General features: G+C 50.2%; 60 protein-coding genes and 1 pseudogene (2 of these 61 only partly in view). 13 read left to right on the forward strand and 48 right to left on the reverse strand.

Annotated elements, in window-relative coordinates:
* From pstA to sodA, 6 genes are all read right to left on the reverse strand, one after another.
* Positions 1-79: the 5' portion of a phosphate ABC transporter permease PstA gene (pstA, locus tag IC804_RS04185; protein ID WP_008879873.1), read on the reverse strand. It extends 791 nt beyond the left edge of the window; only the first 79 of its 870 coding nucleotides appear in the window; the start codon lies at positions 77-79; its stop codon lies beyond the left edge, outside the window.
* Between the two features lie 3 nt (positions 80-82).
* Positions 83-1,036: a phosphate ABC transporter permease subunit PstC gene (gene pstC / locus IC804_RS04190; RefSeq protein WP_060476067.1), complete on the reverse strand. Its 954-nt coding sequence runs from the start codon at positions 1,034-1,036 to the stop codon at positions 83-85.
* An 85-nt stretch (positions 1,037-1,121) separates the two neighbouring features.
* A complete protein-coding gene (locus IC804_RS04195; RefSeq protein ID WP_029760714.1) occupies positions 1,122-2,084 on the reverse strand; it encodes a PstS family phosphate ABC transporter substrate-binding protein in 963 nt (320 codons plus the stop codon).
* A gap of 233 nt (positions 2,085-2,317) precedes the next feature.
* Complete coding sequence (locus IC804_RS04200) at positions 2,318-4,417, reverse strand: peptidoglycan D,D-transpeptidase FtsI family protein (RefSeq protein ID WP_081157235.1); 2,100 nt, start codon at positions 4,415-4,417, stop codon at positions 2,318-2,320.
* Between the two features lie 77 nt (positions 4,418-4,494).
* Positions 4,495-5,787, reverse strand: a complete 1,293-nt coding sequence (locus IC804_RS04205; RefSeq protein WP_081157236.1) for an MFS transporter — start codon at positions 5,785-5,787, stop codon at positions 4,495-4,497.
* A gap of 120 nt (positions 5,788-5,907) precedes the next feature.
* Positions 5,908-6,522 (reverse strand): superoxide dismutase SodA, encoded by a 615-nt coding sequence (gene sodA, locus IC804_RS04210; protein ID WP_008879878.1) that lies wholly within the window; start codon positions 6,520-6,522, stop codon positions 5,908-5,910.
* Positions 6,523-6,706: 184 nt separating this feature from the next.
* On the opposite strand from sodA, the gene IC804_RS04215 reads away from it, so the two are divergent.
* The 3 genes from IC804_RS04215 (at position 6,707) to ispG (ending at position 9,353) form a co-directional block, all read left to right on the forward strand.
* Positions 6,707-7,480 (forward strand): DUF1189 domain-containing protein, encoded by a 774-nt coding sequence (locus tag IC804_RS04215; RefSeq protein WP_011887820.1) that lies wholly within the window; start codon positions 6,707-6,709, stop codon positions 7,478-7,480.
* 353 nt (positions 7,481-7,833) lie between these two features.
* Complete coding sequence (locus tag IC804_RS04220) at positions 7,834-8,145, forward strand: type IV pilus assembly protein FimV (RefSeq protein ID WP_029760710.1); 312 nt, start codon at positions 7,834-7,836, stop codon at positions 8,143-8,145.
* An 83-nt stretch (positions 8,146-8,228) separates the two neighbouring features.
* Entirely contained in the window at positions 8,229-9,353 is a 1,125-nt protein-coding gene (gene ispG, locus IC804_RS04225) for a flavodoxin-dependent (E)-4-hydroxy-3-methylbut-2-enyl-diphosphate synthase (protein WP_008879881.1), read from the forward strand.
* Between the two features lie 60 nt (positions 9,354-9,413).
* Here the strand turns inward: ispG and IC804_RS04230 are convergent, their stop codons facing one another.
* A complete protein-coding gene (locus IC804_RS04230) occupies positions 9,414-9,761 on the reverse strand; it encodes a hypothetical protein (RefSeq protein WP_008879882.1) in 348 nt (115 codons plus the stop codon).
* A 97-nt stretch (positions 9,762-9,858) separates the two neighbouring features.
* On the opposite strand from IC804_RS04230, the gene IC804_RS04235 reads away from it, so the two are divergent.
* Positions 9,859-10,428, forward strand: coding sequence for a nucleotidase (locus tag IC804_RS04235; RefSeq protein WP_029760709.1), 570 nt, complete (start codon positions 9,859-9,861; stop codon positions 10,426-10,428).
* 15 nt (positions 10,429-10,443) lie between these two features.
* On the opposite strand, the gene IC804_RS04240 is transcribed toward IC804_RS04235, so the two are convergent.
* The 4 genes from IC804_RS04240 to IC804_RS04255 all read right to left on the reverse strand — a co-directional run bounded on the left by IC804_RS04240 (position 10,444) and on the right by IC804_RS04255 (position 13,468).
* On the reverse strand, positions 10,444-10,869 hold the full coding sequence (locus IC804_RS04240; protein WP_029760708.1) for a Fur family transcriptional regulator: 426 nt from the start codon (positions 10,867-10,869) through the stop codon (positions 10,444-10,446).
* Positions 10,870-10,871: 2 nt separating this feature from the next.
* Positions 10,872-11,708: a metal ABC transporter permease gene (locus tag IC804_RS04245; RefSeq protein ID WP_081157237.1), complete on the reverse strand. Its 837-nt coding sequence runs from the start codon at positions 11,706-11,708 to the stop codon at positions 10,872-10,874.
* Positions 11,709-11,748: 40 nt separating this feature from the next.
* Positions 11,749-12,504, reverse strand: coding sequence for a metal ABC transporter ATP-binding protein (locus tag IC804_RS04250; RefSeq protein ID WP_011887822.1), 756 nt, complete (start codon positions 12,502-12,504; stop codon positions 11,749-11,751).
* Positions 12,505-12,586: 82 nt separating this feature from the next.
* Entirely contained in the window at positions 12,587-13,468 is an 882-nt protein-coding gene (locus IC804_RS04255) for a YitT family protein (RefSeq protein ID WP_081157238.1), read from the reverse strand.
* A 98-nt stretch (positions 13,469-13,566) separates the two neighbouring features.
* Here IC804_RS04255 and IC804_RS04260 point away from each other — a divergent pair, with 98 nt between their 5' ends.
* Entirely contained in the window at positions 13,567-13,827 is a 261-nt protein-coding gene (locus IC804_RS04260; protein WP_008879888.1) for a DUF2624 domain-containing protein, read from the forward strand.
* Between the two features lie 21 nt (positions 13,828-13,848).
* Here the strand turns inward: IC804_RS04260 and IC804_RS04265 are convergent, their stop codons facing one another.
* Complete coding sequence (locus tag IC804_RS04265; RefSeq protein WP_008879889.1) at positions 13,849-14,748, reverse strand: deoxyribonuclease IV; 900 nt, start codon at positions 14,746-14,748, stop codon at positions 13,849-13,851.
* Positions 14,749-14,785: 37 nt separating this feature from the next.
* Positions 14,786-16,096, reverse strand: a complete 1,311-nt coding sequence (locus IC804_RS04270) for a DEAD/DEAH box helicase (protein ID WP_011887824.1) — start codon at positions 16,094-16,096, stop codon at positions 14,786-14,788.
* 172 nt (positions 16,097-16,268) lie between these two features.
* Here IC804_RS04270 and vrrA point away from each other — a divergent pair, with 172 nt between their 5' ends.
* Entirely contained in the window at positions 16,269-16,808 is a 540-nt protein-coding gene (vrrA, locus tag IC804_RS04275) for a VrrA/YqfQ family protein (protein ID WP_008879891.1), read from the forward strand.
* Between the two features lie 106 nt (positions 16,809-16,914).
* Positions 16,915-17,865 (forward strand): 4-hydroxy-3-methylbut-2-enyl diphosphate reductase, encoded by a 951-nt coding sequence (locus IC804_RS04280; RefSeq protein ID WP_008879892.1) that lies wholly within the window; start codon positions 16,915-16,917, stop codon positions 17,863-17,865.
* Positions 17,866-17,943: 78 nt separating this feature from the next.
* Here IC804_RS04280 and IC804_RS04285 read toward each other — a convergent pair whose 3' ends face one another.
* From IC804_RS04285 to rpsU, 20 genes are all read right to left on the reverse strand, one after another.
* Complete coding sequence (locus IC804_RS04285) at positions 17,944-19,065, reverse strand: Nif3-like dinuclear metal center hexameric protein (protein WP_011887826.1); 1,122 nt, start codon at positions 19,063-19,065, stop codon at positions 17,944-17,946.
* A complete protein-coding gene (locus IC804_RS04290; RefSeq protein WP_029760702.1) occupies positions 19,062-19,766 on the reverse strand; it encodes a tRNA (adenine(22)-N(1))-methyltransferase in 705 nt (234 codons plus the stop codon). The genes IC804_RS04285 and IC804_RS04290 overlap by 4 nt, the downstream gene beginning before the upstream one ends.
* Before the next feature lie 186 nt (positions 19,767-19,952).
* Positions 19,953-20,315 (reverse strand): cytochrome c550, encoded by a 363-nt coding sequence (cccA, locus tag IC804_RS04295; RefSeq protein WP_008879895.1) that lies wholly within the window; start codon positions 20,313-20,315, stop codon positions 19,953-19,955.
* Positions 20,316-20,423: 108 nt separating this feature from the next.
* Positions 20,424-20,939 carry a hypothetical protein gene (locus tag IC804_RS04300; protein ID WP_060476071.1) on the reverse strand — a complete coding sequence of 172 codons (516 nt, stop codon included), beginning with the start codon at positions 20,937-20,939 and terminating at the stop codon, positions 20,424-20,426.
* A gap of 69 nt (positions 20,940-21,008) precedes the next feature.
* Positions 21,009-22,136, reverse strand: coding sequence for an RNA polymerase sigma factor RpoD (gene rpoD / locus IC804_RS04305; protein WP_008879897.1), 1,128 nt, complete (start codon positions 22,134-22,136; stop codon positions 21,009-21,011).
* 34 nt (positions 22,137-22,170) lie between these two features.
* On the reverse strand, positions 22,171-23,970 hold the full coding sequence (dnaG, locus tag IC804_RS04310) for a DNA primase (protein ID WP_081157239.1): 1,800 nt from the start codon (positions 23,968-23,970) through the stop codon (positions 22,171-22,173).
* A 780-nt stretch (positions 23,971-24,750) separates the two neighbouring features.
* Positions 24,751-25,551, reverse strand: a complete 801-nt coding sequence (locus tag IC804_RS04315) for a pyruvate, water dikinase regulatory protein (protein ID WP_008879899.1) — start codon at positions 25,549-25,551, stop codon at positions 24,751-24,753.
* Between the two features lie 19 nt (positions 25,552-25,570).
* The gene (locus IC804_RS04320) at positions 25,571-26,167 is read right to left on the reverse strand and encodes a transcriptional regulator CcpN (protein ID WP_008879900.1); all 597 of its coding nucleotides are present in this window, start codon (positions 26,165-26,167) and stop codon (positions 25,571-25,573) included.
* Positions 26,168-26,280: 113 nt separating this feature from the next.
* Entirely contained in the window at positions 26,281-27,057 is a 777-nt protein-coding gene (recO, locus tag IC804_RS04325; protein WP_011887830.1) for a DNA repair protein RecO, read from the reverse strand.
* 31 nt (positions 27,058-27,088) lie between these two features.
* Positions 27,089-27,232 carry a YqzL family protein gene (locus IC804_RS04330; RefSeq protein ID WP_008879902.1) on the reverse strand — a complete coding sequence of 48 codons (144 nt, stop codon included), beginning with the start codon at positions 27,230-27,232 and terminating at the stop codon, positions 27,089-27,091.
* Positions 27,233-27,333: 101 nt separating this feature from the next.
* The gene (era, locus tag IC804_RS04335; protein ID WP_011887832.1) at positions 27,334-28,242 is read right to left on the reverse strand and encodes a GTPase Era; all 909 of its coding nucleotides are present in this window, start codon (positions 28,240-28,242) and stop codon (positions 27,334-27,336) included.
* On the reverse strand, positions 28,235-28,633 hold the full coding sequence (locus tag IC804_RS04340; protein WP_008879904.1) for a cytidine deaminase: 399 nt from the start codon (positions 28,631-28,633) through the stop codon (positions 28,235-28,237). Before IC804_RS04340 ends, era begins: the two co-directional genes overlap by 8 nt.
* Before the next feature lie 122 nt (positions 28,634-28,755).
* The gene (locus IC804_RS04345; protein WP_011887833.1) at positions 28,756-29,109 is read right to left on the reverse strand and encodes a diacylglycerol kinase family protein; all 354 of its coding nucleotides are present in this window, start codon (positions 29,107-29,109) and stop codon (positions 28,756-28,758) included.
* Between the two features lie 2 nt (positions 29,110-29,111).
* On the reverse strand, positions 29,112-29,582 hold the full coding sequence (gene ybeY / locus IC804_RS04350) for an rRNA maturation RNase YbeY (protein ID WP_008879906.1): 471 nt from the start codon (positions 29,580-29,582) through the stop codon (positions 29,112-29,114).
* On the reverse strand, positions 29,579-31,681 hold the full coding sequence (locus IC804_RS04355) for an HD family phosphohydrolase (RefSeq protein WP_011887834.1): 2,103 nt from the start codon (positions 31,679-31,681) through the stop codon (positions 29,579-29,581). The genes ybeY and IC804_RS04355 overlap by 4 nt, the downstream gene beginning before the upstream one ends.
* A 50-nt stretch (positions 31,682-31,731) precedes the next feature.
* A complete protein-coding gene (locus tag IC804_RS04360) occupies positions 31,732-32,694 on the reverse strand; it encodes a PhoH family protein (RefSeq protein ID WP_011887835.1) in 963 nt (320 codons plus the stop codon).
* A gap of 2 nt (positions 32,695-32,696) precedes the next feature.
* Positions 32,697-33,884 (reverse strand): sporulation protein YqfD, encoded by a 1,188-nt coding sequence (gene yqfD / locus IC804_RS04365; RefSeq protein WP_029760696.1) that lies wholly within the window; start codon positions 33,882-33,884, stop codon positions 32,697-32,699.
* Positions 33,881-34,174: a sporulation protein YqfC gene (gene yqfC, locus IC804_RS04370; protein ID WP_008879910.1), complete on the reverse strand. Its 294-nt coding sequence runs from the start codon at positions 34,172-34,174 to the stop codon at positions 33,881-33,883. The genes yqfD and yqfC overlap by 4 nt, the downstream gene beginning before the upstream one ends.
* 103 nt (positions 34,175-34,277) lie before the next feature.
* A complete protein-coding gene (locus IC804_RS04375) occupies positions 34,278-34,724 on the reverse strand; it encodes a GatB/YqeY domain-containing protein (RefSeq protein ID WP_008879911.1) in 447 nt (148 codons plus the stop codon).
* A 29-nt stretch (positions 34,725-34,753) separates the two neighbouring features.
* The gene (gene rpsU, locus IC804_RS04380) at positions 34,754-34,927 is read right to left on the reverse strand and encodes a 30S ribosomal protein S21 (RefSeq protein WP_008879912.1); all 174 of its coding nucleotides are present in this window, start codon (positions 34,925-34,927) and stop codon (positions 34,754-34,756) included.
* A 185-nt stretch (positions 34,928-35,112) separates the two neighbouring features.
* On the opposite strand from rpsU, the gene IC804_RS04385 reads away from it, so the two are divergent.
* Complete coding sequence (locus tag IC804_RS04385) at positions 35,113-36,048, forward strand: Na/Pi symporter (protein ID WP_011887839.1); 936 nt, start codon at positions 35,113-35,115, stop codon at positions 36,046-36,048.
* On the opposite strand, the gene deoC is transcribed toward IC804_RS04385, so the two are convergent.
* Entirely contained in the window at positions 36,045-36,716 is a 672-nt protein-coding gene (gene deoC, locus IC804_RS04390) for a deoxyribose-phosphate aldolase (RefSeq protein WP_008879914.1), read from the reverse strand. The genes IC804_RS04385 and deoC overlap by 4 nt on opposite strands.
* Positions 36,717-37,038: 322 nt before the next feature.
* On the opposite strand from deoC, the gene IC804_RS04395 reads away from it, so the two are divergent.
* The 3 genes and pseudogenes from IC804_RS04395 to IC804_RS18465 all read left to right on the forward strand — a co-directional run bounded on the left by IC804_RS04395 (position 37,039) and on the right by IC804_RS18465 (position 40,238).
* On the forward strand, positions 37,039-38,607 hold the full coding sequence (locus IC804_RS04395) for an IS1182 family transposase (RefSeq protein ID WP_190300613.1): 1,569 nt from the start codon (positions 37,039-37,041) through the stop codon (positions 38,605-38,607).
* Between the two features lie 343 nt (positions 38,608-38,950).
* Positions 38,951-39,082 (forward strand): annotated as a pseudogene (locus tag IC804_RS18815) (transposase); the annotation flags it as partial.
* A 124-nt stretch (positions 39,083-39,206) separates the two neighbouring features.
* Positions 39,207-40,238: an IS1182 family transposase gene (locus IC804_RS18465; RefSeq protein ID WP_223812891.1), complete on the forward strand. Its 1,032-nt coding sequence runs from the start codon at positions 39,207-39,209 to the stop codon at positions 40,236-40,238.
* 47 nt (positions 40,239-40,285) lie between these two features.
* On the opposite strand, the gene mtaB is transcribed toward IC804_RS18465, so the two are convergent.
* The 12 genes from mtaB to gpr form a co-directional block, all read right to left on the reverse strand.
* Positions 40,286-41,635: a tRNA (N(6)-L-threonylcarbamoyladenosine(37)-C(2))-methylthiotransferase MtaB gene (gene mtaB, locus IC804_RS04405; RefSeq protein ID WP_008879915.1), complete on the reverse strand. Its 1,350-nt coding sequence runs from the start codon at positions 41,633-41,635 to the stop codon at positions 40,286-40,288.
* 78 nt (positions 41,636-41,713) lie between these two features.
* Complete coding sequence (locus IC804_RS04410) at positions 41,714-42,490, reverse strand: 16S rRNA (uracil(1498)-N(3))-methyltransferase (protein ID WP_011887840.1); 777 nt, start codon at positions 42,488-42,490, stop codon at positions 41,714-41,716.
* 18 nt (positions 42,491-42,508) lie between these two features.
* A complete protein-coding gene (gene prmA / locus IC804_RS04415; protein WP_011887841.1) occupies positions 42,509-43,447 on the reverse strand; it encodes a 50S ribosomal protein L11 methyltransferase in 939 nt (312 codons plus the stop codon).
* Positions 43,448-43,452: 5 nt separating this feature from the next.
* Positions 43,453-44,598 carry a molecular chaperone DnaJ gene (dnaJ, locus tag IC804_RS04420; protein ID WP_008879918.1) on the reverse strand — a complete coding sequence of 382 codons (1,146 nt, stop codon included), beginning with the start codon at positions 44,596-44,598 and terminating at the stop codon, positions 43,453-43,455.
* Between the two features lie 127 nt (positions 44,599-44,725).
* Positions 44,726-46,543 (reverse strand): molecular chaperone DnaK, encoded by a 1,818-nt coding sequence (gene dnaK / locus IC804_RS04425; protein ID WP_008879919.1) that lies wholly within the window; start codon positions 46,541-46,543, stop codon positions 44,726-44,728.
* A 22-nt stretch (positions 46,544-46,565) separates the two neighbouring features.
* Positions 46,566-47,228, reverse strand: a complete 663-nt coding sequence (grpE, locus tag IC804_RS04430; RefSeq protein ID WP_008879920.1) for a nucleotide exchange factor GrpE — start codon at positions 47,226-47,228, stop codon at positions 46,566-46,568.
* Between the two features lie 95 nt (positions 47,229-47,323).
* A complete protein-coding gene (hrcA, locus tag IC804_RS04435) occupies positions 47,324-48,358 on the reverse strand; it encodes a heat-inducible transcriptional repressor HrcA (RefSeq protein WP_008879921.1) in 1,035 nt (344 codons plus the stop codon).
* Positions 48,359-48,441: 83 nt separating this feature from the next.
* Positions 48,442-49,581, reverse strand: a complete 1,140-nt coding sequence (hemW, locus tag IC804_RS04440) for a radical SAM family heme chaperone HemW (RefSeq protein ID WP_081156973.1) — start codon at positions 49,579-49,581, stop codon at positions 48,442-48,444.
* A 113-nt stretch (positions 49,582-49,694) separates the two neighbouring features.
* Positions 49,695-51,524, reverse strand: a complete 1,830-nt coding sequence (gene lepA, locus IC804_RS04445) for a translation elongation factor 4 (protein WP_008879923.1) — start codon at positions 51,522-51,524, stop codon at positions 49,695-49,697.
* Positions 51,525-51,675: 151 nt separating this feature from the next.
* The gene (locus IC804_RS04450; RefSeq protein WP_008879924.1) at positions 51,676-52,014 is read right to left on the reverse strand and encodes a DUF3679 domain-containing protein; all 339 of its coding nucleotides are present in this window, start codon (positions 52,012-52,014) and stop codon (positions 51,676-51,678) included.
* 13 nt (positions 52,015-52,027) lie between these two features.
* A complete protein-coding gene (gene spoIIP / locus IC804_RS04455; protein ID WP_008879925.1) occupies positions 52,028-53,227 on the reverse strand; it encodes a stage II sporulation protein P in 1,200 nt (399 codons plus the stop codon).
* A gap of 74 nt (positions 53,228-53,301) precedes the next feature.
* A complete protein-coding gene (gpr, locus tag IC804_RS04460; RefSeq protein WP_008879926.1) occupies positions 53,302-54,420 on the reverse strand; it encodes a GPR endopeptidase in 1,119 nt (372 codons plus the stop codon).
* Positions 54,421-54,602: 182 nt separating this feature from the next.
* Between gpr and rpsT the strand changes: the two genes are divergently transcribed.
* Positions 54,603-54,872: a 30S ribosomal protein S20 gene (gene rpsT, locus IC804_RS04465; RefSeq protein WP_008879927.1), complete on the forward strand. Its 270-nt coding sequence runs from the start codon at positions 54,603-54,605 to the stop codon at positions 54,870-54,872.
* A 134-nt stretch (positions 54,873-55,006) separates the two neighbouring features.
* Here the strand turns inward: rpsT and holA are convergent, their stop codons facing one another.
* Positions 55,007-56,026, reverse strand: coding sequence for a DNA polymerase III subunit delta (gene holA / locus IC804_RS04470; protein WP_081156971.1), 1,020 nt, complete (start codon positions 56,024-56,026; stop codon positions 55,007-55,009).
* A gap of 283 nt (positions 56,027-56,309) precedes the next feature.
* Here holA and IC804_RS04475 point away from each other — a divergent pair, with 283 nt between their 5' ends.
* Positions 56,310-56,444 (forward strand): YqzM family protein, encoded by a 135-nt coding sequence (locus IC804_RS04475; RefSeq protein WP_008879929.1) that lies wholly within the window; start codon positions 56,310-56,312, stop codon positions 56,442-56,444.
* Between the two features lie 93 nt (positions 56,445-56,537).
* On the opposite strand, the gene IC804_RS04480 is transcribed toward IC804_RS04475, so the two are convergent.
* Positions 56,538-56,635, reverse strand: the final stretch of a protein-coding gene (locus IC804_RS04480) for a DNA internalization-related competence protein ComEC/Rec2 (protein WP_081156969.1). It continues 2,149 nt past the right edge of the window; 98 of the gene's 2,247 nt are visible here — the last part of the coding sequence; the start codon falls outside the window, past its right edge; the stop codon is at positions 56,538-56,540.

The raw sequence follows: 56,635 nt of genomic DNA on the forward strand, positions 1-56,635 counted from the left end.
CGAAAAAGAAAATGGCTTGCAAGATGGCGTTTTGCACCAGCCTTCCTTTCATCCTCTTCGAAACGAGCAGTTTATCCATTTTTTAATACTCCTCCCTAAACCGACGGGAAATGTATTGCGCTAATACATTCATCACCAATGTAAAAAGAAAGAGTGTCATCCCGACCGCGTAAATGCTGTAATAAATCGTTGTCCCGTAGCCGGCGTCGCCCGTTGTCACCTGGACGATATAAGCCGTCAATGTTTGAATCGACTTCGTGACATCAAACGTAAATTCCGGCGACGATCCGCCGGCTACCGCGACGATCATCGTTTCACCAACCGCCCGGGAAATGCCTAAAATCACTGAAGCGATCACTCCCGAAGCAGCGGCAGGAAGCACGACCTTAAGCGCCACTTCGAGCTTTGTCGCGCCAAGCGCAAGAGCGCCTTCGCGAATCGAATTCGGCACGGCACTCATCGCGTCCTCCGACAGCGAGGCAATCATCGGAATGATCATAATCCCCATCACAAGTCCCGGACTGAGCGCATTAAAAATCTCTAGGTCTGGAATGACGTTTTGCAATAACGGCGTTACGATCGTCAGGGCAAAAAAGCCGTAAACGATGGTCGGAATGCCCGCAAGCACTTCGAGTGCCGGTTTGATGATTCGCCGCGTCCGCTCCGATGCGTACTCGCTCAAGTAAATGGCCGAAGCGAGCCCAATCGGAACAGCAAAAAGCATAGCGATACCGGTTGTCAGCAACGTGCCGGTCACAAGCGGAGCCACCCCGAACGATCCGTGTTCCTCGTTCCACGGAAGCCACTCTTTGCTCGTGACAAACTCAACGATCGATACCCAGCGGAAAAATTCGATTGTCTCAAAAAGAAGGGTAAACAAAATACCAAGCGTCACGAGCACGGAGAGTGCCGCCAATGTAAAAAGGAGCTTGGGCGCGATCTTTTCCATCCTTTTCGGCCAATGTTGCCGCCTTTGATTTTCGACAATCATCTCCCGCACCGAGAACGGCTGTTCTTGATTCGTTGGAATCCCCATAAATCGAAAACTCCTTTCCGACATATTCCAACCGCAGTCACAAGTCTAGGCCGACAGACATCCGTTGTCGCCGGCCTAACGAAACTTATTTCAACCCTTGCAACGTTTCAAGTTGTTCCTTATACTTTTCCTCCGGCAGGCGGACATAACCGACTTCTTCGGCTAAATCCCCAGCTGTTTCCAACAAGAACTCCATGTAATCATACACTTGCGGTTTTTCTTTCAAAGATTTGACGTTCACATACGTAAATAGCGGACGCGAAAGCGGAGTATATTTTCCCGTCTCAATCGTCTCGTTCGTTGGCTCGATCGGACCGTTGCCGGCATCGATTGGCACAATCTTCAGCTTATCTTTATTTTCCAAGTAATACGCATAGCCGAAGTAACCAATCGCGTATCGATCCCCTTCGACTCCACGAACGAGGATATTATCGTCCTCAGAAAGTTGAGCGGTTTTGACCATTTCTTTTCCTTCAAGAATCACTTCATCAAAGTAGTCGTACGTTCCGGAATCATGACCAGGCGAGAAAAATTGAATTTCCTCATCCGGCCATCCCGAGCGGATATCCGACCATTTTTTCTCCTTGCCGTCTTCCGTCCACATTTTTTTCAGCTCATCTACCGTCAAGTAGTCAACCCAGTCGTTTTCTTTATTGACAACGACAGAAAGCCCATCATAAGCGAGTTGAAACTCTTGAAATTCGATGTCGTTGGCAGCGGCTGCTTGTTTCTCTTCCTCTTTGATCGGACGGGAAGCGTTTGAAAAATCGCTTTCCCCTTTGCTGAATTTTTCAAATCCACCGCCCGTTCCCGACATGCCGACAGACACTTTCACATTCGGCTGTTCAGCCATATATTCTTCAGCGGCTGCCTCCGCAATCGGATAGACAGTCGAAGAGCCATCCATGATTACTTCGCCTGACAGTTCCGATGCAGACTCACCTTCGGCATCATTTCCCCCTGCTTTGTTCCCTCCGCCACAGGCGGCAACGAACACCATCATCCCGCTGAGCACACCGGACAACATGAGCCGTTTCCATTTGTTCATCGTTTTTCCCCCTACACCATTCGTTTTCTCTTACATGTCCTATCATAAGTGAAGGCTATTAACGAGGTTTAAACGGAATGTTAAGATTATATAAACTCCAATCGTTTTCATCAGATCGGTTCCCCTCCTTAATACCTCCCCATTCGCCCATGTTCTAATGCTCTTTCGCCGAGCAAGAAAATAAAAAAAGCCGATTCGACCGGAAAATCTCCTGATCGAATCAGCTTCAATGGTCATTGTTCGTTTGTCTCTGCATCAGTAGCCGTCGTTTCCCCAGCCGTTCGTTTCGCCTTCAAGTCAAAATAAGCATCTAAAATGCGACGGCCGATCCGGTTGTTAATGCCATCGCTATCCCCCTGCGTCGCCCATGGGACAACGATAGCGAACGATACTTGCGGGTCGTTATACGGTGCATAGCCGACGAGTGTCAAATTGTATGTCGGATCATTGCGTCGGCTTTTAATCGGCCCATCATAAAACGCTTCGGCCGTCCCTGTTTTACCGGCTGGCTTGTACGAAGCATTGGCGAAATACGAATACGCCGTTCCGCCCGGCTCTTGCATGACACGGCGGAATCCTTCCTGCACACGTTGAATGTATTCAGTCTTCATATCAACGCGGTTTAAGACGACCGGCTCAAACTGTTGAATAGTCCGGCCAGGCGTTTTTCCGTCAATGGACGGATCGCGGATTTCTTTGACAAGGAGCGGCTTCATCCGGTAGCCGCCGTTGGCGATCGTTGAGACGTATTGTGCCAACTGCATTGGCGTATACATGTCATACTGACCGATCGACAAGTCAAGCAAAAACCCGCCGAGCGTACTTTGGCCTTGGAAACCGCCCAATTCGTTCGGCAAATCGATGCCGGTTTTCACGCCCAAGCCGAATTGGCTGAAATAATGGCGAATCGTCGTAAATGCATCTGGATTGATCTTAAGCGATTGATTCGGACGGTATGTACCGCCGCCAATAGCGATCGCTGTTTTAAACATATAAACGTTCGATGACTGCTTGAGCGCCGTCAGTTCGTTAATCGTCCCCATCGTCTTCCAAGATTTTTTAACTGGAGTTCCCTTAATATGCAGCGGCTCATCCCGAATATACGTATTCGGATGGAGCACTCCCGTTTGGAAGCCGGTGAGGACAGTCGCCCCTTTCACCGCCGAGCCCATCGCATAGGCGGATGTAATGTTGCCGATAGCAAAATCGACAAACTCGCCGTCTTGAAGCATTTTTCCGGCCATCGCCAGCACTTCGCCCGTTTTCGGGTTCATCATGACGACAAACGCCCGGTCCAATAGCGGCGAACGGCCTTTTCGCTTCGTCGCCAAAATCTCTTCTTGGATAATTTGTTCCACTTTTTGCTGCAGCTCGGCGTCGATCGTCAAGACGAGATCTTTGCCGCGCTCGCCGGGATACACTTGTTCGACCGATATGACATGGCCCGATTTGTCGACGACATTTTTAATTTTGGCCTTTTTGCCGTGCAGCACTTCTTCATACTGCATCTCCAAGTAGCTTTTGCCGACGCGGTCGTTGCGACTGTAATCGCGGGCTAAAAAGTGGTCGAGCCGCTCGCGCGGGACGCCCTCATCTTCTTCTGTCACGCTTCCGAGCACAGAGCGAAACGTGTTGTCATAGATGTACTTCCGCTCCCAGTCAACGGTAGTGTTGACACCAGGCAGCTCGCTCAAATGCTCACTGACGACCGCATATTCGCGGTCAGTCACCCCTTTGCTTTTCACTATTTGCGGCGTCAGCGCATAACCGCTTTCCATCTCATGCTTAATGGCGATCACTTCAAGTTCTGCTTTGGAAATTTGCTCTAGATCTTGCTTCGTAATGCGATCGAGCGTCCACTCATACACTTTTTTGTCGATCTCTTTTTGCGTCAACCCTTGATCAGCGAGCGCTTTTCGTTCTCGTTCGCTCACTTTCTTTTTCGCCTCGTCTGGGTGAGTCAAAATCCAATAGTCTTTCATATCGCGCTCGGTCACTTTTTCTTCTGCATCTGGAATATCGATATATTGGGCGAGCTTTTTCGCCACTTCCAATATTTCTTCCGGTTGGGTCGTTTTTGAGCGCGTGTACGTAATCGCTTTTTGCGGCGTATTATCGACGATCACCTGGCCGAACCGATCGTAAATTTTGCCGCGTGGCACCGGCGTGCTGACAATCTGATCCTGCGTCCGTTCCACTTCGCGGCGGTAATCCTCCCCATACACAATTTGCACGACGCCCAAGCGTAAAATCAGCGCCGAAAACAATAAAAAGACAAAGAAAAACAAAATGTTTAAACGAATCGGTACTTGCGCCCGCTTTTTCCGTTTCATCCCCCAGTCCTCCTTTCCCTCTCCCTATTGTAAAAGAAAAAGGCAGGCATGGCTAGGGAAAAACATGGGCAACCCTTTTACCCCGACGGACCGCCCCGTTCGCCGGCCAGTTTCGTCCGAAGCAGAAGCGGCTCTTGTCGATCCCGCTCCGGGTGGCCATCCGTGAAGCGAATGCGACGGACAAACCAGTAAATCACCAAATGTCCAGCCCCACACACAAACATGAGAACGCGAATGCCGATCTTTTCCCCGAAGAGTGCCATTGCCGCTAAAAAGGCTAAAATCGATGCCACCCTCCCAACGTTCAAAAACAGCTCGCGGACGACAATGTACTCAACACGCGCTTCTGCTGATTTCCAACTTTTACCTATCACATCAAACGTTAACGATGAATACGGAACGAGCAAAAGCGGGTAAGCGATGGCGATCGTGGCAGCATAAATAATCAAGCGGGGGTAAGACGGCTGAAAGACAATAAGAAAAATGGCTGCATATAGCAACAGTCCACCTAATAAAATGGCTTTCATCCGATATTCCCGTTTCATCAGCCGGGAAACCGCATAATAGGCGACAAACGATGTAAATGAATTGACGAGCCCATACTTGCCAAGCGCCCATTCGCTGTTCGAGGTGACATACACCAACACCGAAATGACGAACACAAACGAACCTTCACGCAATCCTTGAAAAAAGTGCGCATTCGTAATGAGCCGCCAGTTCCGGTTTTTATTGCGTTCCTTTAAAATGCGAACAAATAAATATTTTCCCGTCGCTGTGCGACGTTTGAGAAAGAAGCTGAGCAGTACAGCGATAATAAACAAGCCAAGTGACAGCGAGAAAACGAGCGTATACCCTTTCAGACCGGCGAGCGATGAGATCATATAACCGGCGGCAATCGGTCCGATCATGCCGGCTGATGATGTCAGCACTCCGAAGAAACCGTTAAAAAAGTCGCGCGTCTCCGGTTCCGTAATTTCAAATGTCAACACGTTAAACGCCAGCCAATAAAAGCCATAGCCGATCCCCAACAGTGCGCCGAGAAAGAGCAAATATTGATGGGCGCGAGAACCAACAAGCAAAACGGTGACAAAAAAAACGGCTAAACACGACACCCCAAGCCGTAGGATGAGAATGCGGTCGATCTGTTTCGCCAGCCGGCCGGCGAATATAAACGTCAGCGGCTGCATGATGACGACCGCCAAATTATACAGCGCCAAGTCTCGAAAATCACCGGTCTGTTTCCATAGATAAATGTTGACAAACGTATTTGACAGCGATACAGCAAGCGAATAAAACCCACCGATAAAAAGAAGCAGCAGCAAATCACGGTCCACCCGTTCTTGGCCAGTCAATTTTTCAAATAATGACATCGCAAACTCCCCTTTTCATCTATCCGGTAGTGTGACCATTTCCGCTGCTGCTATGCACTTTTAAGTTAATGAAAAAAACGGGGCGACTCATTCGCCCCGCTTTTTTCATCGTGGATCTACTTATTTTGCTTTCGCTTCGCTGTATCGTTTCGCTACTTCGTCCCAGTTGACGACGTTCCAGAACGCCGCGATGTATTCCGGACGACGGTTTTGATATTTCAGGTAGTAAGCATGCTCCCAAACGTCCAAACCGAGGATCGGCGTTTTGCCTTCCATGATCGGCGAGTCTTGGTTCGGCGTGCTCGTAATTTCCAGCTCGCCGTTGTTGACGACAAGCCATGCCCAGCCGGAACCAAAACGGCCAGCAGCTGCTTTCGAAAACTCGTCTTTAAACGCCGCAAAGCTGCCGAATTTTTTGTTGATGGCTTCAGCCAGTTCGCCTGTCGGCTCACCACCGCCGTTTGGAGACAAAATCGTCCAGAACAGCGAATGGTTCGCATGGCCGCCGCCGTTGTTGCGCACTGCAGTGCGAATGCTTTCAGGAAGGGCTTCCAAATTGCTGAGCAATTCTTCAAGCGATTTGTTTTGCAAATCAGCGTGTCCTTCAAGCGCTGCATTTAAGTTCGTCACGTACGTGTTATGATGCTTCGTGTGGTGAATGGTCATCGTTTCTTTGTCGATATGCGGCTCGAGCGCATCGTACGCATACGGCAATGCCGGCAGTTCAAATGGCATGCAAATCTCCTCCTTTTGTTATGTAATGCGGACGTAGTGCCGTCCATGTAAAATTAGCTTACCAAAATTACCACAATGTTTCAATGAATTTGCTTGTCTGCTGATGGCCGAAAGCACTCACAGTTGAATTCCCTTTTCTCAACATATACAATGGAAAATGGAGAAAAGGAAAGGTGTGGCCATGATGAACGTATTTGTCCAATTATGGAAAAGTCTGTATTCCCCAAAAGATATCGCTCGTTTTCGATTTCAAGGGATTGGAAAAACAATTGGCTATTTGTTTTTACTGACGCTTTTATCCGTTCTTCCGACTTTTTACTATGCTTCGACGTCACTAGCCGAGAGCATTCGCACAACGAGCGCTTTGCTGCGTAACGACCTCCCACCCTTTTCGATTGAAAACGGGGAGCTTCAGTCAGCAGCAACCGAACCGATCCATATTGACCAAGGCGGGTTTACAATCATTTTTGACAGCACGGGTGAAGTGACGAGAGAGGAAGTAGAGCGATTTCCAAACGCCATCGCTTTGTTGAAACATGAAGCTGTGCTCGTCGCCAGCCACCAAGCGCAGCATTACAGCTATGCGACTTTTCCCGACGTGACCATCACTGATGAAGATGTGCATACGTTTATCACCAGCTTGCAGTCACTTCTCCCCGTGCTTATTCCACTTTTCGGTCTTGTCTTATACGTGCTCGCCTGTTTGGGGAAATTCATCGGTGTGTGCGTATTCGCCTTGTTCGGTCTCCTTTTTGCCGGCATGTTAGACAAAAAGCTTCGCTACCGCCATACATGGATCATGGCAGCTTACGCCATTACGTTGTCGACCATCTTTTTTACTTTGATGGAAACTGTTCAAACGATCGTGCCTTACAGCACATTTATTCATTGGTTCGTTTCGCTCGCTGTCCTCTTTTTGGCCATTAAGGAAGTGCCAGCCGCGCGGGCGAACAGTTAGCCGCCAAGCCTATCCTTGGCGGCTTTTTTATCCGTCCATTTCAAACTGTGCGATACCTTTCCCCCCACCATTTGACCGAGCCCAACGATCTTAATCCGATCTACGCATCGTCTCACGTTTCGCTTTTACATACAACATCGCGCTAACCGTCCCGACTGAGGAGAGCCAAATACTGACAAATAAACTCATTAGCTCATCTTTCCGAATGATTGCCTCATGACTGTCCTCGTCTCCTCTTCCATTATGTCAATCCATCTCAACGCCGCCTGAACATTTTGTAACGTTTTACGGAATAGCTCTCATATTTTGAACGGACAAGCATACATTTCATAAAAAAAGCGTTGGGGGATACAATGAAAAAGTGGTTTCTGTTGCTTATCGTCTTCCTTGTTGGCTATATTGCGTACAAAGATTTAACGGTCGGAACACTTCCAGTGTCATCGAAACCTCTGGCTGTTCAAGAGAGGACAAGCATCCCCGCCTATAAGATGGTCAAAATCAAAGCCGGCGACACGCTCTTATCGATTGCCGAACGCGAACAGCAAGGGCCGATCCCCGTTTCCATTGAGACATTGATTCGCGACTTTGAAAGGCTAAATCCTGAAGCAAAAGCAAATGCTCTTCAAATCGGGAAAACATACAAAATTCCGATATACGAAAAATAAACGTGGCGAATTTCTTGTCAATGCCCATCACTATTGATAAACTTAGTGCAGAAAAGCACTCGTTTTTAAAGGAGCGAATTTCCGTGAGTGAAATCATCCATCGTTCAAAAACAAGGCCAGTCCGCGTCGGGTCGCTGACGATCGGCGGCAACAATGAAGTCATTATCCAAAGCATGACAACGACAAAAACGCACGATGTCGACGCGACCGTAGCCCAAATTCACCGGCTTGAGGAAGCGGGCTGCCAAATCGTCCGCGTTGCCTGTCCGGACGAACGGGCGGCTGATGCCATACCAGAAATTAAAAAGCGAATTAACATCCCGCTTGTCGCCGACATTCACTTTGACTATAAATTGGCGTTAAAAGCGATCGAAGGCGGCGTCGATAAAATTCGCATCAACCCGGGCAATATTGGGCGCCGAGAGAAAGTCGAGGCGGTCGTCAAAGCCGCAAAAGAACGTGGCGTGCCCATCCGTATCGGTGTCAACGCCGGGTCGCTTGAGAAACGCATTTTGGAAAAATACGGATATCCTACAGCCGAAGGCATGGTGGAAAGCGCCTTATACCATATCCGCATTTTAGAGGAGCTTGATTTTCACGATATTATTGTCTCGTTAAAAGCGTCCGATGTGCGTCTCGCCATTGAAGCATATGAAAAAGCGGCGCGCACGTTTGACTATCCGCTTCACGTCGGCATTACCGAGGCTGGAACACTCTTTTCCGGTACGATTAAAAGCGCGGTCGGGCTCGGTGCCATTTTAAGCAAAGGCATCGGCAATACGATCCGTATTTCCTTAAGTGCCGATCCGGTCGAAGAAGTGAAAGTGGCGCGTGAAATTTTAAAAACGTTCGGGCTTGCCTCCAATGCGGCGACGCTCATTTCCTGCCCGACGTGCGGACGGATTGAGATCGATTTAATCAGCATCGCCAATGAAATCGAGGACTATATCGCCAAAATTAAAGCACCGATCAAAGTCGCCGTGCTTGGTTGCGCCGTCAACGGACCGGGTGAAGCGCGCGAAGCCGATATCGGCATTGCCGGCGCCCGTGGCGAAGGCCTGTTGTTCCGCCACGGCAAAATTGTCCGCAAAGTGCCAGAAGAGCAGATGGTCGAAGAATTGAAGAAAGAAATCGACAAGCTGGCTGAGGAATATTTTGCGAAACAAAAGGAAAAAGAAGCGGCTCTGAAAGGGAATGCCGTGGAGTAATCGAAACACGGTCAAAAGAACAAAAAAGGGCGTCCTCGCTTGAGGACACCCTCGCTTTTTTTACGTATAAAACGGCATAATGAACAAGCGGACGAGAATGGCGATAACGCCGATCCCGATGGCCCACGCTCCAAGCGTCTCTGCGCCGCGCCGACGTGCGATAAAACCGACAATAATGCCGGCCGCTCCTAACAAAATCGGCCACATAAACAAAGCGATAATGGACAACGCTAAAGCGGTCCATCCAATCCCGGCGCCGCCTGCTCGTTCTTCGTTCCGCTCATCGCGTCGACGGATCGGCTCAGCGATCTCCGCCGCTGTTTCTTCCATGAAAGGACGTTCTGGTTCCTCTTTTCCGATCGATTGCACGTAACTTTCATTATACGTGCGCTCGCGGTTGTCTGCCATATGCTTCCCTCGCTTTCCTAAAGTAAGGAGCATTATTAGTATGAGAAACCGCCGTCATTTTATCAGTGTGAATATTTTCTAAAAGGGGGATAAGGCGATGAAGCGACAACGCCTCGGTATTGACATTGACGGTACCATAACATGTCCAAGCACATTCATTCCATACTTAAACGAATCATTTGGCAAACCGCTCACATTAGGCGACATTACACAGTACAATTTGGCACCGCTGTACGACGTAACGGAAGAGGAAATGGATCGCTGGATGGAGGAAAATGAAGCGGAGATTTATGAACGCGCCCCGCTTGCCCGCTATGCGCTTGAGGTGATCGATAGTTGGAAAGACAAATACGAGCTATTTTACATTAGCGCTCGCGGCCGCCATTTGTATGAGCTCACTGAACGTTGGTTTCAGCGGCATGGTGTCCATTACCATCATATTGAGTTGATCGGATCACATGATAAAATCGACGCCGTCCGTCGCTATCAGCTCGCGGCTTTTTTTGAAGACAAATACGACAACGCCTGCGCCATTGGCGAAGAATGCGGCATCCCGGTCATTTTGTTCGACACCCCGTACAATCAAGGACCGATTCCAGATAACGTTATCCGCGTCAAAAACTGGCTTGAAGCAAAGCGCGAAATAGAACGGCGGTTACAGCCATAAAAAACCTCTCCCGCCTTATATCGGGAGAGGTTTTTGGCATTGCGGACACGTGCCGTAAATTTCAAATTTATGGTCAGCAATCTCATAGCCATCGAGCTCTGTGCCGATCCCGTCCATCGGGCACGCATCAATTTCCTTTGTTTTTCCACACTGGATGCAAATAAAATGGTGGTGATGATGGCGGGCATCACAGGCAAAGCGGAAATGCTTTTCTCCGGACAGCTCAGTCATTTCCAAAATGCCAAGCGTAGCGAAGAGTGACAAATTGCGATACACCGTGTCAAAGCTTAAGCCTGGATACGCCGGGCGAAGCGCTTCAAGCACTTCTTTTGCTGTCAAATATTTATCGCACTCGGCAAACAGCTCGAGCATTTGCTTTCGTTTTTCAGTATATTTAAATCCGTTTTCTTTCATTAACTGCAACGCTTCGCCGATCTTCATCACTACCGTCCCCTTTTCCATTTTTTCCATCCCAATACGAGAAGCAAAATGGCGACTGCCAGCATGACGATCGTCCCGCCCGGTGCCCAATCGAGCTCATACGCTGCCAAAAGCCCGATGATGACCGACAGCTCCCCGAAGAAAATGGAAAATACGATCGCCTGTTTAAAACTTTTGGCGATGCGAATGCTCGCTGCCACCGGCAGCGTCATCAGTGAAGAAACGAGCAACACACCGACGATGCGCATTGATGACGCGATGACAAGGGCGACAAGCACAATAAACAAAAAATGAATGAACTTGGCGCGAACGCCGGAGACGCGGGCGTATTCTTCATCAAAGGAAAGGAGAAACAGCTCCTTATAAAACACGAAAATAATGGCAGCGGCAATCACAGCCACCACGAACACTGCCCAAACATCATCGCTGCTCACGGCGCTGACGCTGCCAAACAAATAGGAAAACAAATCGGCGTTAAACCCGTTAGCGATTGAAATCAAAATGACACTTAGACCAATGCCTGCCGATAAAATAATTGGAATGGCAAGTTCTTCATAATGGCGATAAACAGAGCGCAACTTCTCAATGAGCAGCGAACCGGCAACGGAAAAGCCCATTCCGATGTAAAGTGGATTCCAGCCGGCGGCAGTTGAAACTGACTTTCCGATCAGCAGTCCGGCGGCAATGCCGGCAAGCGCCACATGGCTCAACGCATCAGCGATGAGCGACAACCGCCGAACAACGATAAACACCCCGAGCAACGGCGCGGCAAATCCGGTCAAAATGCCGGCCAAAAACGCATTGCGTAAAAATTCATATTGCCAAATGGCTTCCCACACATGTCATTCCTCCACAATCAACCGTTTCTGTTTCGCCCGCTTAATGCTCGTGGGAGAGAACGTGAAGCGGATGGCCGTAAAACCGTGAAATCGCCTCATCACCAAGCCGTTCGAACTCTTCCGCGTTTCCATGGAAATAAAGCCGCTTGTTTAAGCAGGCGATATGGGTTACCCGATCCGTGATCGTCCCAATATCGTGCGTCACAAGCACAAGCGTCAAACCGCGGCGGTTCAAATCGCCGAGCAGCTCATAAAACTCATGCACATGGCGAGCATCAACACCGACGGTCGGCTCGTCTAAAATCAACAAATCCGGCTTGCTCGCCAATGCGCGGGCGATAAACACCCGCTGCTGCTGGCCGCCGGACAGTTCCCCGATATTGCGCTTCGCCAAGCCGCGCAAACCGACCGCCTCCAACGCCGCTTCGACCGTGCGGCGGTCGTCTTTCGTCAACCGGCGAAACAAGCCGCGTTTCGCCGTCAATCCGCTCGCTACTACTTCCTCGACGGTCGCTGGAAAACCACGGTTAAAGCTGTTCGCTTTTTGCGACACAAATCCGATCCGATGCCATGCTCGAAACGACTCGATCGGCTCACCGAACAAGAAAATGCGGCCACGATCCGGCTTTAACAAGCCGAGCATGCATTTTAAGAGCGTCGATTTCCCCGAGCCGTTCGGTCCGACCAGCCCTAAAAACGCTCCTTTTGGCACCGCCAAATTGATGCGTTCAAGCACTTCCTCTTTTTCATAGCGAAACGACACATCCTCGATTTGCACGACAAGCCTGTTTTCCATGACCGTTCTCCCCTGCTAATTCAGAATCGTTACGATTTATGCCTGTGTGCAAGTATAACCGATCACGCTCATTTTGTAAACCTTAGTGAATTGCCGATTTAAAACGGGCTCCGCGCACTTCATGGGTCGCCATAATCGTAATAAACGCATTCGGATCAATTTCATTAATGATCGATCTCAACTTGGTCACTTCCAGACGCGTAACGACAGCATAAATGATTTCTTTTTGTTCGTCCGTGTAGCCGCCTTTGCCAATTAACTTCGTCGTCCCACGGCCGAGACGGTGTAAAATAGCACTCGAAATTTCTTCATAATGATCAGTAACAATAAAGGCCGCCCGTGTCTCATCAAGCCCTTCGACCACCGCATCAATCATTTTGGAAGCAATGTAATACGTCATCACCGAATACATCGCTGGCTCGAGCCCGAGCACAAACGCTGCCCAACCGAAAATAAACACGTTGACAAACATGACGAACTCGCCGACGGAAAATGGAATTTTCTTTGTCAATAAAATGCCTAATATTTCTGTCCCATCAAGCGATCCTCCATGGCGGATGACAAGCCCGACGCCAAGCCCGAGCGCCAAGCCGCCAAAGACGGCTGCTAAAATCGGCTGATTCGTCAGCGGGGCAAAATGATGAAAATATCGCTCAGCGCCCCCGAGAATAACGACCCCTAAAATCGTTGATAACATAAACGTTTTACCAATTTGCTTATAGCCAAAATACATAAATGGTGCGTTTAAAATAATGACGAGCGTGGCAAAATTCAACAGTCCCCATTCATCAGGAATTAAATAGTCCAAAATAAGCGATACACCGATAATGCCGCCATCGATCATTTTATTTGGAACAAGCAGCCGCTCGATAGCGAACGCCGCCAAGCAGGCCCCAATGATGATCATTAATACCCGATACAACACACGCTTCAATGGTTCTTTTTTATGTTGTTTCGGCGCCAAACTTCCACCCCTTCTCTTTTACTTTGCATTTTCATTATACTATACACCTCTCTTCCGTTCGCATCATATGATGGAACAGAAACAAGGAGGGAGCTGCCATGAACTTTTACCAACAGCTCGTGAAACAAAAATTAAAAACGATCACTCCGGAAGAACTCGTTGCGTACAGTCGAGATTACGGTTTGCCAATTACGGTCAATCAGGCGAAAAAAATTCTTCATCTTGCCCGAACGAATGACATTAACGTCTTCGACCCCGAGGAGCGGAAAAAATGGGTGCGCGAACTAGCCAAAATCACGTCGCCGGAGATCGCCAAGAAAGCGAACGAACTGTTTTTAAAATTTGTACAGAAAAAGTGAAATAAGGCTGGAATCTCTTTTTTATTGCGTATCAGCAACAATTTTTTCCAGTAACTGATCATCAAATGTCTGTGCCCGCAGCATAGCGATTTCATGTTTGTACGGCGGTTTTTTATTGTTTTTATCCTCTCCAACATACGGCGTTTCTAAAATTTTCGGAATGTCCGCAAGCTGCGGGTGATGGACGATGTAATTCAGTGCACGAAATCCGATATGACCGAAACCGATGTTTTCGTGGCGGTCTTTCCGGCTGCCGCGCGGGTTTTTGCTGTCATTAATATGCAGCACTTTCAGACGTTCAAGACCGATCACCCGGTCGAATTCGGAAAGAACGCCGTCAAAATCGTTAACAATGTCATAGCCGGCATCATGCGTATGACATGTGTCAAAGCAGACGGACAGCTTGTCGTTATAGGCAACGCCATCGATAATATACGCCAGCTCTTCAAACGTGCGCCCGCATTCCGATCCTTTACCGGCCATCGTTTCAAGAGCAATTTCAACTGTCTGCTCGCGCGTCAACACTTCATTCAGTCCACGGATGATCTGCCGGAGCCCGGCTTCCGCTCCAGCGCCGACATGGGCGCCCGGGTGCAACACAAGTTGCTTCGCCCCGATCGCTTCCGTTCGTTCGATTTCAGCGCGCAAAAAATTAACGCCAAGCGCAAACGTATCGGGATTTTTTGTGTTGCCGATATTGATAATATACGGAGCGTGGACGACAATGTCCTCAATACCGTGCGCCTTCATATGCTCGTGCCCGGCTTCAATATTCAGCTCTTCGATGGCTTTGCGCCTTGTGTTTTGCGGCGCTCCGGTGTAAATCATAAACGTGTTCGCTCCGTACGATACCGCCTCCTCACTGGCGGCGAGCAGCATTTTTTTGCCGCTCATCGAAACGTGTGAACCGATTTTTAACATGTCCTTCTCTCCCTTTTATCTCCATACACAACGAAGACTACGATTTTTTGAAGCGGCTCAGCCGCTTTTTCTTCTTCTCAAGCTCGGCGCGCAGCTTTTTCTTATAGCCCGGTTTCACTTGTTTCGCTTTTTTCAGCTTCGCAACAAGCAGCGCGAGGTCATCTTCCTTCTCACCAGCTCGCTTGCTCCGCCGATTCCAAGGTGGAAGATCCTTCCATTCACCACGCACGAGGTCGCGATGAACAAATGAAATCCCCATTTTTTCCAATCGAGCAATCGCATCTTGGTCGGTCGGTTCGTAAATGGTCGCCGCAATGCCGCTATAACCGGCGCGTGCCGTCCTCCCAGCTCGATGAATGTAAAACTGCAAATCATCGGGCAACTCATAGTTGATGACATGGCTCACGCCTTCGATATCAATGCCGCGCGCCGCCAAATCAGTGGCAACGACGTATTGAAACTCCAAATCGCGAATTTGGTTCATCATCTTTTTCCGCTCGCGCGGCGTCAAATCACCGTGCAATACACCGACTTTCAGTCCTTGTTCGGCAAGCTGATCGGCGACTTCATCAGCCCTCTTTCTCGTATTCACGAACACAATGGCTAAATATGGATTGTAGCTGACAAGCACATCATAAAGCAGCTTGACCTTTTCACGGCCGCGTAGTGGAATGAGCACATGCTCAATGTTTTTATTCGCTGTCTGTTTCGGCTCGACCTGGATGAATGTCGGATTTTCCATATATTTTTTCAAAAATGGCTTCAGCTTTTCCGGAATCGTCGCCGAAAAGACAAGCATTTGCAGCTCTTTCGGCATCCGGGCCGCGATTTGGTCGACATCGGTGATAAACCCCATATCGAGCATTAAATCGGCTTCATCGACGACGAGGGTGCGCGCCGTGTGTACATCAAGCGCCTGCTCGCGGATAAAATCGTTAATGCGCCCAGGCGTACCGATCACAATATGCGGCTGCACGTGGAGCTTTTCAAGCGCCTTTTGCTTATCCGTCCCACCGATGAAACAGCGAGCGACAATCATCCGGTCTTTCGGGCAAAATTTCGTGATCTTTAACGTTTCATGGTAAATTTGCGTCGCCAACTCGCGCGTCGGCGCTGTAATGACTGCCTGCACTTCAGCGCGCTCCGGGTCGATCTTTTCGATGATCGGCAATAAATAGGCGTGTGTTTTTCCCGTCCCAGTCTGCGACTGGCCAACCATGCTTTCCCCACGCAATGCTCTCGGAATGATGCGCTCTTGAATTTCCGTCGGCTTATAAAAACGAAGCGCTTGAATCGCCTCGATCACAAATGGCTGAAATGGAAACCGGGTAAATTGCGTCTCTGCCATCAAGTACCACTCCCTTCTATATACGTCCTTTGTACGCTCCATCATTATAGCGAATATTTGCGGCCCACCGCAACTAAAGACGATGGCAGCTGAAAAACCTTTCCCACTCTTCCCGCATATTTTATGAAGGAGGACGATTGTTCATCTGTACGATGGAAAGGAGGCAACTGCCATGAGATACAGTCGGCCGCCGATGGTCCCTTCCCGGTTCGTCGGTATGCCGCCCGCCCCGTTCCCCCACATGCCGGCTGGCGTTCCCCGCCCTGGCGGCGCCGGTGGTCTACTGGCCCGTCTATTTTCTCGCGGACAGCCGCCGGTCGCCGCTTCATCCCCGTGGGGATTACCGTTGCTGCAAAACACCGCCGCCAATACCGCTACAGCAGCGAACACAAGCGGTGGATTCATCGGCATGTTAAATAACGTACAAAAAATGCTCAGCGTCGCGCAAAACGTCATGCCAATGGTGCAACAATATGGCCCGCTCATCCGCAACCTTCCAGCCATGATTCGCATTTTCCGTGAGTTGAAGACAGCCGATGAAGAAGACGGAGAAACGAAATCGACAGAAAGCGCACCGGCAAAAGAAACAAAACAAAAGCCGGCCGCGCGGGAGGCCAAAAAACGCCCTGTTCCGCAGGCCAATCATGAAGATTCACAAGAAAAACAAATACCGACCACACCGAGACCATCAACGCCAAAACTGTATATATAAACCTCTCTCCCGCCCTCTTAGGGCGGTTATTCTTTGTCTTATCCTGTTCTCTCAGATATAATGAAAAAGGAAAACCGCCACGGATCGGCGGCAGGGAGGGAAAACAATGGAAGTGATTAAAATTACCCCTCGCGGGTATTGCTACGGAGTTGTCGATGCGATGGTCATCGCCCGCAATGCGGCATTAGACCCATCATTGCCGCGGCCGATTTACATCCTCGGCATGATCGTCCATAATAAACACGTCACGGACGCGTTTGCCGAAGAGGGTATCATTACGCTGGATGGAGAAAATCGGCTGGAAATTTTAGAAAAAATTGAGCGAGGTACAGTGATTTTCACCGCCCACGGCGTGTCTCCAGAAGTAAAAAAACGCGCGCTCGAAAAAGGGCTAGTGACGATCGATGCAACATGCCCGGACGTCACGAAAACGCATCGGCTCATCGAGCAAAAGCTCGCTGATGGTTACGATATTATCTACATCGGCAAAAAAGGACATCCGGAACCGGAAGGAGCGGTCGGCATCAATCCGGAGCGCATTCATCTCGTCGAAACGCCAGACGATGTTGAGCGGCTTTCTCTTAAAAACGAACGTCTCATGGTTACAAACCAAACGACGATGAGCCAATGGGATGTAGCCGATATTATGGCGAAAGTGAAAGAAAAATACCCGCATGTCGAAATGCATAAAGAAATTTGCCTCGCGACCCAGCTTCGTCAAGAAGCGGTTGCCGAGCAAGCGAAGGAAGCGGATGTGACGATCGTTGTCGGCGATCCGCGCAGCAACAACTCAAACCGCCTTGCTCAAGTATCGGAAGAAATTGCCGGCACGAAAGCATACCGTATCGCTGATGTAACGGAAATTGATATCAACTGGATTAAAAACGCGAAAAAGGTGGCTGTCACAGCTGGCGCTTCCACTCCGACGCCGATTACGAAAGAAGTAATCGACTTTTTAGAGCAATTCGACCCGAACGATCCGGCAACATGGGAGCGGGAACGGAAAGTGCCGCTGCAAAAAATCTTGCCGAAGGTAAAAACAAAGAAAGAAGAATAACAGCCGTTCGTCCATAAACAAAGGCTATCCTGAACAAGCGGTTGAACCGCTTGCAGGACAGCCTTTTTTCATCTCCGCTCACACGAACTGAAACGGATCGGTATGGACGTTTGAAACGATGACCTCCGCCTCCCACTGCCGCTTCGTGAGTTCGGCGGTTAAATAACGGGCGACGCCTTGTTTCATTACTTTTTCGACGTTATGTCCGGGATCGACAAGATGGAGACCGAGCGCTTGGGCGTCATGGGCGGTATGATAATACACATCCCCGGTTACATACACATCAGCCCCAGCCGATGCGGCGGCAGCGACAAACTTATTTCCGTCTCCGCCAAGCACGGCAACAGTTTGCACAAGGTCATCAAGCCGGCCGACAACACGCACAGCCGGAACGGAAAATGCTGTTTTCACTTGTTCGGCAAAGGCGCGTAACGTCACCGGCTGCGGCAACCGACCAATGCGACCGAGTCCGAAGCGACGCCCTTCGTTGTCAAGCGGATAAATGTCGTACGCCACCTCTTCATACGGATGGGCGGCGAGCATCGCCTCGATCACTTGGCGCTCAAGCGAGGCCGGAACGATCGTTTCAATGCGAACTTCCTCCACTTCCTCAAGCCGCCCTTGCTCGCCGATAAACGGCTGGGCCCCTTCTTCCGGCAAAAACGTTCCGATGCCGCGGCTGTTGAACGTACAATGACTGTAACGGCCAATATGACCGGCACCGGCATCGCCTATGGCCGCCCGCACCGCCTCAGCGTGGCTCGTCGGCACATAGACGACAAGCTTTTTCAGCGCTTCCGTGTATGTTGGCACAAGCACGGTCGTTTCATGTAAACCAAGCGCTTCAGCGAGCCAGTCGTTCAATCCGCCAGCGGCGACATCTAAATTCGTATGAGCAGCGTACACGGCAATGTCGTGCTTGACGCATGCCGCGATCATCCGACCATGTCCGTCATCGGTCAACAGCTGTTTCAGTGGTCGATAGAGCGGCGGATGGTGAGCGATAATTAAATCGACTTGTTGATCAACAGCTTCAGCGATAACATCTTCGAGCACATCAAGGGCAACCATCACTTTTTTGACCGGCTTGTTCAACGTTCCGATTTGCAGGCCGATCCGGTCTCCCTCCATGGCTAATGACTTCGGGGCGAGCTGCTCGAAAAGCTGAATGACCTCGTAGCCGTACGGAATGCGGCTCATGCCAACGCCTCCTCTACCAATTGGACTTTTTTCTCCAGTTCACGCTTTTTCTCCCGAGCCGATTCACTTTCTCCCTTCTCCGCTAAATCGGCAATAATCCGCTTCCAATGCTGGAGTTCACGCTGCCATTTTTCGCGGAATACCTCGCTATTTTCTTGGAGCAAAAACGGCCCTAAAATCAGTTCCGCCTCCAAATTGCGATACGGCCGCCGAGCGTCACCGCACTCAGCAACAAGCACTTCATAAATTTGCCCATCTTCTTTCAAAATGCGTTCGGCCACCAGCTCCCATCCGTGGTCAAGAAGCCAGCGGCGGACAAGCTCGGCGCCAATGTTCGGCTGCAAAATGAGCCGTTTGACACCGGCCAGCTTTTCTTCTCCATCCCCCAAAATCCGGGTAATCAAGGCGCCGCCCATGCCAGCGATCGTGATGCAATCAGCTTCCCCCGGAGCAATGACAGCCAGCCCGTCTCCTTTGCGCACGGAAATGAGATGGGAAAGCCCGGACTTTTCCACTTGCTGCTGCGCTGAACGGAGCGGCCCGTCCGCCACTTCGCCGGCGATAGCTTTGGTCGCATAGCCGTGCAAACAGGCATAGCAAGGCAAATAGGCGTGATCTGAACCGATATCAGCGAGCACTGCCCCTTTCGGGATAAAGGAAGCGACCGTTGCGAGCCGTTTGGATAGGTGAAATTCGTTCATAATCCACCAAGGGCGCGACCAACCTTCTCTCAGCTGCCGTGCGAAGGCGGCCCGCATTTCCCTCCTTTTTTCAAATTTGCTTGCCTTTATTGTACTCCCACCTACACTCACGATGTGAAGCGGGAGCTTTGTAGTTGGAGATGATAAAACATCCCTTCGCCAAAGGCAAAGGGACGTCAATCATCATTATTTTAAGTCGGCCAACCATTTCGTCATCGCATCGATGTTGTCAGCCGGCACAAGCCCGCCCGGCATGCCACCGCGCCCGTTTTGAAGGACGTCTTTCAGTTGGTCCGCCGACAGACGTTCGCCGACTCCTTTTAATGCCGGACCCATGCCGCCTTCATAATTTTGTCCGTGACAGCTGGCGCATGTTTGCTTGTAAAAATCCTCCGGATTAAATTCGGCGGTCTGTTCTGTTTTTTCGCCGCCTTTTTTCTCTTCGGCCATCTCTTTCGCATCGCCTAGCCCTTTAAACGACAAGACGAACGTCAGCACAATCCCGAATGCCATAATGATGAAAAACGGGATGAGCGGATTGCGGTTCATCTTTTTTACCTCCCTTATGTATGATGAAGAACGATGCAAACAATTTTATTGTACTGTAAATAGTGGACAAGGAAAAGCCCTAAGTTTCCAAAACGGGAGCAACCGGCTTCATCGCCACCAAACGATCACCGCCATAAGTATCCCCCCGACAACGGCAGCAAGAGAAAAATAATGAAGACGAAACAGGCGGCCAATGGCGAGCCAAACACTGCAATTAGCCAACACTGTCGCCGTGAGCACGCCGTTTTGGCCGGGAAAGTAATGGCTGCTGCCAGCGATAGTCCCTAAAAGCAACAGCCAGGCGCTGCCAATCAACGGAAAATGAAGGAGCTGCCGCTCTTTCCTCCATCGCCAAACAAGCAACAAGCAAACCACCAAAAAAAGTGATGCAAGGAGCGTTTGCAAAACGAATGACAATTCAGTAAAATAAATGGCAAGAGCAGCAGCTACCAACAACACACAAAGACCGGCGACAAGTGAACCGGTCCACTGACGGCCGCACGTGCGGCTATCGCCCTCCGTATAGAGGGCAAGCAAATAGTCGCAATATTGTTCTGGAAGAAGTCGTGAACGCTTCCAATATTCAATTTCTCGGATAATCGTTTCCCGTCGTCGCCGATTCATTCGTCAATCACCTTTCATCAGGTAAAGAAAATAGTTTACTTCCGAAGAAGTAAACTACGAAAAAAGCGATCATTCTAAAAAGTCTTTCAGCCGTTTGCTGCGGCTTGGATGGCGGAGCTTGCGTAACGCCTTGGCCTCGATTTGGCGAATGCGTTCACGTGTCACACCAAACACTTTCCCGACCTCTTCCAACGTCCGCGTCCGACCGTCGTCCAGCCCGAAGCGAAGGCGGAGCACGTTTTCTTCACGGTCTGTCAGCGTATCAAGGACATCTTCAAGCTGCTCTTTCAACAGCTCGTACGCAGCGTGTTCCGACGGCGATGTCGCTTCTTGGTCTTCGATGAAATCACCAAGGTGCGAGTCGTCTTCCTCGCCGATCGGCGTCTCGAGCGACACGGGTTCTTGAGCGATTTTTAAAATTTCCCGTACTTTCTCCGGCGTCAAGTCCATTTCCTCGGCGATTTCTTCCGGCGTTGGTTCGCGCCCGAGGTCTTGGAGCAACTGCCGTTGAACACGGATCAGTTTATTGATCGTCTCAACCATATGAACAGGGATGCGGATCGTCCGCGCCTGATCAGCGATCGCTCTTGTAATGGCTTGGCGAATCCACCATGTCGCATACGTGCTGAATTTATAGCCTTTGCGGTAGTCAAATTTTTCAACCGCTTTGATCAATCCCATGTTTCCTTCTTGGATCAAATCAAGAAAGAGCATACCACGGCCAACATACCGTTTGGCAATGCTGACGACGAGACGGAGGTTCGCTTCTGTCAGCCGGCGTTTCGCTTCTTCGTCGCCTTGCTCGATCCGTTTGGCCAGCTCGATCTCTTCTTCCGCCGACAAAAGCGGAACACGGCCGATTTCTTTTAAGTACATGCGCACCGGATCATTGATTTTCACACCAGGAGGAACGGACAAGTCGTTTAAGTCGAACTCTTCCTCCTTCACCAGTTCATCAATATCCGGATCGGTCTCAATGTCAGATTCGCTGATCACTTCAATGCCCTGATCAGCAAGGTATTCGTAATATTCATCCATCTGGTCGGAGTCCAAATCAAAGCCGGAGAGCCGCTCGGCGATCTCCTCGTACGTGAGGATGCCGCGTTTCTTGCCGAGCTCGGCGAGCTGCTCTTTCGCTTGCTCAAGCGTGTCGGCAGCAGCTTCCGCCTGCTTTGATTGGGCTGGTTTTTCCGCCATTTCATTACCTCCTTTAAAAACTCATACCACCATGTTATGAAGAAGATAACATTTTTTTCATTTCAATCATTTCTTTGGCGATGCGGGCGGCCGTCAAAAAGTCTTTTCTTCGCTCCGCTTCAATTTTTTCTTGCTCTTTTTCCTTTAGCATTAACCATTTCGGGTGATTCAACACATGTTTAATATAATCGGCAAGCTCTTGCTCGGAGACGTCATCCGTCACCAACAGAAGCGACAGCTCACTCGCTAACGACTGCAACTCATCAGGAAGCCGAATCATGAGCGCGCCGACGTCAGCTTCATGCCCTTCTTCATAAAAAGCATAAATATAAGCGGCTAACGCCCGATGCTCCTCGATGTTAAAACGTCCGCCGACCCGCTCTTGAACGAACAATGCCACATCGCGGCTTCGCATCATATGAGCAAGCAGCAGCCGCTCTGCATTGTGGAAAGCCGGTAGCAGCTTTTTTGTTAACGTCGGCCGTGAGGTCTTTTCGTTGGCTGACGTTTCCCGCGGCTTTGACGTTTCCTGCTTGTAGCGGGACAGCTGCTCATTGAGCGCGGAGAGCGACAAAGAAAACTCATCCGCGAGCTGACGTACATAATAATCTTTTTCGACAGGACTCGGCAATTTGCCGATTTCGCGGAGCACTTCCTCAATATAACGAAGCCGGTCGCCTTCGTGCTGCAAATTTTTCCCCCGTCGCAAATGGTTCATTTTAAACGCCATAAGCGGCTGAGCAGCAGCAATTTCGCCAACAAACCGGTCCTTGCCGTAAACGCGTATATATTCATCCGGATCAAGGCCGTTCGGAATGGATGCCACCTTGACGCGGCATCCGAGCGCGCTCAGTTGCTCTGCGGCGCGCCAAGCGGCTTCCATTCCGGCGTTGTCACCATCGTAGCAAATCGTGACCGTTTCCGCATGGCGGCGCAAAATGCGTGCCTGCTCCTCGGTCAGCGACGTGCCCATCGTTGCCACCGCATAATCAATGCCAGCCTGCACGGCGGAAATCACATCCGCAAACCCTTCAAACAACAACGCCTCTTGCCGCTTGCGTATCGGCACCCGCGCCTCATGAAAGTGATATAAAAGCATGCCTTTACGGAAAATCGGTGTTTCCGGGCTGTTAACATATTTCGGCTGCCCCTCACCGAGCAGACGGCCGGAAAACCCAACCGTCTCACCGCGGTGATCAAGGATCGGAAACATAATCCGATTTCGGAAGCGGTCGACGTACCGTCCGTCTTCTTTTTTCGTGACCAAGCTCGCCTTTTCCAGCATCGGAAGTGAAAAGGAATGGCTATCGAGCAACTTGGCCGCCGCATCGGGCGCATCCGGCGCATAACCGATTTCAAACCGGTCGATTGTTTCTTTTGTCCATCCGCGCGCCTGCAAGTAATCAAGCGCTGCTTGTCCTTCTTTTGTATAAACAAGCAAATGGTGGTAAAAACGTTTCAGCAAGGTGTGTGCTTCAATCATCACCTTTGCCTCGCCGGCTTTGCCATCATCATGCCCGCGAACATTCAGCTGATAGGCAGACAAGTCAATGCCTGCTTTAGCCGCAAGACGTTTCGCCGCTTCCACAAACGGAATGCCCTCTATATCCATTAAAAACGTAAAGGCATTCCCTCCCGCCCCACAGCCGAAGCAGTGGAAAATTTGTTTCTCCGGGGAAACGGAAAACGATGGCGTTTTTTCTCCGTGAAACGGGCACAAACCAAAATAGTTGCGACCTTGTTTTTTCAGTTGAACATATTCGCTAATGACGTCAACAATGTCGACGCTGCGGCGAATCGCTTCAATCGTTTCTTCAGGAATACGATATCCCATATGAACAACCCCCTGAACCTCCTTGATGGCTAAAGCCATGGGGGTCTTGTGTACTACAGAGCTTCTTCCATGGCTTCACATGGGTAACCGACTCTTATTCCACAAGACTTTCATAAGCAAATCCCTGCCCGATGCTTAACGGCCTATTCCCCGGTTCAAGAGTGCTTTTGGTTGTTTAACCCCCGTAGTACTTTCATCCCAGCAACTGAAGCCGCAGACTCATATAAATGTTCTCGTCACATATTTATTCTCGGCGGCAAGCCCATTTCCCTTTTGATTTCGACAAATTTTTTCAATATCTCCGTTTCGCCTTCCCCCTTGCCTTCAAAATCAAAGGCTAAGCAACCGGGCTGTCCGCTGTCCCCTTCGTCCTGCTAGCCCAGCAGAAATCAATGACAGCAACACTATCCGAAAACGCACTCGGTATATTATATTTCAGCACCGGAAAGAAAATTTCACTTTTTTCTTGGCACGTCGTTGCAGTGAACTGACCTGCTGTTACGGCAAGGGATGTCTTTACACCCCCTATTATTCTACACCGTTCTAAAAAATCCTTCTTTAATATTGTGGGCGTTCGACATTTTTTGTCGAAAAAACTTTTTTCACGGCACTTGACAAGCAGCTATAAATAGTTTACTCGTCTCATGACCGCTCTAAACCTATACGGGGCATTTTTCTCACAATTTTTTATTATAATATAAGCTGCAGCAATATGCCATAGAAAAACGCACGATTCCGATCAGGAAACCGTGCGGACAAAACGGAAACAATGACGTAGTATTAACGTTTTAACTTTTTCATAATAATGCTCGCTGTTTCTTCAACAGCTTTATTCGTTACGTCAATGACATCGCAACCGATTTTTTTCACCACTCCGTCAAAATAGGCCAGCTCCTCTTTAATGCGATCCATATTCGCATAGATGGCTTGATCGTTCAAGCCTAGGGATTTCAAGCGCTCGCGGCGAATCGATAGCAACTTGTCCGGGCTGATTTTCAAGCCAAAGCATTTGCTTGGACCGACTTGGAATAGCTGTTCGGGCGGTTCGACCTCCGGAACGATCGGTACGTTCGCCACCTTCAGCCGCTTATGAGCTAAATATTGCGACAGCGGCGTTTTTGATGTGCGCGATACGCCGATCAACACAATGTCGGCGCGCAAAATGCCTCGCGGATCGCGGCCATCATCGTATTTTACGGCAAATTCAATCGCTTCGATTTTTTTGAAATAATCTTCGTCAAGCACACGCACCTGACCCGGCTCATACCTTGGCTTCAGCTGGAACAAGTCGCTCATCTTTTCAATGAGCGGGCCGATGATATCGTAAGCGACAACCCCTTCGCGTGCCGCTTCAGTGAGCAAAAACTCCCTCATCTCCGGGACAACGAGTGTAAAGGCGATAATGGCTTGGTTCATTTTCGCCAATGCGACAACTTCAGCTAATGTTGTTTTGTCCTCTACGTACGGGACGCGTTTTACTTGAACCGGCGAGGCGTAAAACTGGCTGGCCGCCGCTTTCACGACAAGCTCGGCCGTTTCCCCACCCGAATCAGATACGACGTAAACGAGGCGCTGATTCATGTGTCTCCTCCTTTTGGACTCATACATCATCTTTCGCTAATGAAACAAATGCTTTCGTCATATTCGTTTTCGTAATGCGACCGACCACTTCATATCCTTTTTCCGTTTTGCGCACGACCGGCATGGCATCAATTTGCTTTTCGATCAGCTGCTCGGCTACGTCAATGAGCGAATCATCTTTATAACAAACGGCGATGTTCGGCATTCTAGTCATGATAATATTGACCGGAATCGCCGTCAACTCTTGTTTGCCGATGCTCGCACGCAACAAATCTTTGCGCGACAAAACACCGACAAGCAGCGACTCATCATCGACGACAAACAGCGTGCCCACATCTTCCAGGAACATCGTAACGATCGCATCATAGACGCTCATGTTTTCGTTGACGACGACCGGAATCGATTGATAATCTGCGACTTTCATTTTTTTAATTTTATCAGCCAACAGTTGCGTGCCTGTCTTTCCAGTATAAAAATAGCCGACGCGCGGCCGTGCTTCCAAATAGCCGGCCATCGTCAAAATGGCTAGATCGGGTCGAAGCGTCGCCCGGGTCAAGTTCAGCTTTTCAGCGATGCTCTCCCCCGTGATCGGCCCGTAGTCTTTTACAATTTGCAAAATTTGCTCCTGGCGTTTATTCAGTTCGATCGTCGCTCACCACCTTGCAAAAAAGGTCCCATACGCTATGACTCTCGTTCATATTATACTACACACCGCGTTTACAAGGAAAATTAGTTGTTGCGTCCATCGCCTGGGTCAAGCGTGCCTTTCAGCTCGCCGATTTGCTGCAAAAAGCGCTTTGCCTTCAGCGACAGGCCAGCATATTCATCATAGTAACTGGACAATACAGCCCTTAATTCTGCTTTGGTGCCTTCTTTTACCGAAATCGCTCCGAGGCGCGTGAGGTCAATATGGTAAAACAGGCGCAACAGCCGAATTGAGGCCGGCGAAAGCGGAAAGCGGTGCGGATCGGCCGACTCGCAACGATGGCAAAGGAAGCCTGCTTCCTTGACCGAAAACGAGAAGCGCCCTTCCGTCGCCCCGCAGCGGGCGCAGCGGTCGAGCACAGGCGGGATGCCGAGCACCGAAAGCATTTTCATTTCATAAATAAAGGTCATAATCTCTAAATCGCGACCTTCGCTCATATATTGTAATGTTTGTAGCAGCAGCTCAAACAAGTACGGATTACGTTTTTGCTCCTCCGTGCTTTTATCAGTGAGCTCAACAATATACGCCGCATAAGCGGCGGCAAACAAATCTTCACGCAGCACTCGCATCGAGTCAATAAGCTCCCCTTGATGAAGAAGGCCGACGCCGCGGCTGCGGCGAATCAAGTAATGGCCGTAGGCGAGCGGCTGCGTAACAGCAGAAAGGCGGCTGCTTGGCTTTTTCGCTCCCCGTGCCATCGCAGCCACCTTTCCCCATTCTCGTGTAAACAATGTGACAATTTTATTTGTCTCGCCATAATCGATCGCCCGTATGACGATCGCTTCACACTTTTGAAACATTCGATCACCACCGCTTTAGCCAACAACAATACTAGGAGATCGGTTGGTCGATTTCTTCCTGTTCGGCGTTTTGCTCCTTGCCGTTAAACCGCTGTTCACGTTCGAGCTCTTTAAACAGAAGGTACGTATCAATATTGCCTGTTTGGCTAAACAACTTCCACGTAAACTCAAGCATGGAATGACACCTCTTTCCGCCTGCAGGCATTGCGTATTGGTGGTCTACCTATAGGTTGGCTCGGGCAAAAATGGTTTATGTCGCGTAAAATTTTCTAGCCTTCAATACTCGTCTTCTCGAAACCCGAAGTCACGCAGCTGCACAAGACGGTTGCGCCAATCTTTTTGCACCTTCACCCACAGCTCCAAAAACACTCTTGACCCGAGCAGCGCCTCAATGTCAGCGCGCGCCCGCTGCCCGATTTCCTTTAGCATTCGGCCTTGTTTGCCGATGATGATCCCTTTTTGTGAATCACGCTCGACAACGATGACAGCGCCGACGTATACTGTGCCCGTCTCCTCGCGCCGCTCGATGCGTTCCACGACGACAGCGATCGAATGCGGAACTTCCTCGCGCGTTAAGTGAAGCGCTTTCTCACGAATGAGCTCGGCAATAATAAACTGTTCCGGATGGTCGGTAATCTGATCCGGTGGGTAATATTGCGGCCCTTCTGGCAATCGTTGTTTAATTTGCTCCAACAGACGCTCGACATTGTTCCCTTCAAGCGCCGAAATTGGCACGATCTCGGCAAAAGTGTACAAATCCTTGTACCGGTCAATGATCGGCAGCAGTTCATCCGGATGGACGCGGTCGATTTTATTGATCACTAAAAACACCGGAGTATTGACTTCGTTCAACCGCTCAATAATAAACGCTTCGCCGCGCCCAAATCCTTCCTCCGCATTGACCATAAACAAAATCAAATCGACTTCGCGAAGCGCATTGAGCGCCACTTTCATCATAAAGTCGCCGAGCTTGTGTTTCGGTTTATGAACCCCTGGGGTGTCGATGAAAATGATTTGGGCTTCATCGTCCGTATAAACACCTTGAATTTTATTACGCGTCGTTTGTGGCTTGTCGCTCATAATGGCGATTTTTTGCCCAATGACGCGGTTTAAAAACGTTGATTTTCCTACGTTTGGTCTTCCGATAATAGCAACAAATCCTGATTTGTATCCCTGTTTATTCATGCATATCCTCCGCTGCAAAAGCTTCTGGCAGTAATTCGTTAACAGTGACTATTTTGATATCTCCGCTTAAGTTGGCCAAAATGACCTTCATATCGCCGGGACAAAGTTCGGCGATCACTTGGCGGCATGCGCCGCACGGCGGCACCGGACGAGGGGTGTCAGCGATGACCGCAAGCGCAGCAAACTCCGTCTCCCCTTCCGAATATGCCTTAAACAGCGCGGTTCGTTCCGCACAATTACACATGCTGTAGGCAGCATTCTCAATGTTGCAACCACGATATACGCTGCCGCCTTTCGTCAATAAAGCGGCGCCAACTTTAAACTTTGAGTACGGCACGTAGGCGAGTTCGCGCGCTTTTTTCGCTTCGACAATGAGCTGCTCGATTTTCACCAATAACTCTTCCCTTCCTGAAAGCAACCACTGCTTTCTTTTATTTTACAAAAAAACAGCGTAAATTTCATCATCTGAAACGAAAATGTAACAGAAAAATTAGAATTTTCTTTCTTGTTCACTTAGCGAAGATGCGGCCAAAACAACAACACTCCGATGATCACAGCGAGCCCGGCGGCCACAAGCACAGCGGCCGCAGCGATATCTTTCGCCGCTTTCGCCAACGGATGAAACTCGCCCGTCACTAAGTCAACAGCACGCTCAATGGCCGTATTGACAAGCTCCAGCGTAATGACCGCACCAACTGTCAGCACCAACACAATCCATTCCCACCGTGACAGTCCAACGATACCAGCGGCCGCAAAGGCAACAACGGCGGCCGCCAAGTGGAAACGCAAATGCGCCTCCTCCTTCACCGCCGCCTTCATTCCTGCCCAAGCCCAAGCGAAACGATCCCGTTCCCGTATGCCTCGCATGGCTATCTCGTCAACCCGAACCGTGTTAAGATTTCCTCTTGCTTGGCAAACATGACTCTCTCCTCCTCTTCCGTCTCGTGGTCATAGCCAAGCAAGTGCAAAAAGCCGTGCACGGCCAAAAATCCGAGCTCGCGCATGAACGAGTGCCCGTATTCTGCGGCCTGCTCCTTCGCCTTCGGGATGGAGATGATAATATCGCCGAGCACCGGTGGCACATCAGCACCGATGATGTCGATTTCTCCTTCCCCCTCCTCTTCAAGGGCAAACGATAGCACGTCCGTGGGAGCATCTTTGCCTCGGTAATCGCGGTTCATCACACGAATGCGTTCGTTATCCACGAACGAAACGCTTACTTCCGCCCCCTCCGGCACGTTCTCGACGGCCGCCGCTTCGCGAATCAGTTGCTCGAGCGTCTCGATTTGCTCGGCCGTCACTTCGTTCGTCTCATCGATAAAATCGATTTGAATCGTCATGCATGCTTCACCTTTTCCTTTCGTACTTCCGGATATTCGATGCGCGAATGGAAGACACCGTTTAACGTCTCACAAAGCGAACGAGCGACGATTTCCAGCTCTTTCAACGTAATGTCGCATTCGTTCAGTTGGTTGTCTTGCAGACGGTCAGCGATAATCGCCCGCACGATCTTTTCAATTTTTTCTTGCGATGGATTGGATAACGAGCGAACGGCCGCCTCGACGCTGTCGGCAATATTGATGACCGCCGCTTCTTTTGTCTGCGGCTTCGGGCCAGGGTAACGAAACTCCGCTTCAGAAACAAATTCGGTTTGCTCGCGCGCCTTATGATAAAAATACTTGAGCAACGTTGTGCCGTGATGCTGTTCGGCAATGTCAACGATCTCCTTCGGCAGCCGGTGCTGGCGAAGCAAGGCGGCGCCATCAGCAACATGGGCGATAATTATATTTTTGCTCAATTGCGGCGATAAATGGTCATGCGGATTGCCACCCATTTGGTTTTCAATGAAATAGCGCGGCCGCTTCGTCTTACCGATGTCATGATAATAACAGGCAACGCGCGCCAGCAAGCCGTCAGCGCCGATCGCCTCGCACGCCGCTTCGGCCAAATTGGCGACCATGACGCTATGATGGTACGTTCCCGGCGCTTCGGTCAGCAACTTCCGCAGCAACGGGTGGTTCGGGTTGGACAATTCTATGAGCCGGAGCGGCGACAAAATGCCAAACGTCGCCTCAAACACCGGCAACAGTCCGATTGTCAAAATGGCAGAAACAATGCCTGAAGCAGCTGCCATCACAACAAAGAGGCTGATCTCCATCAACGAATAACGTCCATTTTTTAACAACAACAATGAAAGGAGCGAAACAATATTGACCGCAGCGACGAGCACGCCGGCCCGCCATATTTTTGCTTTCGCCAACTCCTTAGATAGAAAAAAAGTTCCAGCCATTCCTCCAGCGAGCAGATAGATAGCCAAGGACACAGACACCGCACCGGCTGCTCCAACTTCCTCATTGAACAGTAGGCTGCCGCATATGGCTCCGATGACCGCTGTCATGATCGCGAGCCGCTCGCCGAGCAGCACGCGGACAAGCATCGGCCCGAGCGCTGCTGGAACGAGGTAGCCGACTGAGACGGCACCACCGGACGATAGAAGACGGATAAGCACCATCACCGTCATCATAAACGTAAAAATCGCGGCATAAAGCGACAGCTTTTCATTCGTCGTTTCGGCGCGGAAATAGTAAACGAGCGGTGAGAGCAGAAGCAGCACGAACAAAAACAGCCCGACCGCCGGCCAAGGGGTGCGACCGCCGTTGAGCAGTCCGACAAGTTCAAGCTGATGATAAATATCGCTCGTAATAAACTGCCCCTCTTCCACGATCACTTGTCCTTGCAAAATTTTCACCGGTTTCACTTCGTCCATCGCCTGGCGTCGTTTCTCCTCGGTCGCCGTTCGATCGTAAACGACGTTCGGAATGACCGCCTGCCGGCAAAGCTTGGCAACCGCTTCACGAAGCGGGGGCGACAGCGCGGCATATTCGAGCTCTTTCGCTGCTTTCGCACGCGCCTGTTCAAGATCCGCTTGGGAAATGCGTTCTCTCATAGCCGCGTGCACGACTGTCAACGCAGCTTCTTTCGCCGTTTTGAGCTCATCGGGAGAAGCGCTTAGCAACCGTTGCCATTCGTCGGCAGACAAATAGGCGAGCCACTCCGGCGGCAACCGTTCTTCAAGCTTAGCCGCCAGTTCGCTAGGCGAGCTGTCCGAATCCGCCTCATTCTGTACGCTCTCGATGGCAGCAAACAGCGAGGAAAGAAGATCGACTCGGTTTTCGGCATATTCTTTTTTCAATGTGTACACGTCCGCTACTTTGGCAGCTGCTTCTTCTTTTAGTCTCGCCGTCGCTTCCTTATCCTCCACCGTCACCGGGGAGCGGATCGTTTCCTTCGCGACGTCAAACAAGCGCAACTCATATTGGCGCGGCTTCACTTGCCAATACAGGACAGTAAACAACAGCGCAGCCAAAAACAAAAACAGCCAAAAGCGGGTGAAGCGGACATCTTTTGTCCGCTCAAGAAAAAAACGAAGCCTTCCCACCGGTTTTCCCCTCGCTTTTCAAGAAAAGACCATGGCTTTCAGTCTTTTTTCTATAAACCAGCCTCATCATAAGCATCAATAATTTTTGCAACGAGCGGATGGCGAACAACATCGGACTGCTCCAAAAACACAAAGGCGATGCCGCTAATAGGCGACAAAATGCGCTTGGCAACGGAAAGTCCTGATTCAACCCCTTTCGGCAAATCGACTTGCGAAATGTCGCCAGTAATGACCATTTTCGATCCAAAACCGAGTCGGGTTAAAAACATCTTCATTTGCGCCGGTGTTGTATTTTGCGCTTCATCAAGAATGACGAACGCATCCTCCAGCGTTCGGCCGCGCATGTAAGCGAGCGGGGCAATTTCAATTGTGCCGCGCTCGATCAACCGCTGTGTATATTCCGCTCCTAATACATCGTCAAGAGCGTCATACAGCGGACGCAAATACGGATCTACCTTTTCTTTCAAGTCGCCGGGCAAAAAGCCGAGGCTCTCCCCCGCTTCGACGGCCGGACGGGTGAGGATAATGCGCTTGACGTTGCCGCTTTTCAGCGCTTTGACCGCCATGACAACAGCCAAGTACGTTTTCCCGGTGCCAGCCGGCCCAATGCCGAACGTCAAATCGTGCTGTTCAATCGCCGTAACATAATAGCGCTGGCCTAATGTTTTGACACGAATCGGCTTCCCTTTGGCATTTTTCGCGATCTCCTCGTCATATAGCTGAACGAGGCCATCAATCGCCCCTTTTTTTACCATCTGAATGGCGTACATGATGTCGCGCTCACTGATCGCCACCCCTTTGCGAATGACGATCAACAAATGGCGCAACAGCTCATCCACAAGTTGGACTTGCTGCGGCGTACCTGAGACGTTAACCGTTTCTCCGCGCGTCACAATCGACACGCCAAGCTCCTCTTCAATCCGCTTTAAATGGGCATCATGGACGCCAAAGAGCGCCGATGCTTCCTGCTGATTGCGCACGTGTTGGCTGATCGTAACAAACTGCTCTGACATTCTCAATCTCCTTGAACGATTGGTTGTGGTACGGCAATATTTTCAATGACTGTGTAATGCAATTCTACCCTTACTTTACCACTCTCTTTGCTCTGATGCAAAACTTTTTCGCCACGAATGGTTGCCTCCTCCGGCAGCTTGGCCTGCAATTCACGGCGGGCGATCTTTTTCGCTTCCGCGAACGCTTCTTCCCACGTATAGCTTCGCTTCACCGCTTCCGCCTCGCGAACGATGACGCGCTCATAATAAAACGGCAAGTCCCATTTCCAAAAACGGAACGGCCGTTTTTCTCTCTCGATAACAGTATGAGTAAACGTCGGTTTCTTCCATCCCCAAACCGGAAGGGAAAAGCGGCCGATTCCGATATAATGGCGCTCAATCGATTTTCCAGTCAACACGTGAAATGTCGTCTCGAGCGGCAGGACAACAGTAGACTTGTACCATGTTTCGCCAAACACCTTCCCCGTGGACGGCACAAATTTCGTCCGCCCTTCGACGCCGATAATGCCAGAAACAAGCAGTTGGCCCTTTTGTACATAATCGTTGACAGACACAAGCGGTTGTCCTTCTTCAACAAATAAGTCAGCTACCACCGCCTCTTTTTTGGCGACTAAATGGCGTGGTGGAGCCGGCTGTTTCGGCTTAGGAATCTCTTTTTCGACAACGCGGAAGTGAAGCGATGTTCCCTCCCATTGAACACCGACCCACGTAATGTCATGAATGCGTTCGGTCAACTTTTTTTGCAGCGTTTCCGGGTCGTCAAGCAGAAACTGGAACGCACCGCGCTCGACTCCCATTCGTTTCAGTTCGCGTACAATTTGATGTTCTGTCTCGGGGGCCGCGCCTTCGATGTCAATGTTCCAAACGATGTTGGACAGCAAAAACATAATGGCTATAAAAACGAACAGACCGAGCCAAAACCCGCTGTTTCGCCACGCGCGGCGCCAAAAAAACGGCAGCCCGGTTCTCCCGACAAACGAAAGCTTGCATTCGCTTTGCCGGGCGATATGGCGCAGCCGTTTCACATCGCTGAGCTTAATAAAAAACGTTGCGGTATCCCGGCTATGTTTTTTCACGTTCCACACGGTGATGCCGTTGCGTACACAGGCGTTGATCAGCCGTTCCGTCCCCTTTCCTTCCGCCTTGACTCGCACGCTGCCGGTAAACGTGTCAACCCATTCGTTTTTCATCGTTTTTCCTCCTCTATATAAACGACTTGGCTAATTTTCCCTTCGAGTAAAATTTCTTCCGGCAAAATCGTTTTAATGACAAATTGTTCGCCGCGGACAAGCAGCTGCCCGTTCCGCAGCAAAAGGCGGAGCTCTTTATCGCTGAACGCAAGCAGCCCACGGTGGTTTTCGATGTAAATATGTATTTGTCCAACCATCGTAATGCGGGGCAGGTCCATCATGATGTCGGCGGGAAGCTCAAGTTTTTCCGTCATCCACCGCTTCATCTGCTGGCGCCACTTTTTCATCATTTAAAAAGAACCCCCTTTCATCTCATATGTATGAGACAAAAGGGGGTTCTAGCACCGCTTTTCAAAAACAACGGGCCCGCCTGTCGGCAAGGCCCATTGCATTTTATGAAAGCTGTTGTTGGACAAGTTTATTGACGAGCGAACCATCCGCTTTTCCTTTCACTTTCGGCATGATCGCACCCATCACTTTTCCCATATCCGCTTTCGAAGAAGCGCCGACTTCCTTGATCGTCTGCTCGATCAGTTCGCGCAACTCATCCTCCGTCAGCGGTTTTGGCATATACAACTGAACGATTTCAATTTCGTTTTTCGCTTTTTCGACAAGATCTGAACGGCCAGCGTTTTCAAATTCTTGGAGGGAGTCTTTACGCTGCTTCAGTTCGCGAGAAAGAACCGTCAGCTCTTCGTCTTCTGACAGCGAGCTTTTGCCGAGCTTGATCGCTTCGTTTTGCAACGCCGCCTTCAGCATGCGGAGAACAGACAGCTTTTCTTTCTCCTTGTTTTTCATTGCTTGCTTCATATCGTCATTCAAACGATCGAGAAGACTCACCGATTATACACCCTCTTTAATGCATGCTCTTAGTGCTTGCGCTTTCTAGCCGCTTCAGATTTTTTCTTCCGTCTGACGCTTGGCTTTTCATAAAATTCGCGCTTTCTCACTTCTTGCAAAGTACCGGTTTTCGAAACGGCACGTTTAAAGCGACGAAGAGCGTCATCGATCGACTCATTTTTGCGAACGATCGTTTTGGACATCCTGCTTCCCTCCCTCCGAACAACAACCATTGCATATTGTACTTGTCAATTATAATACATGCCGACGGAAAAGGTCAATAAAAAAAGCATGGTCGCGCTCAGTCCGTTCTGTCCCACTTCCCTAAAAAACGGTCATTCCCCGCGGACAAGGCCCATACATATTAGGATGAAAGGGGAGAACGTCCATGGGGCCGCTTTTGATGCTGTTTGCCATTTACACTGCCGTTTTCCTGATTGGCATGTTCATGATGAAAGCTGGGTTTTACACCTTATCCGGCCATCGGTTGAAACGATGGCTCATGCGGTTTACTGCCACACCGTGGCAAGCGTTTCTCACCGGCTTGGCGACGACCGCGCTTGTGCAAAGCAGTTCGGCAGTGATGGTGATGACTGTCGGCCTCGTTGCCACTCGCTATTTATCATTCCGCCAATCGATCGGTATCATTTTAGGCAGCAATATCGGCTCAACAATCACGACTGAGCTAATAACGCTCGATATCGGCGATGGTGCCATTCCGCTCCTTCTTGGCGGCGCGCTGCTCGTCTTTATCGGACGCCACCGCCTCGTTTACAGCCTTGGGATGATTGCTGTCGGCCTCGCCGCTTTGTTGTTTGCCATGGACGGCTTCAGTAGCCTCGCTAAGCCGCTGGCTTCCTATCCGCTCGTTGATGCTTGGCTGCAACAGACAAACGGTTCAACGGCAATCGGCCTTCTCGTTGGCATCATTCTGACCGCTCTTGTTCATTCAAGCGCGGCGACGATCGGCATCGCTATGGGATTTTTAAACGAGCAATTGTTGACACTGCCAGCCGCCATCGCTATTTTGCTTGGTGCCAACATCGGCACGTGCATCACCGGATTGTTGGCGTCTATCGGCTCAAGCAAGGAAGCGCAATTAACCGCCTACACCCATTTATGGCTGAACGTCGTCGGCGTGGCCGCATTTCTTTTTTGGATCGAAGCGCTCGCCCGCCTCGCTGTGATGCTCAGTCCGGCGCCTGACGTGCAGCTCGCCCATGTAAGCGTCTTGTTTAACATCATTTGTTCTGTCGCCGCCTTGCCGTTTGTCGGCGCCATTGAGACGGCTATTTTATTTTTGCACGCCCGCAGGCGGACTTAATAGTCAGCGCCGCCGGTTTGGCCGCTGACGATCGCCACCCCGGAGCTCGTCCCAATGCGCGTGGCCCCAGCTTCAATCATCGCTTCGGCTGTTTTTCGGTCGCGGACGCCTCCTGAGGCTTTGACACCTGCTTTATCGCCAACTGTCCGGCGCATCAGCGCCACGTCTTCGACCGTCGCTCCGCCGCCTGAGAATCCGGTCGACGTTTTTACGTAATCGGCGCCCGCTTTCACCGCCAATTGGCAGGCGCGCACTTTTTCCTCATCAGTCAACAAGGCCGTTTCGATGATCACTTTCACAAGCGCTTTCCCGGACGCCGCCTCAACAACCGCACGAATGTCGCGCTCAACGAGTTCATCGTTACCACTTTTTAACGCGCCGATGTTGATTACCATATCGACTTCGCGGGCGCCGTTTTCGATAGCGTTGTTCGTTTCAAACGCCTTTGTTTCCGGCGTCGTCGCCCCAAGCGGAAAGCCGATGACCGTGCAGACGCGGACATCAGTGTCGGAAAGCTCGCGTGCCGCTGTTTTCACCCACGCTGGGTTGACGCACACCGAGGCGAAGCCGTGTTGCTTTGCTTCGTCGCATAGTTGAATGATTTGCTCTTCCGTCGCTTCTGGCTTAAGCAACGTATGATCGATCATTTTAGCAATATTCACCGTCATGGAAAGTCGCTCCTTTCTCCCGCTCTTTCATTAAACAAAGGTCTGACGTCTACCATCATACCATGTCCTTGCAACAAAAACTAGCCACCATCTATATTGTCTCCTATTTCGGCTCTCAGCGAACTTTTTAACCCGATACCATTAAATGAAATGGACGGAAAACGAAAAACCCAGCCTTTAGGCTGGGTTTCAGAGGATGTCCCAAAAGTGTTCGCATAGCGTTCGCTTTTGGGACACTTTTTTGGATAAAAAAGAAGAAAACCGTTCCTCTTTTGGTATAATAGAGTCACCACAACCCTACCAAAGAAAGGACGGTTTTCTTATGTACATTTATTATAACCGAGATCAACTCATTTTGCCAATGGATCTTGAAATTTTCATTCCCAAACATCATCTTTGCCGGATCGTGGATCTGGCAGTGGAAAAAATGGATCCGGCTCTGTTCGTTTCCCTCTATCCTGGCGGAGGGCGTCCAGCCTATCATCCGAAAATGATGTTGAAAGTCATCCTGTATGCCTACGCCAATCGGATCTACTCCTCTCGCCAAATCGCCAAGCAGTTGAAAGAAAACATTTACTTTATGTGGCTATCCGGCCATCAAACACCGGATTTTCGCACGATCAACCGATTTCGGTCGGAACGGATGAAGGACATCATTTACGAAACGTTTTTCTCCATTGTCGATCTTCTGCGTCAAGAAGGGTTGGTCAAGTTAGAGGATTATTTTCTGGATGGAACGAAAATCGAGGCCAATGCCAACCGATATACATTCGTTTGGCGCAAATCAACGGAAAAGTACGATCAGAAACTGGAGGAGAAATTCCGGAAAATCGTTGCCTCGATCGAACAGGTGACGAAAGAAGATGAAGAGGCGGAACAAGAGGGGGATTTTCAAGAAAAGCTGGAAGCTTCACCGATCACGTCCGAAAGGATCGAAGCCGTCATCGAACAAGTGGAAGAGCGCCTAAAGAAAGAGCCGAAGAATCGTACGTTAAAGAAAGCCAAACGGCAATTGGAACAAGATCTTCTCCCCCGTAAGAAAAAATATGAAGAATACAAAGAAAGATTAGGCGAACGGAACAGTTTTTCGAAAACGGATCCGGATGCCACGTTTATGCGGATGAAGGACGACCATATGAAAAACGGCCAGCTCAAACCGGGGTACAATGTGCAGATTGGGACAGAGAACCAATTCATCACTGGATTTAGCGTGCATCAACGGGCAGGGGATGCCGGATGTTTCATTCCGCATTTGGAGCAATTGGCCGCCTATGGGCGTCCAATGCCTAAACAAGCCATTGCGGATTCCGCCTATGGGAGTGAGGAGAACTACACGTACTGTGAGAAAAAGGAGATAGTCGCCCTGATCAAGTACAACACGTTGGATCGGGAACAAACGAAAGCGTGGGCGAAGGAGATCGGCCGAATCGAGAACATGACGTATGATGAGGAGCTGGATGAGTGGATTTGCGCCAAAGGGGAACGGTTGGTGTTTGTGTATGAACGGAAGGAAACGACCGACAACGGGTACGTTACCGTCAAACGGACGTATCGTTGTACGGCTTGTGCCGGATGCCCGTTTCAGACGGCATGCGCCAAAGGCAAAGACACGAAAACCATCCGCGTTTCCTTGAAAAATCAACAACAACGGCAGGAGATCCGTAAACGGCTGTCCACGGAAGAAGGGGCGGCGACGTACCGAAAACGACAAATCGAAAACGAGCCGGTGTTTGGGCAAATCAAGCACAACCAGCAATTTCAGCGCTTTTTGTTAAGAGGGCTCCCAAAAATTACCTTGGAATGGGGGCTTATTTGTGCTGCTCACAATTTGAGAAAGTGGGCGGCCACAACCGATCCAACAAAGAAAAAACAGGATAAAATTCAGAAATAAGGAGAAATTCCTGCTTCAAAAAAGGAATAAATAACCAAATAGTAAAGAAAAGAAACAGAGGCTGTCCCCAAAAGGTCGGTTTAACGACCTTTTGAGACAGCCTCTGTTTTATTATGAAGGTAAGACGAGGGAGAAATGGAGGAAAGGAACGATGCTTCGGCCACACCAAGAAGATGGGCGCTATACCGAAACCACGGTGAAACTGGATGATCTGGTTCCAGAGGATCACTTGGTAAGAAAGCTGGATGCGGCCATTGATTTTTCTTTTATCTATGATGTGGTGAAAGATCTCTACTCTCCTGATCATGGACGTCCGAGCATTGATCCAGTGATGTTGTTTAAAATGTATTTGATTCAGTATGTATTTGGGATTCGCTCCATGCGTGAAACCGTCGAACAAATCCGAACCAACGTCGCCTACCGTTGGTTTTTAGGACTTAGTCTTCATGATCCCGTTCCTCATCACTCGACGCCAAGTAAAAACTATGCGCGTCGTTTCGCTGGAACGGATGTATTCCATCAAATTTTTTCACGGATTTTAAAAGAAGCCTTTGAACACGGATTGGTAGATTCGAGTGTCTTGTACGTAGACTCCACTCATGTCAAAGCAAGCGCCAATAAAAAGAAGTTTACAACGGAAATGGCAGAAGTCGAAGCCAAAGCCTACCAACAGGAACTCGAAAAAGAAATCGAACGGGATCGGATCGCTCATGGAAAATCGCCGTTGCCATCTGAGAAAAAAAAAACGGGAAGTAAAAGTAAGCAAAACGGATCCGGAGAGCGGACTGTTGGTGAAAAATGAACGGGAGCGAGTGTTTGCCTATTCGTATCATACAGCTTGTGATCGCAACGGATGGATTCTACAGACCTACGTGACGGCAGCCAACGTCCATGACAGTCAAGCGTTTTTTGTGCTGTTCGAACGAGTGAAGCGGGAAATCCAATCATGTCCGGAAGCCGTGTGTGTAGACGCAGGATATAAAACTCCTGCCATTGCCAAGTATTTACTCGAACAAGGGGTAAAGCCGATTTGGCCGTACACTCGCCCGAAAACAAAAGATGGATTCTTTCGGAAATCAGATTTTGTGTATGACGAATATTTTGATTGTTATCTATGCCCCAATGATCAAGTTCTATCTTACTCTACTACGAATCGGGAAGGGTACCGGGAATACAAATCGGACCCGGCGGTGTGCCGAAGCTGTCCGTATCTTCATCAGTGCACGCAAAGCAAGAGCTACACCAAAGTAGTCACTCGCCACGTATGGCAGGACTACTATGAAGAAGCAGAGCATTTGCGGTATGTTCCGGAATACCGGGAACTCTATGCCCTCCGAAAAGAGACGATTGAACGGGATTTCGCCGATATGAAAGAGAAGCATGGTCTGCGCTGGACGCATTACCGGGGATTGGAAAAAAATGAGGCGCAGGCGATGCTTGTTTGTGCTGCCATGAATTTAAAAAAACTGGCGAATTACCTATGGAAGGCGAAGCACCGCCCTTTCTTTTCCTTTGCATGGCTTCCCATCCTACCCACTTTTTTTGAAAACATAGTCTATTTATGGAACAAAATGGGTTTCAGACATTCGTCTGAAACCCATTTTGTCAACAGTCTGAAACCCAGCCTTTAGGCTGGGTTTTTGAGTCGGTCACACTTCTCCTGAACCGATCATTTTGCTTATGAGCTTAATTTCACCGAACGGACAGCCTCATCCGACACAACGCGGACAAACTCGCCTTCGTTATACGGATAGCCGGCCTTCGTAATTTTCACTTTAACAAGTTCGCCGACCATCTCTTCTGTCGCCGGGAAGCGCACTTTCAAATAGTTATCGGTATAACCAATATACATTCCCGGCTCTTCCTTATCGTGCTCTTCCGGAATAACCTCGAGCACTTGCCCTTCGAACCGGGAGGCGTATTCTTTCGCCAGCTGGTCGGAAAGGGCAATTAAGCGGCGGACGCGGTCATGTTTCGTCTCTTCATCGATTTGGTCCGGCATGCGAGCTGCCGGTGTGCCGGTTCGTTTCGAATATGGAAAGACGTGCAGCTCAGAGAACCGCTGTTCGCGGATAAAGTTGTACGTCTCCATAAATTCTTCTTCCGTTTCACCTGGGAAGCCGACGATGACATCGGACGTCACTGCGAGTTCTGGAAACACTTCACGCAATCGGGCGAGCCGCTCAGCAAAAAATTCGACCGTATATTTGCGGCGCATCCGCTTGAGCACCGTGTTTGATCCCGATTGAAGCGGGATGTGCAAATGGCGGACGATTTTATCCGACCGTCGCAAGACATCGATGACCTCATCGGTCAGCTGGCTTGCTTCGATCGATGAGATGCGGATCCGTTTGAGCCCTGGCACTTGCTCGTCCAAATCACGCAAAAGCGCAGCAAAATTGTAGTCTTTGAGATCAGTGCCATAGCCACCTGTATGAATGCCGGTCAAAACGATTTCTTTATAGCCGGCGGCAACGAGCTGACGCGCTTGACGGATAATTTCTTGCGGATCACGCGAACGCATCAAGCCGCGCGCCCACGGAATGATGCAAAACGTGCAAAAGTTGTTGCACCCTTCTTGGATTTTGAGCGACGCCCGCGTCCGGTCAGTAAATGCCGGCACATCCATTTCTTCGAACACGCGTGTTTTCATAATGTTATGGACAGCGTTGATCGGCTGCCGTTCACGCTGAAACTGCTCGACATAGTCTAAAATTTTATGCCGGTCTTGCGTACCGATGACAATATCAACACCAGGAATCGCCATCACTTCCGCTGGCGATGTTTGCGCATAGCATCCGGTCACGCAGACGACAGCGTCCGGATTGCGGCGCACCGCACGGCGGATAACTTGGCGGCTTTTTTTATCGCCGGTGTTCGTCACCGTACACGTGTTGATCACATATACATCAGCATGGCTTTCAAACTCTTTCCGTTCATAGCCGGCCTTTTTAAACAGCTGCCAAATCGCTTCCGTTTCATAATGATTGACTTTGCAGCCCAATGTATGGAAAGCCACTGTTGGCATATTCTTCACCTCACTCTGCACCACCGCTGATCGCCAGCGAGGGCTAGATGTTTTATGATAAACTCCAAATCGGCTACGTTACTCTCGCTCTCTCTTAGAGCCTGATTCACAAAGCTCCCATTCGTACGAAGCGGCGGCAAGCAAGTAGAGCGGCGCCGTTTCCGTCCGCAAAATACGCGGGCCGAGGCTGCACGGTAAAAAGCCGCTTTGCTTGAGCTGTTCCGCCTCCTCACGGCTGAACCCGCCTTCCGGCCCAAAGACGGCTAAAAGCGAGCTGCCGGGCTGAAGGTCGGCAAGGAGCGCCGGAAGTGAGGCATGCCGCCCTCCGCGCGCTTCTTCTTCATAGGCAAACAGCCGGCTATCAACCGTTTCCCCGAAAGCGATCAGTTCCTTAAGCGAAAGCGGCGCCCGCACGATGGGCAACAACGTTCGTTCGGCCTGCTCGGCCGCCTCTTTCGCAATTTTTTTCCACCGCTCCACTTTTTTCTCTGCTTTTTTGGCATCCCATTTAACGACCGAACGAGCGGCCACAAATGGAAGAAAGCCGGCAGCGCCGAGCTCCGTTCCTTTTTGGATGACGAGCTCCCATTTTTCTCCTTTTGGCAGCCCTTGGGCGATATAAATGCGCACCGGCAATTCGCGCCCTTCTTCCTTCCATTGTACAATACGGGCACATACTTGCTCATTGGCAATTTGTTCAATTTGGCACACGGCCGTGCGTCCATCCGGAAATACGCAGGCAATGGCGTCTCCCGGCTTCATGCGCATAACGCGGGAAATATGATGGGCGTCATCGCCGCTGATAACGACGTTTTCGCCTTGGCGCTCCCGGTCGGAAACGAAATAACGCTGCACCAAACATCCCTTCTTTGCTTACGGTTTGATGGCGACAAACGCCACCCAGTCTTCCATCACATTGACTTCTTCAATGAAAAATCCAGCAGCAAGCAGTCCGTCCTTGACATCTTGCTTCTTCGCCTGAATGATGCCAGACGTGATAAAGCGGCCGCCCGGTTTCAATAGCCGGTAGGCGTCAGCCGTAAAGCGCAAAATGATTTCAGCTAAAATATTGGCGACGATCACATCGGCTTGCTCATCGATATGGTCAAGCAAATTGTTTTGCGCGACCGTGACAACGTGTTGCACTTTATTGAGCTTGACGTTCAGCCGCGCGCTGTCGATTGCCACTGGGTCTAAGTCGAGCGCCCGCACCGAATGGGCGCCAAGCATGGCAGCAGCAATGCTTAAAATGCCGGAGCCGGTGCCAACATCAATGACATTGTCTCCAGGATGCACATATTTTTCGAGCGCCTGCAGGCACATGACCGTTGTCGGGTGGGTGCCGGTGCCAAACGCCATACCCGGATCCATTTCGATGATCAGCTCATCGTTGGAAGCCGGCTCATACGTTTCCCATGTCGGCACGATTGTAAACTTTTCCGATACTTTTACCGGGTGGTAATGCTTTTTCCACGCCGTTGCCCATTCTTCCTCATTCACTTCGCTCAACGTAATTTTATTTTTGCCAAGATCAATATCGTATAACCATAAATTGTTAATTGCCTGCTTGATTTGTTCTACCGTTTCACCCAGAAAACTATTGACCGGCAAATACGCCTTAATGACGACGCCTTCTTCCGGATAATCGTCCGGATTGAGCTCGACGATTTCGCCATACCAGTCGTCGCGGTCTTTGACAAGATCGTACGGATCTTCGATAACAACACCACCGGCGCCCGCCTCATGCAAAATGTTTGAAATCGCCTCGACCGCCTCGTGCGTTGTATGGATGCTGATTTCTGACCATTTCATCGCGCTCACGTTTCTCCTTTAAATGCCTTTTTTACTTTTTCAAAAAAACGGCCGTGCGACCCGTCGTGCATCGTTTCCCCACCGAGTCGGTCGAACTCGCGCAATAGCTGTTTTTGTTTTTCTGTCAGCTTCGTCGGCGTCACAACGCGGACGATGACGTGCTGGTCGCCTTGGCCGTAGCCGCGCACGTTCGGCACTCCTTTTCCTTTTAAGCGGAAGCGCGTGCCCGTTTGTGTGCCAGCCGGAATTTTCAGCTTTACATCACCGTGGAGCGTCGGCACTTCAATTTCATCACCAAGCGCCGCCTGAGCGAACGAAAGCGGCACTTCACAATAAATATCATCACCGTCGCGTTTGAAAAACTCATGCGGTTGGACGCGGAAAATGATGTACAAATCCCCTGGCGGCCCGCCGTTGACGCCCGGTTCCCCTTTGCCGGCGACACGCAGCTGCTGGCCATCGTCAACACCAGCCGGAATTTTGACATGAATTTTTTTCCGCTTTTTGACGTGCCCGGTGCCGCCGCACGTCGGACATTTTTCCGGAATGTGACGGCCCGTGCCGCCGCAAACCGGACATGTCCGGCGGTTGACAATGCGGCCAAACGGCGTCGCCTGTTCGCTTGTCACTTGTCCGCTACCATGGCAATGCGGGCACGATTGCGGGCTTGTACCTGGCTTCGCTCCGCTGCCGTGGCACGTATCGCACGTTTCTTCATGCGGAACTTCAATTTCCGTTTCTTTTCCAAACGCTGCTTCCTCAAATGTGAGCGTCATCATATATTCCAAGTCGGCTCCTTTTCGCGGCCCGCTTGCCCGCCGGCGTGAACCGCCGCCGAAAAACGTCTCAAAGATATCTTCAAAGCCGCCAAAACCGCTGAATCCACCAAAATCAAACCCGCCACCTTGGAATCCACCGCCGAACGCCTCGTTCGGGTCGGCGTGGCCAAACCGGTCGTAGCGAGCCCGTTTTTCATCGTCACTTAATACTTCATACGCTTCTTTAATCTCCTTAAACTTCTCTGCGGCGTCCGGCGCTTTGTTAATGTCTGGATGATACTGCTTCGAAAGCTTTCGATACGCTTTTTTAATCTCGTCTTTCGTCGCGTTTTTACTGACGCCAAGAACTTCATAGTAATCACGCTTCGCCATCGTTGGTCATCCACTCCCGATTCACTCACATAAAGATAATTTTATCATTTCCCTTTATTTTATGGCAATATGTGAATGCTAGAAAAAAAGTCAAAGCCAAGGCAGGCCTGACTTTGACTTTTTTTCATTATTTGTCGTCATTGACTTCTTCAAATTCCGCATCGACCACATTGTCTTTCTTATCGGCCGCGCCGGATTGCGCCTGTTGCGCTTGTTGCGCCGCTTGTTCATACAGCTTGATCGATAGCTGCTGCACCGCTTCTTGCAGTGCATCTTTTTTCTTGCGGATGTCATCAAGATCGTTTTTCTCAAGCGCTGCTTTCAATGCATCTTTCGCTTCTTGCGCTTTTTTGATTTCATCAGCGCTCACTTTTCCTTCGAGCTCTTTGACCGTTTTTTCCGTTGTAAAGATGAGCTGATCGGCTTCATTGCGCAAATCGGCCGCTTCTTTCCGCTTCCGGTCGGCTTCGGCGTTTTCTTCCGCCTCTTTGATCATGCGCTGAATTTCCTCTTCCGACAGGCCGGATGACGATTTGATCGTAATGGATTGCTCTTTGTTCGTTCCTAAATCTTTCGCACGCACATGAACGATACCGTTGGCGTCAATATCGAACGTGACTTCAATTTGCGGCACACCACGCGGCGCCGGCGGGATGTCAGTTAACTGGAAGCGGCCAAGCGTTTTGTTGTCAGCCGCCATCGGACGCTCCCCTTGCAAAACGTGGATGTCGACCGTTGTTTGATTGTCGGCCGCCGTTGTGAACACTTGCGATTTGCTCGTCGGAATCGTCGTATTCCGCTCGATCAATTTCGTAAACACGCCGCCCATCGTTTCAATACCGAGCGACAGCGGGGTAACGTCAAGCAAGACAATATCTTTCACTTCACCGGCGATGACGCCGCCTTGGATCGCCGCTCCGATGGCCACGACTTCATCCGGATTAACGCCTTTGTGCGGCTCTTTGCCAAGCTCACGCTTAATTGCTTCTTGCACGGCCGGAATGCGAGTCGAACCACCGACTAAAATCACCTTGTCAATATCCGCAGACGTCAAACCGGCATCTTGCAACGCTTGACGGACTGGCCCCATCGTGCGCTCAACGAGGTGCGCGGACAGCTCTTCAAATTTTGCCCGAGTGAGCGTCGTCTCAAGGTGGAGCGGACCGTTTTCGTTCGCACTGATGAACGGCAGCGAAATTTGCGTCTGCGTCACACCAGACAGTTCTTTTTTCGCTTTTTCGGCCGCATCTTTTAAGCGTTGGAGCGCCATTTTGTCTTTGGACAAGTCGATGCCGTTCTCTTGCTTAAACTGGCTGACTAAATAGTCGATAATGACTTGGTCAAAATCATCGCCACCTAAATGGTTGTCCCCAGCAGTCGCTTTTACTTCAAACACACCGTCGCCAAGCTCCAAAATCGAGACGTCAAACGTTCCGCCCCCCAAGTCATAGACGAGAATCGTTTGGTCCTCGCCTTTGTCGAGGCCGTAAGCAAGCGCCGCAGCCGTCGGTTCGTTAATGATGCGCTCAACTTCCAAACCGGCGATGCGTCCAGCGTCTTTCGTCGCTTGGCGCTGCGCATCGTTGAAATACGCCGGCACGGTGATGACAGCGCGCGTCACCGGCTCACCCAAATAATCTTCAGCGTACGATTTTAAATATTGCAAAATGATCGCCGAAATTTCTTGCGGCGTATATTGCTTTCCTTCAATCTCGACTTTGTAATCCGTGCCCATGTGGCGTTTGATCGAGATGATCGTATTCGGATTCGTGATCGCTTGCCGTTTGGCAACCTCGCCGACTAAACGTTCACCGTTTTTAAACGCCACAACCGACGGGGTTGTGCGGCTCCCTTCTGGGTTTGGAATGACTTTCGCTTCGCCGCCTTCCAACACAGCGACGCAAGAGTTTGTCGTTCCTAAGTCAATGCCGATAATTTTGCTCATCGCTCATCGCCCTCCGTTTCCATTATTGGCTCACTTTTACCATAGCGGGACGGAGAATGCGGTCTTTTAACTTATAGCCTTTTTGCAGCTCCTCCACGACCGTATTCGGCTCATAGCCGCCTTCATCCGTCTGCATAACTGCTTGGTGTAAATGGGGATCAAACGGTTTGCCAACCGCTTCAATCACCTCGACACCTTCTTTTCTTAACGCGTCAAGGAGCGAACGGTACACCATTTCTACCCCTTGCAAAATCGATTTTGCTTGTTCGTTTTCCGTCTCTATTTTCAACGCACGCTCAAAGTTGTCGAGCACAGGAAGCAAATCGCTCGCCAAACTTTGGGCGCGGTATTTTTCAGCCGCTTCCATCTCTTGACGTGCCCGGCGGCGGAAGTTTTCAAAATCAGCGTACAGGCGAAGATAGCGCTTTTCCATCTCAGCTAACTTCTCTTCCAATTCAGCAACTTGCGCCTTGGCTTTGGCCAGTTCTTCCGCCTCAACCGACGTTTGCTCGGCAGGATCAGCTGTCGTAGAAGCTGCCTCCGGATTCTCGCCGGCTTGTGCATCTGCATGCTCCGAAGCGGCGCCAATGGCTTCGTCTTCCGGTTGCGAATCTGCCCCTTCTTTCGAAACCGGCTGTTCCGTTTCCAGCTCATTGTATGTAGCTTGTTTGTCTCCTTGTTCCATTGCCTTCACCTCCCTATCAGGGTTTGCGATTTATGTATCAATGGCCACAAGGAAAGGATGGACGCGCATCCATCCGTTAACCAATATGGCCATCCTTACTGATTTTGATACCATTTCGTCAATGCAGCCGACAAATCGGTAGCAACGCGGTTTAACACGGTAATGACGCGTGAATATTCCATGCGCGTCGGACCGAGAATAGCGATCGTCCCGAACGGTTCATCGCCAATCGAATACGTAGCCGTAATCAAACTGCAGTTTTCCATACCGCTCAGCTCGTTTTCCCGCCCGATCGACACTCGCACCCCTTTTTGACTTTGCTTGCGGAGCAAACGGTAAATGTCCTTTTCTTGCTCGATAATGTTCAAAAGCGGGCGCACCTTTTGGATGTCGCTAAACTCTGGCTGGTTAAACATATTCGTTTTTCCAGCAAAAAACATTTTTTCCTCTTCAGGAATATCGAGCGTGTCGATTAGTGTATTGAGTATACTGTCGTAGTTGCGAATATGCCGGCGCAGCACGTCGGCTACTTCCGTCTCGATTTTTTCTTTTAAATCGATAAGCGGAACGCCATTCAAACGCTCGTTTAAAATATTGACCATCTTTTCGAGATCGCCGGCATTGACGGTTGTCGGGACTGTGATGACCCGGTTTTCGACGTGACCGGTATCCGTCACCACAATGGCAACAGCCGTCTGTTCAGTGAGCGGAATGATCTGCATCCGTTTCAGCTTGCTTTCCTTAAACGCCGGACCGAGGGCAATCGACGTATAATTCGTCAAATCGGATAAAATTTGCGCCGACTTTTGCACCAATTTCTCGAGCTCGTAGATACGTTCAGCGAACACGGAGCGGATTTTTTGGATATCCGTCCTCGTCAACCGCTGCGGCGGCAATAAGTGGTCAACGTAGTAGCGGTACCCTTTTTCCGATGGCACACGGCCCGAGGAAATGTGCGTTTTTTCAATATAGCCCAGCTCTTCCAAATCCGCCATTTCGTTGCGAATCGTCGCTGAACTGAACGAGATTTGGTGCTTTTTCGATAACGTCCGCGAACCGACAGGCTGCCCGGAACGAATGAAGTCGTCGATAATCACCTGCAAAATCAACAGTTGGCGGTCCGTTAACACGTTTCTCACCTCTGTTAGCACTCAAACAATTCGAGTGCTAAATCTACTATTAGGGTAGCAAATCGCCCGGTAAATGTCAATCTTTACATTTCTCCGAGGAAGGCAGCAAACACTTCATTGCCAAGCAGCTTGCCGCGTTTTGTCAAGCGGACATGAGTCGCCGTCTCCTCGAGGCGCCCGTTTTCGATTTCACGGCGGATTGCCTCGCCAAACATGTCGCTCATCTCACGGCCAAACTTTTGCCGAAAGCGTGCTTTCGATACGCCTTCTGTCTTGCGCAACCCTAAAAACATCTCCTCCTCCATCTGTTCACGGAAGGTCAGACGGTGCACGTCGCGATGCGGCCATTCGCCGCGTTCCACTTTCTCGATGTAGTGGCGGATCGGACCGATATTGGCACGCCGCACTCCATCGATATAGCTGTGCGCCCCGGCACCGATGCCGTAATACTCTTCGTTGTTCCAGTAGACCAAATTATGCTGGCTTTCAAACCCTGGGAACGCGTAGTTGCTAATTTCATATTGCTGATAGCCATGAGCTACGGTTCGTTCCATCGCCGCTTCATACATCACCGCTTCCGCTTCTTCGCCTGGAAGGCGAAGCCGACCGTTCCGCCATTCGTTGTAAAAAATCGTCTTTGGCTCGATAATAAGTGAGTAGGCGGAAAGATGTGGTACATGAAGCGAAAACGCTGTTTCCAAATCGGCGAGAAACTGCTCGAGTGTCTGTCCCGGCAAGCCATACATAAGATCGAGACTGATATTTTCAAAACCGGCTTCCCTTGCCATCGCCACCGCCCGCTCGGCATCACCGCGCCGATGCGTACGGCCGATCGCTTGAAGGAGCTCATCATCAAACGCCTGCACCCCGATGCTCAACCGATTCACTCCAGCATCGCGCAAAATGGCGAGTTTTTCTTTCGTCAGCCCATCCGGATTGGCCTCGACCGTAAATTCGGCCGTTTGCGGGTGAAACTGAAAATGTTTATGAATGCTCTCTAGCAGACGGCCAAGCTGCACCGGCTCCAGCACCGTCGGCGTGCCTCCTCCGATAAACAGCGTCTTAAGCTGACTGTCGAACTCGGCCGCTGTCCATTCCATTTCCTTGTCCATCGCCTGCAAGTAGTCGTCAATCGGCTGGCCTGCCGCAAACACTTTGTTAAAGTCGCAATAGTGACAAATATGAGCGCAAAATGGGATGTGAAAATATGCCGATGTTGCCATGACTCTCCTCCTTTCGGCTGCCGGCGCAACGGTGCATGGCACCTTCATCTTTTTGCCGACATCGCATCGTAAGAAAGAAACAAGGCCATCCCCGAAGGAGACAGCCCTGCTCATTATTTTTTCTGGTCGTCGATTTTCAAGACAGCCATAAACGCTTCCTGCGGCACTTCGACCGAACCGATTTGTTTCATCCGTTTCTTTCCTTCTTTTTGTTTCTCAAGCAGTTTCCGTTTCCGCGACACGTCGCCGCCGTAACATTTGGCGAGCACGTTTTTACGCAGCGCCTTGATCGTCGAACGGGCGATGATCTTATTGCCGATCGCCGCCTGCACAGGCACTTCAAACTGTTGGCGTGGAATTAAATCTTTCAGCTTCTCGACGATCACTTTGCCGCGCTCATAAGCCGAATCGCGGTGAACAATAAACGATAAAGCGTCAATTTTTTCGCCATTCAACAAAATATCCATTTTGACAAGATTGGACGGCCGGTAACCGATCAATTCATAGTCAAACGACGCATACCCTTTCGTGTTCGACTTTAACGCATCGAAAAAGTCATACACGATTTCCGACAGCGGAATATCGTAAATCAACATGACCCGCTTTTCATCTAAATATTGCATGTCAACGAACGTGCCACGCTTTCCTTGGCACAGCTCCATCACCGGTCCGACGTAGTCGTTCGGCACCATAATCGTCGCTTTTACATACGGCTCTTCGATGCGGTCGATTTTTTGCGGATCCGGCATGTTCGTCGGGTTGTCGACATCGACTTCCGTTCCGTCCGTTAAATATACTTTGTAGACAACGCTCGGCGCCGTTGTAATTAAATCGATATGAAATTCACGTTCAATCCGCTCTTGGATAATCTCCATATGAAGCAAGCCGAGAAACCCGCAACGAAAGCCAAACCCGAGCGCCTGCGACGTTTCCGGTTCAAAGTGAAGCGCCGCATCGTTGAGCTGCAGCTTTTCTAACGCTTCGCGCAAGTCGTTGTAGCGCGCCGTGTCGATCGGGTACATGCCGCAAAACACCATCGGATTGAGCTTCCGGTAGCCAGGGAGTGGCTCAGCAGCCGGCCGTTCGGCATCGGTAATCGTATCGCCGACGCGCGTATCTTGTACGTTTTTGATCGACGCAGTTAAATAGCCGACATCACCGACCATCAGTTCGTCGACAACTTTTGGTTTTGGTGTAAACACGCCGACTTCGGTCACTTCAAACTCTTTGCCGGTCGACATCATTTTAATGCGCTGGCCCGGCTTAACCGTTCCATCGACGATACGGACGTAGGCGACAACGCCGCGGTACGGGTCATAAAGTGAATCAAAAATGAGCGCCTTCAACGGCGCGTCCGGATCGCCTGACGGAGCAGGAATTTTTTCCACGATTTGTTCTAAAATGTCCTCGACGCCGATGCCGACTTTCGCGGAGGCGAGCACCGCTTCAGAGGCATCGAGGCCAATGACGTCTTCGATTTCTTGGCGGACACGCTCCGGCTCGGCGCTTGGCAAATCGATTTTATTAATGACTGGTAAAATTTCTAAATTGTTGTCAATGGCCAAATACACGTTTGCGAGCGTCTGCGCTTCAATGCCTTGCGCCGCATCGACGACTAAGATCGCTCCTTCGCAAGCAGCCAAGCTGCGCGACACTTCATACGTAAAATCGACGTGGCCCGGCGTATCGATCAAATGGAAAATATACTCTTCCCCGTTTTTCGCTTTATATGTCAACTGGACCGCATTCAATTTGATCGTGATGCCGCGCTCGCGCTCGAGCTCCATCATATCGAGCGTCTGCTCGCGCAACTCGCGCTCCGACAGCGCACCTGTTTTTTCTAAAATGCGGTCCGCAAGCGTCGATTTTCCGTGGTCAATGTGAGCGATAATCGAAAAGTTGCGAATCCGTTCCTGCCGTTTCAACCGTTCTTCCCGGTTCATTGTCTCTCACTCCTGCTTCTTCGCAAAACTACACTAGCTTTGATTATAGCAACAGTGCGAAGAAGATTCAATGACCAAGACAAAAACAAAAAAACCGCCAGACTTGGCGGGACGGATATCTTTTTCAGCTGTCTGGAAACCGGGAAACCGGCTAATCAAACGCACGGCCGATGAGCGAAAGCAACGTTTCCATGAACGCTGTGGCTGCATCAGCCAACTGCCGGCCGAGTTCAGAGAAGAGGTTAAACGTTTTTAGTTCCTGAATCGTTTCCTTCTTTTCCTGCAAATCGCTCGCTGCCACTGTCTGCCCGAACACCGCCGCCTCAAGCTCTCCGTTTCCGTTTTTCTCGATCTGGATGACGGAAGGAAACGACGGATCGGCATAGCCGCGCATCCGTTCCATGCCGTGATGCGCCTGTTGCATGCCAAACAGCACACCGAAAAAAAGAAGAAACAGCGCTATGCTAAACCGAATGAACCATTTGACCATACAAGACGCCCCTTTACTTTTCCTCTGCCGGAACCGGTGCTTCGACTTTTTCCGCCTGCCAATAATATTCGCTGAACACATCAGCAAAAGCAGCTGCCGAACGGAACAGTTCAGCAAACGTATTGTCGACACCGCCAAATTCAACTAAAATCGCGTTCTCGGACAAATCTTGATTAAACTTTCCGTCCGTTCCCGCCCCTTGCTTCTTAATGACTCCACGGCTTAATCCCGGATATTTTTTTTGCAGCAAATGGTGAAGCTCTGTCGCCAGCTGCAAGTTTTTCTCATATTCCGCGTTCTCACCGCCAACAATAAACGCCACACGCGCATAATCAACGCCATTGATCGTCGTCGTTGTATGTTGTCGTCGGTGTGCATCGCGATGAATATCGATGAAATATTGTAAATCACGGTTTTGCTTCATCGCCGCGACGACCGTTTGCCGCGACATATTGTACGCTTGGCCGTATTTCATCCCTTTTTTCAACAGTTCCGCTTCAATATCGGTTTTGTTAACTTGCGCGCCAATCCCCCGCTTCTCTAATTCTTCCATTAATTTTTCTCCGACTTTTGTAACGTTTACGTTGCGATGAAATGCTAAATCCGGATCGGTCACGCCTTTTAAGGCCGGCAAATACGACTCACGCGTATGTGTATGATAAATATAGACGACTTTTCTCCCTCCGGTCGTCTGCGCCGGCGGCGGAAGCGGCTTTTTATCTTGGTTTTGCTCCGCTTGCTGCAGCTCCTCAACCGAGGCTTGCCGCTCGGCGAGCATCACCTCAAGCGGAGGTGCCGATTCGTATGGAATGTTCGTATAATCTGTTCCTTCGCCGGCGATCAAAATTTTGCTGTCATACAAGGCAAAGCCCGGCAGCTCGCTACCGAGCAGACTGCGAGGATCATCGGGGTTGATGCTTGTCGCTAAGCGGAACAATAGCGACGAGTAATTCGTCTGTTGTCGCTCTTTCGGCAACAGCTGAGTAAAATAACGGTTTTCAAGCCCGAACAAACGAATGAACGTTTCTTCCGGAAAATGGGCCGCCATATCGTTAAGCGATGATGAAGATGGGCGGTATTCCGGACGCAGCGACGTAAGCGCTCCGACGAGCATAAACATCATCATGCATCCAAGTATGACGAGCATAAACAATTTTTTTAAACTGGCTCCTGGAACAGTGATCACGACGTTTGGGGAGCGCCTTCGTTTCATATTCTCACCCTTTCCCGGCTTGTCCTCTCACTTTAACGTATGGCCAAGCCGGAAAAGATAGAACCGTTTTTTGCCTAATGGGTGTAAGAGCCTGTATTGCTTTGATCAACTTGCCGGTGCAGCGCCGCGTTTAAGCCACTGGCCAATAAATTCGCCATATCGCCGATGAACGAATCGACCTCCTTTGGCGTCACCATTAAGTTATGACCAAGCGGAGCGAGCACTTCGTAAATGAGACGCCGCTTTTCTTCATCATCAAGCGTGCCGACCATGCCAAGAAACGCCGACCGCTCTTGCTGCGACGGCATATCTTGTTCCGTCAACTTCTTTTTGCGTCCAAACGTCCAGCCAGCCGGAGCGAGAGCGCTTGACGGCCGCTGACCTTCGCGCATCTCACGACCGAAATGTTTTAAAATGAAGTCAATCGTATCGCTTGTAATCGAGACGGCATCAACAACCGTCGGAACGCCGATCGAAATGACCGGGATGCCAAGCGTCTCATAGCTCAGTTCTTTCCGCTTGTTGCCGACTCCGGAACCAGGGTGAATGCCGGTGTCAGAAATTTGAATCGTCGCGTTGACACGTTCGATCGAGCGAGCCGCCAACGCGTCGATGACAATGACAAAGTCCGGCTTCGTTTTCTGAACGACGCCATGGATAATATCGCTCGTTTCAATACCGGTTGTCCCCATCACTCCCGGCGCAATGGCGCTGACCGGTCGAAATCCTTCTTCAACGCTTTCCGGCTGCAATTGAAACAAATGGCGAGTGACGAGCACGTTTTCAACCGTCAACGGCCCGAGCGCGTCAGGGGTGACGTTTTGGTTGCCGAGCCCAACGATAAGGCAGCTCGCTCCATCTGGAATGCGAAGCTGCTTGAAAAAAGCGCTCAGTTGCTCGGAAAAAATGCGCTGCACTTTTTGTTGCAATTCTGTGTTTTGTTCACGGATGCCTTGCGCTTCGATCGTCAAATAATGGCCTGGCTTTTTCCCAATTGACGCCGATCCTTGCTCCGTCACGTGTACATGCGACAACTTGACGCCATCGATCTCTTGATCGTGAATGATGACTCCCTCAATCGGCGACGCGCTTTCTCTTTTTTGCTGCAAGCGCTCCTCGACCGCGATCTCATGAGCTTCGATCGCCAAGTCGGTGCGCACCGAGTACATGCGTAAATCGAGCGGCTGTTCCATATCGTTCCTCCTCGTTCATGCCGTTTTCTTTTATTGTCGCCGCAATAGGACTCGATCATTCATGTTTCGTAAAGGATTTTCGCTTGAATCCTCTTGCATAATCAAAACACGTTTGATAGAATAACATTTGTTCTTCCTGTTGTTCACAGCGAGAATAGGAACGGTAATGGAGGTGAACGGACGTGGCTAACATTAAATCGGCGATCAAACGCGCGAAAACGAGCGAAAAACGTCGGGCTCACAACGCCTCGATGAAATCGGCTATGCGCACGGCGATCAAAAAATTTGAAGCGCTCGTTGAATTGAAAGACGTGGAAAAAGCGCAAGAAGCGTTCATTATCGCTTCGAAAAAATTAGACAAAGCCGCAAGCAAAGGCCTTATCCATAAAAATGCCGCTAGCCGGCAAAAATCGCGCTTAGCGAAAAAATTAAACAGCATCCAAGCTTCCTAATGAAAAACGACCTGGCGCCAGGTCGTTTTTTTGCTTCCTTAATGAAATGAATGAAGCCTCGCTAGTTAGTCCATGTCATCCAAGAGAAAACAAGCTTTGCTTATTGAGCGCACAGTGAAGGGCGCTGGCTTTTTTTATTGCCGACCGCCCCACCGCATAAGCAACAGCTCCACCGCCAAACGGCGATCCATCGCTCCGCTTTTCACTTCGTAATCCGCAGCGGCAAGTTCGTCAATCGCCTTGGCCAGCTCCTGCTCAGAAAAACGAGCTGCTTGACCAAGGGCGAGCTTGACGCGAAACGGGTGTACTTTCAGCGCTGAGGCGATTTGTGTCTGTCCATAGCCCGCTTGAGCGAGCCACTTCACTTGCGCCAACAGACGAAAATGGCCGGCGAGCAACGCCAAAATTTTGATCGGTTCTTCATTGTTTTCCAGCAAATCATAAAATGTCTGCAACGCCGTGGGAATGTTGCGCTTCGCTACTTGCTCGACAAGAGCGAACACATTTTCTTCCGGTGTGCGGGCGACAAGCTGCTCGACTGCCTCTGCCTCCACCGTTCCACCCGGCCCGGCAAACAAGGCTAGCTTATTGATTTCGTTCGCCAATGCGGCCAGCTGCGTTCCAGCTCGCCGCAAGAGTGCATCAATCGCTTCGTCGCTAATTTGCGCTCCTTGGCTCTCGATCCGTCGCCGCACCCAAGCGCGCAACTCCCCTTCAGCGAGCGAGGCGGCGACAACGACTTCGCTATGTTCTTTGGCGAGTTTTGTGATTTTTTTTCGCTCATCGAGCTTGTCATACGGTGCGAAAAAGACGACGATCGAAAACGGTGCCGGCGCTTTGAAGTACGCCTCAAGCTTCGCCAAATCGTGCTCGATCTCCTTGTCTTTTTCGGCTGTAAAAAAATACGGATGTTTAATAAGAATGACGCGCCGTTCCCCGAAAAACGGCACCGTTTCCGCCTCTTCAAGCGCCGCTTGTACCGGCGTTTCCTCGCAGTCGTACACCGCTAAGTTCCATTCGTGTTCTTCCTCCCCAAGCGCCGCCTTCACTAATCGCTCGTACGTTTCCTGTAATAAAAATGACTCGCTGCCATATAATAAATAAAGGGGAGAAAACCGCTGTTTTTCGATGTTTCCCCATACGCGTTCCAGCATGTTCCCTTCTCCATTCTCTAGCAAGATTCCCTGCTAGAAAGATACACCGTTTTTCGCCATTTTACAAGGGAACCGGCTGTCGAGAAAACCGGTTCCCCTTTATATAAACGCCGACCAATAAGTCCTAGGACCTTACTGGCCAGCGGGTTATTTTTATGTTTTCCCGGCCGTTTGAAAGTATTTGTGTCAACTGTTGTCAAGGAAGGAAAATGGACAAGCGGCGGTAGATTTTTTTATTGTTTTCGTCTATACTAAAAATGATTGCACGAGGAGGGGGAAAACGATGAACGTATTTGAAAAGGAAGTGCAAAGCAAACGGAATGACGCCGTCGATTCCGCCGTCGGTTTTATCGTATCGTTCGGCTTTTTCGCGACGATGTTCATCATCGCGACGCTGATCGAATTTTTCGGCCGGTAAAGGATTGCTTACATAAGCAATCCTTTTTTCTTTTTGTATGATATGCTATGGTTTGATCGACCGAAAGGTTCCACTTTTTTTACGCACTATATACTATGGTTTCATCACTTGAAAGGTTCCGCTTGTTCTATCGTAAAGATAACGAATGGCGCCATTTTCATCTGTCCGCCAAATGACCGCCCCCTGTTGCT

Source organism: Geobacillus sp. 47C-IIb, assembly GCF_014679705.1.
Classification (GTDB): domain Bacteria; phylum Bacillota; class Bacilli; order Bacillales; family Anoxybacillaceae; genus Geobacillus; species Geobacillus thermodenitrificans.

What these genes read in the sequence shown, in the direction of transcription:
- pstC (WP_060476067.1), bottom strand. Translation starts at nt 1,036, where the DNA reads ATGGGGATTCCAACGAATCAAGAACAGCCGTTCTCGGTGCGGGAGATG.
- IC804_RS18465 (WP_223812891.1), top strand. Translation starts at nt 39,207, where the DNA reads ATGTCAAAGCAAGCGCCAATAAAAAGAAGTTTACAACGGAAATGGCAG.
- dnaK (WP_008879919.1), bottom strand. Translation starts at nt 46,543, where the DNA reads ATGAGCAAAATTATCGGCATTGACTTAGGAACGACAAACTCTTGCGTC.
- IC804_RS04300 (WP_060476071.1), bottom strand. Translation starts at nt 20,939, where the DNA reads ATGAATCGGCGACGACGGGAAACGATTATCCGAGAAATTGAATATTGG.
- IC804_RS04235 (WP_029760709.1), top strand. Translation starts at nt 9,859, where the DNA reads ATGAAGCGACAACGCCTCGGTATTGACATTGACGGTACCATAACATGT.
- IC804_RS04450 (WP_008879924.1), bottom strand. Translation starts at nt 52,014, where the DNA reads ATGGTCAAATGGTTCATTCGGTTTAGCATAGCGCTGTTTCTTCTTTTT.
- grpE (WP_008879920.1), bottom strand. Translation starts at nt 47,228, where the DNA reads ATGGAACAAGGAGACAAACAAGCTACATACAATGAGCTGGAAACGGAA.
- yqfD (WP_029760696.1), bottom strand. Translation starts at nt 33,884, where the DNA reads ATGAAAAACGAATGGGTTGACACGTTTACCGGCAGCGTGCGAGTCAAG.
- rpsU (WP_008879912.1), bottom strand. Translation starts at nt 34,927, where the DNA reads ATGTCCAAAACGATCGTTCGCAAAAATGAGTCGATCGATGACGCTCTT.
- ybeY (WP_008879906.1), bottom strand. Translation starts at nt 29,582, where the DNA reads ATGACGATTCAAATCGATTTTATCGATGAGACGAACGAAGTGACGGCC.
- era (WP_011887832.1), bottom strand. Translation starts at nt 28,242, where the DNA reads ATGAATAAACAGGGATACAAATCAGGATTTGTTGCTATTATCGGAAGA.
- lepA (WP_008879923.1), bottom strand. Translation starts at nt 51,524, where the DNA reads ATGAACCGGGAAGAACGGTTGAAACGGCAGGAACGGATTCGCAACTTT.
- IC804_RS04475 (WP_008879929.1), top strand. Translation starts at nt 56,310, where the DNA reads ATGAACGTATTTGAAAAGGAAGTGCAAAGCAAACGGAATGACGCCGTC.
- IC804_RS04215 (WP_011887820.1), top strand. Translation starts at nt 6,707, where the DNA reads ATGAACGTATTTGTCCAATTATGGAAAAGTCTGTATTCCCCAAAAGAT.
- IC804_RS04205 (WP_081157236.1), bottom strand. Translation starts at nt 5,787, where the DNA reads ATGTCATTATTTGAAAAATTGACTGGCCAAGAACGGGTGGACCGTGAT.
- IC804_RS04200 (WP_081157235.1), bottom strand. Translation starts at nt 4,417, where the DNA reads ATGAAACGGAAAAAGCGGGCGCAAGTACCGATTCGTTTAAACATTTTG.
- IC804_RS04385 (WP_011887839.1), top strand. Translation starts at nt 35,113, where the DNA reads ATGGGGCCGCTTTTGATGCTGTTTGCCATTTACACTGCCGTTTTCCTG.
- IC804_RS04250 (WP_011887822.1), bottom strand. Translation starts at nt 12,504, where the DNA reads ATGGAAAACAGGCTTGTCGTGCAAATCGAGGATGTGTCGTTTCGCTAT.
- prmA (WP_011887841.1), bottom strand. Translation starts at nt 43,447, where the DNA reads ATGAAATGGTCAGAAATCAGCATCCATACAACGCACGAGGCGGTCGAG.
- deoC (WP_008879914.1), bottom strand. Translation starts at nt 36,716, where the DNA reads ATGACGGTGAATATTGCTAAAATGATCGATCATACGTTGCTTAAGCCA.
- vrrA (WP_008879891.1), top strand. Translation starts at nt 16,269, where the DNA reads ATGAGATACAGTCGGCCGCCGATGGTCCCTTCCCGGTTCGTCGGTATG.
- IC804_RS04240 (WP_029760708.1), bottom strand. Translation starts at nt 10,869, where the DNA reads ATGAAGATCGGCGAAGCGTTGCAGTTAATGAAAGAAAACGGATTTAAA.
- IC804_RS04330 (WP_008879902.1), bottom strand. Translation starts at nt 27,232, where the DNA reads ATGCTTGAGTTTACGTGGAAGTTGTTTAGCCAAACAGGCAATATTGAT.
- dnaJ (WP_008879918.1), bottom strand. Translation starts at nt 44,598, where the DNA reads ATGGCGAAGCGTGATTACTATGAAGTTCTTGGCGTCAGTAAAAACGCG.
- IC804_RS04270 (WP_011887824.1), bottom strand. Translation starts at nt 16,096, where the DNA reads ATGGCAGAGACGCAATTTACCCGGTTTCCATTTCAGCCATTTGTGATC.
- IC804_RS04260 (WP_008879888.1), top strand. Translation starts at nt 13,567, where the DNA reads ATGAACTTTTACCAACAGCTCGTGAAACAAAAATTAAAAACGATCACT.
- recO (WP_011887830.1), bottom strand. Translation starts at nt 27,057, where the DNA reads ATGTTTCAAAAGTGTGAAGCGATCGTCATACGGGCGATCGATTATGGC.
- rpoD (WP_008879897.1), bottom strand. Translation starts at nt 22,136, where the DNA reads ATGGCGGAAAAACCAGCCCAATCAAAGCAGGCGGAAGCTGCTGCCGAC.
- IC804_RS04220 (WP_029760710.1), top strand. Translation starts at nt 7,834, where the DNA reads ATGAAAAAGTGGTTTCTGTTGCTTATCGTCTTCCTTGTTGGCTATATT.
- cccA (WP_008879895.1), bottom strand. Translation starts at nt 20,315, where the DNA reads ATGAACCGCAATCCGCTCATCCCGTTTTTCATCATTATGGCATTCGGG.
- IC804_RS04230 (WP_008879882.1), bottom strand. Translation starts at nt 9,761, where the DNA reads ATGGCAGACAACCGCGAGCGCACGTATAATGAAAGTTACGTGCAATCG.
- IC804_RS04395 (WP_190300613.1), top strand. Translation starts at nt 37,039, where the DNA reads ATGTACATTTATTATAACCGAGATCAACTCATTTTGCCAATGGATCTT.
- IC804_RS04290 (WP_029760702.1), bottom strand. Translation starts at nt 19,766, where the DNA reads ATGAACGAATTTCACCTATCCAAACGGCTCGCAACGGTCGCTTCCTTT.
- dnaG (WP_081157239.1), bottom strand. Translation starts at nt 23,970, where the DNA reads ATGGGATATCGTATTCCTGAAGAAACGATTGAAGCGATTCGCCGCAGC.
- yqfC (WP_008879910.1), bottom strand. Translation starts at nt 34,174, where the DNA reads ATGATGAAAAAGTGGCGCCAGCAGATGAAGCGGTGGATGACGGAAAAA.
- IC804_RS04265 (WP_008879889.1), bottom strand. Translation starts at nt 14,748, where the DNA reads ATGTTAAAAATCGGTTCACACGTTTCGATGAGCGGCAAAAAAATGCTG.
- IC804_RS04285 (WP_011887826.1), bottom strand. Translation starts at nt 19,065, where the DNA reads ATGAGCCGCATTCCGTACGGCTACGAGGTCATTCAGCTTTTCGAGCAG.
- sodA (WP_008879878.1), bottom strand. Translation starts at nt 6,522, where the DNA reads ATGCCATTTGAACTGCCGGCATTGCCGTATGCGTACGATGCGCTCGAG.
- gpr (WP_008879926.1), bottom strand. Translation starts at nt 54,420, where the DNA reads ATGGAACAGCCGCTCGATTTACGCATGTACTCGGTGCGCACCGACTTG.
- IC804_RS04315 (WP_008879899.1), bottom strand. Translation starts at nt 25,551, where the DNA reads ATGAATCAGCGCCTCGTTTACGTCGTATCTGATTCGGGTGGGGAAACG.
- mtaB (WP_008879915.1), bottom strand. Translation starts at nt 41,635, where the DNA reads ATGCCAACAGTGGCTTTCCATACATTGGGCTGCAAAGTCAATCATTAT.
- hemW (WP_081156973.1), bottom strand. Translation starts at nt 49,581, where the DNA reads ATGGCAACATCGGCATATTTTCACATCCCATTTTGCGCTCATATTTGT.
- IC804_RS04360 (WP_011887835.1), bottom strand. Translation starts at nt 32,694, where the DNA reads ATGTCAGAGCAGTTTGTTACGATCAGCCAACACGTGCGCAATCAGCAG.
- IC804_RS04195 (WP_029760714.1), bottom strand. Translation starts at nt 2,084, where the DNA reads ATGAACAAATGGAAACGGCTCATGTTGTCCGGTGTGCTCAGCGGGATG.
- spoIIP (WP_008879925.1), bottom strand. Translation starts at nt 53,227, where the DNA reads ATGAAACGAAGGCGCTCCCCAAACGTCGTGATCACTGTTCCAGGAGCC.
- IC804_RS04280 (WP_008879892.1), top strand. Translation starts at nt 16,915, where the DNA reads ATGGAAGTGATTAAAATTACCCCTCGCGGGTATTGCTACGGAGTTGTC.
- holA (WP_081156971.1), bottom strand. Translation starts at nt 56,026, where the DNA reads ATGCTGGAACGCGTATGGGGAAACATCGAAAAACAGCGGTTTTCTCCC.
- IC804_RS04345 (WP_011887833.1), bottom strand. Translation starts at nt 29,109, where the DNA reads ATGCGAGGCATACGGGAACGGGATCGTTTCGCTTGGGCTTGGGCAGGA.